This is a genomic window from Paucibacter sp. XJ19-41 (assembly GCF_028462495.1).
Lineage (GTDB): Bacteria > Pseudomonadota > Gammaproteobacteria > Burkholderiales > Burkholderiaceae_C > Roseateles_E.
The window spans coordinates 1-57671 of sequence record NZ_JAQOWX010000004.1 but is presented as its reverse complement, the minus strand read 5'-3'; the positions used below and the strand labels follow the sequence as shown (position 1 = coordinate 57671).

Here is a 57671-nt window from a genome sequence, read left to right as displayed (position 1 = left end):
CGCCGCCGGGCACCGGCTCGGCATGGATGCCGCCTTGATGGGCTTGCATGATGGCACGGCAGATCGCCAGCCCGAGGCCGACGCCGGGGGTGCTGCTCTCGCTCTTGGCGCGGGCGAATTTCTCGAACAGCGCCTCCTCGCGGCCGGGCGGCAGACCGGGGCCGTTGTCGGCCACGCGCAGCCACAGCTCGTCCTCGCGCAGCTCGGCCGAGATGCGTATCAGGCTGCCGGCGGGTGTGTACTTGACCGCGTTCTCGAGCAGATTGCACAGCACCCGCTCGATCAGCACCGCATCCAGATTGATCATGGGCAGCCCCGGCGGCAGCTCGGTCTGCACCCGGTGCGCGGCCAGGCTGGCCTGCATGGCCTGCAGGGCACTGCCCACCACCTCCTCGACCGGCTGCCACTGCAGGCGCAGCTGCACCGCGCCGCTTTGCAGCCGCGCCATGTCCAGCAGGTTGTTGACCATCGCGTTGATGCGCTGCGACTCGCGCTGCAGCGCCTGCGCCATCTCGCGGCCGGCCTCGGGCAAGGCGGGCAAGGCCGCCAGCGTGTCGGCCAGGCCGTAGACCACGGCCAGCGGCGTGCGCAGATCATGCGAGAGCGCCGACAGCAGCGAGTTGCGCAGGCGCTCGGATTCGATATGCACCAGCGCGTCCTGCGCCACCTCGACGTAATGCACCCGCTCCAGCGCCTGACCGATGATGCTGGCATAGGTGTCGAGTTGGGCGCGGCGCTCCGGCTGCATCACGCTGGCCAGATCGCGCGGCCGCAGGGCCAGCACGCCGCGCGCGCGCATCGGCGCCTGCAGCGGCAGATAGAACCAGGCGCTGCCCGGCAGGGTGTCGGTGGCCAGGCCGGCTGCCTGGCCATGGTCCAGCGCCCAGCGCGCGGTGCCGAGATCGGGCGGATCGGCCTCGCCCTCGGGCAGCAGCAAGGCGTCCTTCAGGTCCAGCACCAGCACCAGGGCCCGGCCATGCAGCTCGCGCGACAGGCTGCTCTGCGCACTCTGCACCACCTGCTCAGTCTGCAGCGCGCCGGACAGCTCGCGGGTCAGCTCGAACAGGGCTCGCGAGCGCGCCTCGCGCTCGGCCGCGATCTGGGCCTGGTAGCGCAGATGGGCGGTCAGCTGGCCGGTGATCAGGCCCACCGCTAGCATCACGACAAAGGTCAAGAGGTACTGCACGTCCGAGACCGCGAAGCTCAGATGCGGGGCGATGAAGAAGAAGTCGAACAGGCCGACGCTCAGAAAGCTGGCCAGCACCGAGGGACCGCGCCCCCAGCGCAGCGAGACCCCCAGCACCGTCAGCAGGAACAGCATGACGATATTGGCCTCGTCGAAGACCGGCTGCAGCGGCAGCGCCAGCGCGGTGGTACCCACGCAGGCCAGCGCGGCAAACGCATAGCGCTGCCATTGCCGGCCCAAGGCCAGACCGGGATCGACGGTGTCAGGCACCGGCGCCGGCGTGGCCGGCTGGCCGACCTCGATCAGGTCGACATCGCTGGCGCTGTCCGCCAGGCGCTGGTGCAGGCCGGGCCCACCGAGCAAGCGGCGCCAGGCCGGCCGCCGTGCGGCGCGGCCCAGCACCAGCTGCGAGAGATTGTTCTCGCGGGCATGGTTCACCAGGGCCGGGGCCGGGTCTTGCGCCTGCAAGACGGCAGTGACCGCGCCCAGATCATGGGCCAGGCGCACCACCCGCAGAATGCGCTCGCGCTGCGCGTCGGGCAGGCGCCGCAGCGCCGGTGTCTCGACGTAGACCGCATGCCAGGACACATTGAGCTGTTGGGCCAGGCGCGCGGCCGCGCGCACCACATGCTCGGCCCCCGAGCCATTGGATTCAGGGCCGATCGCACAAAGGATGGCGGCCTCGGTCTTCCAGACCTGGGCTATTGACTGCTTGCTGCGCCAGGCCTGCACATCATCCTCGACGCGGTCGGCGGTGCGGCGCAGCGCCAGCTCGCGCAAGGCCATCAGATTGCCCTTGCGGAAGAAGTTCCTGGCCGCGCGCTCAGCCTGGGCCGGCATATAGACCTTGCCGGCGCTCAGCCGCGCCAGCAGCTCGTCGGCCGGCGTGTCCACCATCACGACCTCGTCGGCGGCGTCGAAGAAGGTATCGGGCAAGGTCTCCTGCACGCGCACGCCAGTGATGCCGCCCACCACATCGTTGAGGCTCTCCAGATGCTGGACGTTCAGCGTCGTGTAGACATCGATGCCATGGGCCAGCAGCTCCTCGACATCCTGCCAGCGCTTCGGATGCCGCGAGCCGGCCACAGTGCTATGGGCCAGCTCGTCGACCAGGATCAGCGCGGGCTGCCTCGCCAGCGCGCCGTCGAGATCGAACTCGGGCAGGGTCTTGCCGCGGTACTCGACCTGGCGCGGCGGCAGTATCTCCAGGCCCTCGGTCAACGCCATCGTCTCGCTGCGGCCATGGGTCTCGACCACGCCAATCAGCGGCGCCCGCCCCTCGTCCCTCCATTCGGCACTCAGCTTGCGAGCCGCCTGCAACATCGCATAGGTCTTGCCGACGCCGGCCGAGGAGCCGAAGTAGATGCGCAGCTTGCCGCGCGCGGCTTTCTCTTCCTCTTCGCGCAGCTGCTCCAGCAGCACGTCCGGGTCGGGGCGCTGATCGTCGCTCATAGCCACCCTGCCCGTTTGAAGCGATACCAAAGACCGACGCAGACCGTGGTGATCAGGCCCAGCGCGGCCGGATAGCCCCATTGCCATTTCAGCTCGGGCATCCCCTCGAAGTTCATGCCCCAGATGCCGGCAAAGGCGGTGGCCGCGGCAAAGATGCCGGCCCAGGCGGCCAGACGCTTGGTCACATCGCTGTCCTCGATGGCCACCATCGACAGATTGGCCTGGATGGCCGTGCCTATGGTCTCGCGCACCGACTCGATGGCACCGTGGATGCGCGCCAGATGGTCGGCCACATCGCGGAAGTAGTCCTCGGACCTGGCACAGATCGGCGGCGTGCGGCCGCCATGCAGCTTGGACAGCATCTCCAGCATCGGCGCCACCGCCCGGCGCAGCAGCATCAGGCGGCGCTTCAAGGCATAGAGCCGCTGGATGTTGTCGCGCGCCGCGCCACTGGTGAAGATGCTCTGCTCGATCTCCTCCAGTTCCGACTCCAGCAGATCGACGATGGGGAAATAGCGATCCACCACCGCGTCCATCAGCGCGTAGAGCACGAAGCTGGGGCCCTGGCGCAGCAGCTCCGGCTCGCGCTCGCAGCGCTCACGCACGCCCAGGAAATGCAGCTTGCTGCCCTTGCGCACCGACAGCACGTGGTTGCGGCCGACGAAGACCATCACCTCGCCGAGCTGCAGCTCGCCGCCGACCCAATCGATCAGGTGCATGACGACAAACAGGTCGTCGCCATACTCCTCGACCTTGGGGCGCTGGTGGCCATGGCTGGCGTCCTCGACGGCCAGGCTGTGCAGATTGAAGAGCCGCCGGTAGGACTCCAGCTCGGCGGCATCGCTGTCACGCAGCGCCACCCAGACAAAGGTGTCCGGCTGGTCCAGATAGGCCCCCAGCTCCTCGGGGGCCAGGTCGGCCACCTTGTGGCCTTCGCGATAGGCGGCGCAGTTGATCAGCATCGCGGCATTGTCACCTTCAGAAGGTGCGCGCGGCGCTCAGCACCAGGGCGGCCCGGCCCAGACGCTTCGCATCCTGGCCTGCGGAGTTGCCGGCCTGGTAGTAGTCGCGCGGGGCATCGGTCGCCACCAGGGCCGCGCCCAGATTGAAGCCGCCGACCTCCTTGCTGAGGCCGAGTTTCAGATCGGTGTAGGACAGCTCGCCATAGTGGCGAACGCTCAGGCGACCCAGATGCGCGTCCAGATTGAAACCCGAGCCCAGATCGAAGCGGTAGTTCAGATCCAGATAGCTGCTGCCCTTGGAGGCACCGCGCGCCGGCAAGCCGCTGAAGTAGGCATAGCCGGCGGTCGTGCCGTTGAGACCGAAATAGTCGCTGGCGGCCACTGAGAGCTTGGCGCTGAAGGTGCCGGCCGACAGGCCGATGTAGACATCGAGGTTGTCGTACTTCTCGCGTGTCGCGACGCCGGGCGCGCTGTTCAGCCTGGCGCTGGGGTAGAGATAGGCCAGCACGCCGAGGTCCAGGGTCAGGTCTTGTGTGAGGGAAAACTTGTAGCCGCCATACAGGTCCAGCTCCAGGCCGGCGCCGTTGTTATAGCTGTTGCCGGAGACGTTGGAGGCCCAAACCCCGGCATAGGCGCCGCTGCTGTGCGCATAGTCGAGTCCACCCTGGATGGCGGGCTGGCGCCAGGTCTGGCTGATGCCGCGGAAGCGGTAGTCGGACACCAGGCCGACATTGCCGGTCAGCGTGTGCTCCGGCGGGGTCTGTGCGTGGGATTGCACGGCCAGCAGCAGGGTGGGGATGAGGCAGAGCGTCTTCAGAATGGTGGTCATGGTTCGAACAAAAAACGACCAGGCCCGGGTGAGCCTGGCCCAAAAACAGAGAGGCTGCGGCGCGATCAGCGCGGCTGGTCCAGCGCCAGATTGAGCTTGAGCACATGGACGCGCGGCTCGCCCAGCACGGCCAGGTCGCGGCCCTCGGTATTGGCCGCGATCAGGCGCTGCACCTCGGCCAGCGGCAGGCCGCGCTCGCGCGCGACGCGGGCGGCCTGGTAGCGGGCGGCGGCCATCGAGATGTGCGGATCCAGGCCGCTGGCCGAGGCCGTGACCAGATCGGCCGGCACCGCCGCCGTGTTGCCCGGATCGGCGGCGCGCAGCGCGGCGATCCGGGCCTTGACGGCATCGGCCAGCGCCGGGTTCATCGGGCCCTGGTTGGAGCCGCCGGAGCCGGCCGCGTTATTGGCCATCGGCCCGGTGGCCGAGGGACGGCCCCAGAAGTACTTGGGCGATGTGAAGCTCTGACCGATCAGCTCGGAGCCGACGGCCTTGCCCCCTTGCTCGATCAGGCTGCCGGCGGCCTGTTTGGGGAACAGCGACTGGCCGACACCGGTGACGGCCAGCGGATAGAGCAGGCCGGTGATCGCGCTGAGCAGCACGAAGCTCACAAGCGCGGGACGAAGATGGGCTTTCATGACAAGCTCCTTAGATCAGATGGGTGGCGACCAGGAACAGGTCGATGGCCTTGATGCCGACAAAGGGCACGATCAGGCCGCCAAGGCCGTAGATGGCCAGATTGCGGCGCAGCAGCGCGGCCGCGCCGATGGCGCGGTAAGGCACGCCCTTCAGGGCCAGCGGGATCAGCGCGATGATGATCAGCGCGTTGAAGATCACCGCCGACAGGATGGCCGAGCTGGGGCTGTGCAGGCCCATCACATTCAGCGCGGCCAGCTGCGGATAGACGCCGACAAACATCGCCGGGATGATGGCGAAGTACTTGGCCACATCGTTGGCAATCGAGAAGGTGGTCAGCGAGCCGCGCGTCATCAAGAGCTGCTTGCCGGTCTCGACGATCTCCAGCAGCTTGGTGGGGTTGGAGTCCAGGTCCACCATATTGCCGGCCTCCTTGGCGGCCTGCGTGCCGGTGTTCATCGCCACGGCGACATCGGCCTGGGCCAGCGCGGGTGCATCATTGGTGCCGTCGCCGGTCATCGCCACCAGGCGACCTTCGCCCTGGTAGTCGCGGATCAGCTTGAGCTTGGCCTCGGGCGTGGCCTCGGCCAGGAAGTCGTCGACGCCCGCCTCGGCCGCGATCGCTGCGGCGGTCAGCTTGTTGTCGCCGGTGATCATCACGGTCTTGATGCCCATGCGGCGCAGCTCGGCAAAGCGCTCCTTGATGCCGCCCTTGACGATGTCCTTCAGCTCGACGGCCCCCATCACCTTGGCGCCGTCGGACACCACCAGCGGCGTGCTGCCGCGCCGCGCGATCTCATCGATGGCCTGGCTGACTTCCTTCGGGAAGCTGCCGCCCAGGGCCTCGACATGGCGCCGGATCGCATCGCCGGCGCCCTTGCGGATCTGGCGCTGTTGCTGCGCATGCGAGCCGAGGTCGACGCCGCTCATGCGGGTCTGCGCGGTGAAGGGCACGAACTGCGCATCCAGGCCCGAGAGCTCGCGCTCGCGCAGATTGAAGCGGGTCTTGGCCAGCACCACGATGCTGCGGCCTTCCGGCGTCTCGTCGGCCAGCGAGGCCAGCTGGGCCGCGTCGGCCAGCTGCTGCTCGGTCACGCCGGGCGCCGGCACGAACAGGCTGGCCTGGCGGTTGCCCAAGGTGATGGTGCCGGTCTTGTCCAGCATCAGCACATCCACATCGCCGGCCGCCTCGACCGCACGGCCCGAGGTCGCGATCACATTGGCCTGCATCATGCGGCTCATGCCGGCCACACCGATGGCCGACAGCAGGCCACCGATGGTGGTCGGGATCAGGCAGACCAGCAGCGCGATCAGCGCGGTGATCGACACCACGGTGCCTGCGCCTGCGGCCTCGACGCTGAAGATCGAGTAGGGCAGCAAGGTCACGCTGACGACCAGAAAGACCAGGGTCAGCGCCACCAGCAAAATGGTCAGCGCGATCTCGTTGGGCGTCTTCTGGCGCTTGGCGCCCTCCACCATCGCGATCATGCGGTCGAGGAAGGACTCACCTGGATTGACGGCGATACGCACCACCAGCCAGTCGGACAGCACGCGGGTGCCGCCGGTGACCGAGGAGAAGTCGCCGCCCGACTCGCGGATGACCGGGGCCGACTCGCCGGTGATCGCGCTCTCGTCCACCGAGGCCACGCCCTCGATCACCTCGCCGTCCAGCGGGATCAGGTCACCAGCCTCCACCAGCACGACCGCGCCCTTGCGCAACTCATCGGACTGCAGCGGATGCCACTTGGCGCCGTGCCTGGGTTCTTCCAGCTTCTTGGCCCAGGTCTTGGTCTTCAGGCCGCGCAGCGACGCGGCCTGCGCCTTGCTGCGGCCCTCGGCCATCGCCTCGGCGAAGTTCGCGAACAGCACGGTGAACCACAGCCACAGCGCGATGGCCAGCATGAAGACGGATCCCTCGGTGCCGGCGACGGCCGGGTCCTTCAGGCTGGCCAGCCACAGCGCGCTGGTCAGGATGGCGCCGACATAGACGACGAACATCACCGGGTTGCGCCACTGCGTGCGCGGATCCAGCTTGCCAAAGGAGGCCGCGACGGCCGGCTTCAGCAAGGCAGGGTCGAGGAAAGAGAGTTTGTTGTTGTCTTGTGTCGTCATGATCAGACTCCCCACAGCATCAGATGCTCGGCAATCGGCCCGAGCGCCAGTGCAGGGACATAGTTCAGCAAGCCCACCAGCAGCACCGTGCCGATCAGCAGCACGATGAACAGCGGGCCGTGCGTGGGCATCGAGCCGCTGGTCTGCGGGATGCGCTTCTTGGCGGCCAGGCTGCCGGCAATCGCCAGCACCGGCACGATCACGCCGAAGCGGCCCAGCCACATCGCGACACCCAGCAGCGTGTTGTAGAAGGGCGTGTTGGCCGACAGGCCGGCGAAGGCGCTGCCGTTGTTGTTGGCGGCCGAGGTCAGTGCATACAGCACCTCGGAGAAGCCATGGGCGCCCGGGTTCAGGATGCCGGCCTTGCCAGCCGTCGCCAGCACCGCGATGGCGGTGCCGACCAGCACGACGATGGGCGTGATCAGGATGGCGATGGACACCATCTTCATCTCGTGCGGCTCGATCTTCTTGCCCAGGTACTCGGGCGTGCGGCCAATCATCAGGCCGGCAATGAAGACGGCCAGCAGCGCGAACACCAGCATGCCGTACAGACCGGTGCCGACGCCGCCGAACACCACCTCGCCCAGCTGCATCATCACCAGCGGCACCATGCCGCCCAGCGGCGTCATCGAGTCGTGCATCGAATTGACCGCGCCACAGGAGGCGGCCGTCGTGACCACCGCAAACAGGCTGCTGGCATTGATGCCGAAGCGGGCCTCCTTGCCCTCCATATTGCCGGCGCCGGCCTCGACGCCCAGAGCCGTCAGCGCCGGGTTGCCGGCCTGCTCGGCGCTGGTCGCCGCGAACACCGCCGCGACAAACATCAGGCTCATCGCCGCCAGCACCGCCACACCCTGGCGCGTGTCGCCCACCATGCGGCCGAACATGAAGCACAAGGCCGCCGGGATCAGGAAGATCGCCAGCATCTGCACCAGATTGGACAGCGCGGTCGGGTTCTCGAAGGGATGAGCCGAATTGGCATTGAAGAAACCGCCACCATTGGTACCCAGCATCTTGATCGCCAGCTGCGAGGCGGCCGGGCCCATCGCCAGGGTCTGGGTGCTGGTCTGGACATCGTCCATCAAGACCTGACCCTGCGCATCCGTCAGCGGCTGACCATTGGCGCCGAGCTTGGGCGTCTGGTAGCTGGTGGCCTCCACGGTGCTGACCTCCTTGTAGGCGTCGAAGTTCTGGATCACGCCCTGGCCGACGAAGAAGATCGCCAGCACAAAGCTGATCGGCAGCAGCACCCACAGCGTGATGCGGCTCAGATCGGCCCAGAAGTTGCCGATGGTGGCCTGCAAGTCGTTCGCCGGGCCGCTCCCAAGAACGACTTGGCCCCCTCGGGGGGCCGCCTGCGTACCCGCAGGCGGGGGGCTCACACGGCCTTTGCCGGCGAAACCGCGGATCAGCGCGAACACCACGGCAATGCCGGTGGCGGCCGAGACGAAGTTCTGCACCGTCAGCGCCAGCATCTGGCTCAGATAGCTCATCGCGGACTCGCCGCCATAGCCCTGCCAGTTGGTGTTGGTGACAAAGCTGATCGCGGTGTTGAAGGCCGAGTCGGGCGTGATCGCCGCCATGCCTTGCGGATTCAGTGGCAGCAACCCCTGAAAGCGCTGCAGCGCATAGACCGCCAGCACGCCGATGAAGTTGAACAGCAGCAGCGCGATCGCATACTGCTTCCAGTGCATGCCCTCGGTCGGCTTGACGCCGGCCAGGCGGAACAGCCCCCCCTCGACCGCCCCCATCCAGCGCGGCAGGCGGCCCTCGGCCACCCGGTGCAGCCAGCGCGCCAGCGGCCAGGCCGCCAGCAGCAGCAAGGCCATGAACAGGCCCAGATTGATCCATGCCAGGGAATTCATCTCAGAACTCCTCGGCGCGGAACAGCGCCACGACCAGATAGACAAACAAGCCAGCGGCCACCAGGCCACTGACGATATAGAGCCCGCTCATTGCTTGCCGCCCTCCAGCCTGTGGCTGGCAGCGGCCAGGCCGAGGGCCAAGCCGAACAGCGCCAGGCTCAAGCCCAGAAATACCCAATCCATCATCTTGTGCTCACACGCTCAGTTGAGATGTGCAGAGCTTAGGAATTGGGGCCTCAGCTTGTCGTAGAAGCTGGGGTGGGCGGTATCAAGATCGTATAAAGATGGCGCCAAGCAAAAGAGGCCCGAAGGCCTCTTGTCGGGGTACGAACGCTGGCGATCCTCAGCGTATCGGCGCCAGCGAGCGGAAGGCCTTGACCGCGCCCTCGCCCATCGCGGCGCCGAAGCGCTTGGCCAGGCGTTCGGCGACGTTGTCGCGCGGCGTGTAGTCGATCACTTCCTCGGCCTTGATGACCTCGCGGGCCACATAGTCGAGGCTGCCCAGATGGTCGGCCAGGCCGAGCTTGACGGCCTCCTCGCCGTTCCAGAACAGGCCCGAGAAGGTCTCCGGGGTTTCCTTCAGGCGCTTGCCGCGGCCGTCCTTGACGATCTTGATGAACTGGCGATGGATCTGGTCCAGCATGGCCTGGGCATAGGCGCGCTGGGCCTCGTTCTCGGGCGAGAACGGGTCCAGCATGCCCTTGTTGGCGCCGGCCGTGATCAGGCGGCGCTCGACGCCCAGCTTGTCCATCAGGCCGGTAAAGCCGAAGCCGTCCATCAGCACGCCGATGGAGCCGACCACCGAGGCCTTGTCCACATAGATCTCATCGGCAGCAGCAGCGATGTAGTAGGCGCCAGACGCGCAGATCTCCTCGACCACCGCATAGACCTTCTTGCCATGCTTGGCCTTCAGCCGCACGATCTCGTCATAGACGATGCCGGCCTGCACCGGGCTGCCGCCCGGCGAATTGATGCGCAGCACCACGGCCTGGGCCCCCTGGTCCTCGAAGGCGCTCTTCAGCGCCGACAGCATCAGCTCGGCACTGGCCTCGGTGTCAACGGCGATCTCGCCGCGCACCTCCACCAGGGCGGTGTGCGGCGTGTTCGGTGCAGTGCCGACCTGGCGCTGCGCCAGCAGCAGCCACAGCACTGCGATGACCAGCGCCAGCCAGGCCAGGCGGAAGAACACGCGCCAGCGGCGCTCGCTGCGGCGGTCGCGCAGATAGTCGCGGGCGAACTGAGCCAGCACGGCCTCCTGGCTGGCGGGCGCGCCGGACTGCGAGGGCCGGGCCGGGCTGCCGATCGGGTCGGGGATGGCTTGCGGCAAGTCGTCGTTGGGGTTCATGCGGTGTTCGTTCTCTTACTCGTCAAAAGCCGGTTTGGTGTCGCGGGAAGGATACCAATAGACCTGCCCTTGGCGTTCCTCGACCTCGATCTTGGTCAGCCCCATGCGGCCACACATGCCGCTCACGCAGCGGCCGGTCAGCGGGTCGTAGACCGCGCCATGGATGGAGCACATGATGTACTGCTTGTCGCCATCGAGGAACTCGCCCTCCTGCCAGTCCATCTCGGTCGGCACATGGGCGCAGCGGTTCAGATAGGCCACCACCTGGCCGTCGAAGCGCAGCGCGAAGGCGCGCGCCGGCTCGCGCCACTGCAGCACATCGAAGCTGTGGGCGCGGCCGCGCTCCTGCAACTCGTCGGAGCTGCACAGCGGCAGCGGATCGGGCTTTGTTGTCGGGGTATCGCTCATGCGTTCTTGATCAGCCAATCATGCAGTTCGGGCACCGAATGCGCGATGTGCAAGGGTTTGAAGGCCTCGAAGGTCTGGTGGTCGTGGGCACCGTAGCTGACGCCGACGCTGGCCGTACCGGCATTCAGCGCCATCTGCAGGTCATGGCTGGTGTCACCGATCATCAGCGTGCGCTCGGGCTCGGCGCCGAACTCGCGCATCAGCTCATGAAGCATCTGCGGATGGGGCTTGCCGGCGGTCTCGTCGGCGGTGCGGCTGCCGTCGAACAGACCTTGCAGCTCGACCACCTTCAGCGCCTCGTCCAGGCCACGGCGGCTCTTGCCGGTCGCGACGGTCAGCCAGTGATGGCGCGCCTTCAGCGCCGCCAGCATCTCCAGCGTGCCCTTGAACAGCGTGACCTCGTGCTGGGCCGCGAAGTAATGGTGGCGATAGCGCAGACCCAGTTCCGGGTAGCGCGCCGGCGCCAGGCCCGGCACCGCATGGGCCAGCGCCTCCTGCAAGCCCATGCCGATCACATAGCTGGCATCGGCATCGCTGGGCCTCTCCAGGCCCAGATCGACGGCCGCCGCCTGGATGCAGCGGGTGATCAACGCGGTGGAGTCGAACAGGGTGCCGTCCCAGTCGAAGGCGATCAGGTCAAAACGTTGCGGTCTCATCGTGGCGGGCTCAGGTCTTTCAACAGCTTCTCACACTCGGTCGGCAGCGGCGCGAGCAGCTCGATCTCGGCGCCGCTGGCGGGGTGGCTGAACTTCAGCCGTTGGGCATGCAAAAACATGCGCTCGAACTTCAGCGCGCCGCGTGCAATGAGCCGGTTGGCCTCGAAGTCGCCGTATTTCGGGTCGCCAACGATCGGATGGCCAGCATGCTGCAGATGCACCCGGATCTGGTGCGTACGGCCGGTCTTGATGGTCACATCAAGCAGGCTGTAACCCGGCAGACGGCGCGCCACCTTGACCAGGCTGATCGAGCGCTTGGCCTGGTCGGCCTGCGGGTCGTGCGAATTCTCGACCGCACGCACCCAGCGCTCGCCGTCGCTGCCGGTGAACTTCAGCAGCGCCACATCGATGACCTTCTTGTTGTCGGCCCACTCACCGATCACCAGGGCCGCATAGGTCTTGCCGGTCTCCCGTTCGCGGAACTGGTCCTGCAAGGCGGTCAGCGCGCTGCGCTTCTTCGCGATCAGCAGCAGGCCCGAGGTTTCCTTGTCGAGCCGGTGCACCAGTTCGAGAAACCTGGCCTCGGGTCGGGCCCGGCGCAACTGCTCGATCACACCGAAGCTGACCCCGGAACCGCCATGCACCGCGACACCGGCCGGCTTGTTGACGGCCATCAGGTGCTCATCCTCGTACACAACGGGGAACTCCTTGGCCGGCACATAGTCGACCGGGGCGGTGACCCGATCGGGCAGGCGCACCGGTGGCACCCGTACTTCGTCACCCAGTTCCAGCCGGGTGTCGGCATGGGCCCGGCCCTTGTTGACCCGCACCTCGCCGGCGCGGATCACGCGGTAGACATGGGTCTTGGGCACGCCCTTGAGTTCACGCAAGAGAAAGTTATCCAGTCGCTGGCCGGCCGAGTTCTCGTCGATCAGCACACGGCGCACGGCCGGCGCAGGTGCCGGCTCGATGGTGACCGGCTGCAGCTTGGCCGGCGTGGAGTTGACCGGCTTAGTGGGCACGCGCTCACCGCGCGACGCCGGCCCATGGGCGGGCCTCCTGGTTTGTGCTGAGGCGGCTGTGGCGGGCTTGCCAGCGGGCCTGGCTTCATTAGCCCTTATAATGTTCCGAACCACAATTGCGCCGTAAGTGTTTGATTTGCCTGATTTTAGCGGGCACGGCAGCGAATGGCGCGGGCGTGGTGGCACGGCGATGAGCCGGGCCAACAATCGGTGATGCAACGCGCAGGGCAATAAGCGGGCCCCATCCCCAAGTGAGGGGGCGGCTTCGAGTCCTGTGTGGAAGCGCAGACGTAGAAAGAACCACGCCGTCTCGGGCCCCCGGATTTCGGGCGCAAGAGCCGGCACAAGACAAGGTTTACACCGCGCAAGGCCCGTCGATCCAGCATCTGACGACCTTGTGCCAGCGTTCCAGTAGTCCTCGCGGATGAGCCCTCTGACCTCCCCTACCCCCCACCGCTCGCAAGCGCTGCCCCGGCCTCATGCCGCCGGACTGCGCAGCCGTGGCCGGGCCGCGCGATCAGCGCGTCCAGGGGCCAGAGGTGATGCACCGCCTGCTGCCACGCGCGCGCCAACGCTGCTGGTTTGATCGCTCACGATCACCAGCAGTCCAGGGCGATTCCTTCCTCGGTTCCTCCACGTTTGTACGTGCATCGAAGAGTCGCCCACTGACAGGGTCAGGGGCGACGTGGATGATGCTGCGCGTTTGAAGGTCTTCCAAAGACCAGGAACGCGCCAGGAGTGACGACATGAAACGCATGCTGATCAATGCGACGCAGCCGGAAGAGCGGCGCCTCGCGATTGTTGATGGCCAGAAACTGCTGGACTTCGAGACCGAAATCGAGGGCCGAGAGCAGCGCAAAGGCAATATCTATATGGCCGTGGTGACGCGGGTCGAGCCTTCGCTCGAAGCCTGCTTCGTCGACTACGGTGAAGACCGCCACGGTTTCCTGCCCTTCAAGGAAATCTCGCGCCAGTACTTCCGCGACGGCACCGATGTGCGCGCCGCCAAGATCCAGGACGCGATCCGCGAAGGCGACCAGCTGTTGGTCCAGGTCGAGAAGGAAGAGCGCGGCAACAAGGGCGCGGCGCTGACCACCTTTGTCTCGCTGGCTGGCCGCTACCTGGTGCTGATGCCCAACAACCCGCGCGGCGGTGGCGTCAGCCGCCGCATCGAGGGCGAAGACCGCGAAGAGCTGAAGGAAAACCTCGACCAGCTCGAGTACCCGAAGGGCATGAGCCTGATCGCCCGCACCGCCGGCATCGGCCGCTCGGCCGCCGAGCTGCAGTGGGACCTGAACTACATGCTCAAGCTGTGGAGCGCGATCGACGACGCCTCCAAGGGCGGCAAGGGCGCCTTCCTGATCTACCAGGAATCGAGCCTGGTGATCCGCGCGATCCGCGACTACTTCACCGCCGATATCGGTGAGATCCTGATCGACACCGACGACCTGTACGACCAGGCCCAGCAGTTCATGAACCACGTGATGCCCGACCAGGGCCATCGCGTGAAGCGCTACCGCGACGACGCGCCGCTGTTCAGCCGTTTCCAGATCGAACACCAGATCGAAACCGCCTTCAGCCGCACGGTCAATCTGCCCTCGGGCGGCGCCATCGTGATCGACCACACCGAGGCCCTGGTTTCGGTGGACGTCAACTCGGCCCGCGCCACCCGTGGCGGCGACATCGAGGAAACCGCCACCCGCACCAATCTGGAAGCCGCCGACGAGATCGCGCGCCAGATGCGCCTGCGTGACCTGGGCGGCCTGATCGTGGTCGACTTCATCGACATGGAAGAGTCGAAGAACCGCCGCGAGGTCGAGCAGCGTCTGCGCGACGCACTGCGCCAGGACCGCGCCCGTGTGCAGTTCAGCTCGATCAGCAAATTTGGTCTGCTGGAACTCTCGCGTCAGCGCCTGCGCCCGGCGCTGAGCGAAGGCAGCCACATCACCTGCCCGCGCTGCAATGGCACCGGCCACATCCGCGACACCGAGTCCAGCGCGCTGCAGATCCTGCGCATGGTCCAGGAAGAGTCGATGAAGGACAACACCGCTGCCGTGCATGTGCAGGTGCCGGTGGAAGTGACCTCCTTCTTGCTGAACGAGAAGCGCACCGAGATCACCAAGATCGAGTTGAAGCAGCGCGTCACCGTGCTGCTGGTGCCCAACAAGCACCTCGACACGCCCAACTACAAGCTGGAGCGCCTGCGCCACGACGACCCGCGTCTGGAAAACCTGCAGGCCAGCTACACAATGATCGAGGAAGCCACCGACGAGGTGGGCATCACCCGCCGCGACGCTGGCGACAAGAAGAACAAGCAGGAGCCGGTCATCAAGGGCATCCTGCCCGAGCAGCCCGCCCCGGTGGCCGCACCCAAGCCCGAGCCGGTCAAGGTAGCCGCACCGGTGGCAGCGGCCCCGGTGGCCGCTGCCGATGCTGGCGGCGGTTTCTTCGGCTGGATCAAGAAGCTGTTCGGCGGCGCCGAGCCGGTGGCACCGACGCCGGCCAAGACCGAGACCAAGCCCGCCGCCGAGGGCGGCGAGCGCAAGCCGCGTGAAGGTCGCGAAGGTGGCCGCGAGGGCCGTGACGGTCGTCGCCGTGGCGGTGATCGTGGCGACCGGGGTGAGCGTGGCGCCAAGAGCGAAGGTGGTCGTGAGGGCAAGCGCGAAGGCGGTGGCCGCAACGAGCCGCGCGAGGGTCGTGAAGGTAGTCGTGGCGACAGCCGCCGCCGCAACGAGCCGCGTGCCGACAAGCCGGCGGAGGGGGCCGAGGCCACCCGTCCGGAACGTGCAGAGCGTCCCGAGCGCGGCGAGCGCCCGGAACGTGGTGAGCGCCCAGAGCGCGCCGAACGTGGCGAGCGTGGCGAACGGGGTGCCGAAGGCCACCGCCGCCCGCGCGGAGAGCGCGGCGAGCGCCAGGAACGCAGCGAGCGCGTGGTCGAGAAGGCCGAGGAGCTGAACACGGCGCCGCTGCAAGCCAGCCTGGACATGCCCGAACAAGCGGCGGCGCTGCTGCCGGTGGCCGAGCAGACCGCCGGCGACGAGGCGGGCAATGACGAGCGTCCGGGCCGCCGCCGCCGCCGCCGTGGTGGTCGCGATCGCGACGACAGCCGTGGCGTCAATGGTGAGGACGTCGCGGGCGTCGAAACGCCGGCCGAACCGGTGGCCGAGGCTGTGGCCGAAGGCGTTGCCGATGCTGTGGCGGCTGACAACCAGCCGCCCGCCGGTGAGGAAGTCGAAGGTGGCGAAGGCCGTCGTCGTCGCAGCCGTGATCGTTATCGCCGCGAGCGCCGTGACGACCTGCCGGCTGATGAGCAGGCCGCAGCGCCGGCCGACGCGCCTGTTGCCGATGCGACGCCGACCCCGGTCGAGCCCGTGACCGTTGCCGCGCCCGCTGCAGCGCCAGTCGCTGCGCCGGTCGCTGTGGCCGCAGTCGCCGCGCCGGTCGCTGCTCCGGCAGTGCCCGTCGTGCCCGCTTTCGAGCTGGCCATCGGTGATCTGCAGAACATCGCCGAGACCGCCGGCCTGCAATGGGTGAACTCCGACGCCGACAAGATCCGCGCCGTGCAAGCCGCCATCGCCGCCGAGCCCAAGCCGGTGCATGTGCCGCGCGAACCCAAGCCGGTGGTCGTGGTCGATGAAGGCCCGCTGGTGCTGGTCGAGACCCGCAAGGATCTGAGCCAGACCAAGCTGCCGTTCGAGCACTGAAAGCCAGGGTGGCCTGCGGGCCACCCAACATACCGACACGCCGCGCCGGGGTGCCCCGGGGCGGCGATTTTCATTGGAGCTGGGTGTGGATCAGGCCAGGCGCTCGACCGCCGCCAGATAGCGCGGGTTGCGCATCAGCTCGTCCCAGGTCAGCGGCACGGTCTGCGGCAGCAGGTCCAGGCGGCGCGATTCGCTATCGGGCTCGGGCGTCCAATGACCCTGGGCCTGCGCGGCCGTCAGCCCGTCCAGCAACTCGTCGATGGCCTCACCCTGGCCCACATTCGACTGGTTGCACAAGAGCACCAGATCGCAGCCAGCCGTCAGCGCGGCCAGTGCCGCCTCGGTGAAGCCGACCGGGCGGCCTTCGATCACGCGGGCGCCGGCCATGCCCAGGTCGTCGCTGAAGATCGCACCGCCAAAGCCCAGGCGCTCGCGCAGGATCTCTTGCAGCCAGCGCGGGCTGAAGCCGGCCGGACGCGCATCGACCTTGGGATAGATCACATGGGCCGGCATCACCGCCGACAGGCTCAGGCCCAGCCATTCATAGGGCTTCGCGTCCTCGGCCAGGATGGCCTTGAGGCTGCGCTTGTCCACGGGAATCGCGACATGGCTGTCGGCCTTCACGAAACCATGGCCGGGGAAATGCTTGCCGCAGCTGCTCATGCCGGCCAGCAGCAGGCCTTGCATCAGGCTCTTGGCCAAGAGGCTGACAACGCGCGGGTCGCGGTGGAAGCTGCGCTCGCCGATCACACTGCTCTCACCGTAATCGAGGTCCAGCACCGGCGTGAAGCTGAAGTCGACGCCACAGGCGCGCAACTCGGCGGCCAGCACAAAGCCGGTGGCCGTGGCCGCGTCGGTAGCACGCAAGGCGTCCGTCATCCACAGCTCGCCGAGTGTGCGCATGGCCGCCAGCTGGGTGAAGCCATCGGTCTTGAAGCGCTGCACCCGGCCGCCTTCATGGTCGACCGCGATCAGCACATCGGGGCGGATGGCCTTGATCTCGGCGCACAGCGAGGTCAGCTGAGCGCGGCTCTCGAAATTGCGGCCAAACAGGATCAGGCCACCGACCAGCGGATGGGCCAGGCGGCGGCGGTCATTGGCGTCCAGGCTCAGGCCGGCCACATCCAGCACCACGGGAGCATGCATTTCATTCATGTTCAGCGCTTCATTCCTTGGTTTCGACAACCACAAAGGCGGCTGCGTATTCGGTCTCGTCGGTGACGGTCACATGGGCTTTGAGACCCTTGGCCTCGAACCACGCAGCCAGCTCGCCATGCAGGCGGATCTCTGGCTTGCCACTCGCAGCCTTGACGATCTCGCAGGCGCGCCAGGTCATCGGCATGCGCATGCCCATCCCGATCGCCTTGGAGAAGGCTTCCTTGGCCGAGAAGCGGGTGGCCAGGTAGGCCTCCCCGCGCGCCTCGACCTTGGCGCGGCGTTCCCGAACCACCGCCATCTCATGCGGGCCCAGCACCTGCTCGGCAAAGCGCTCGCCGCGCCGGGCCAGGGTGTCGCGGATGCGGCGGATGTCGCAGATGTCGGTACCGATGCCGTAAATCATGAGGAGGCGTAGGCCTTCTGGATCGCGCGCTGGTAGTCGCGCACGGTTTCGGTATAGCCCAGCTCCAGCGCATCGGCGATCAGGGCGTGGCCGATCGACACCTCCTGCACGCCGGGCACGGCGCGCAGGAAGCTCGTCAGATTGTCCCGGCTCAGGTCGTGGCCGGCGTTGATGCCAAGGCCCACGGCCAGCGCGGCCTCGGCCGTGCGCGTGAACCCGGCCAGCACGGCAGCCTGGCGTTCGGTGCCAAAGGCGCTGGCATAGGTCTCGGTATAGAGCTCGATGCGCTCGGCGCCCAGCTCGGCCACCAACGGCATGACCTCGGGACTCGGGTCCATGAAGAGGCTGACGCGCACGCCCAGGCTCTTGCACTCATCGATCAGCGGGCGCAGCCGCACCATGTCGGCGGGCAGGCTCCAGCCATGGTCCGAGGTGAACTGGTCCTCGCTGTCGGGCACGAAGGTGACCTGATGCGGACGCAGCTCGCGCACGAAGTCCATCAGATTCTGGGTCGGATTGCCCTCGATGTTGTACTCGGCCTGGGGCCAGGTCTTGAGCAGCTCGGCCAGCTCGTGCACATCAGCGGTTCGGATATGGCGGCCATCGGGCCGCGGATGCACCGTGATGCCCTGGGCACCGGCCAGCAGGCACAGCTCGGCCGCGCGCGTGACGCTGGGGATGCCCAGGTGCCGGGTGTTGCGCAGCAAGGCCACCTTGTTGACATTGACCGACAGCGCGCAGCGCGCAGCGTGGTGCGAAGAGGATTCGGGAGCAACCAAAGGGTTCATCGTCTTCAATCCAGCAGTTTCTGCACGTCCAGCATGACCTGTCGCGTGCGCAGGGGTTTGTGGCCCAGATGATAGTGAAGCAAGGCGCGCAGCCCGGTTTTGCGCGCCGGCAAGACCGGCGCGCAGGACTGCTGCAATGCGGCCATGCTGCCGTGCAGCAGCGCTGCCTGCAGCTGGACCAGGGTGGCGCCGGTGAAGGTCACCGAATCGGCTGCGGGCGCGACCACGCCGGACTCGGGCGACAGCATGTAGTGCCGCTGCAGGTCCAATGGCGCCTGCGTAAGGCTGGACAGGCTCAGGTCCGGCAAGAGGCCCAGCTCCATCAGCAGGCGCAGCTCGAAGGCCCGCAAGGCGGCCTGCGACTGCACATCCTCGCGGGCATGCAGCTGCGGCAGCGTCTGCGCATAGGCATCGAACAGCGCCGGATGCGGGTCCTGGCGCGCCAGCAGCTTCAGCAGCAGCTCGTTGAGGTAGTAGCCGGAGAACAGTGCCGCGCCGGCCGGCATCGTCGCGCCGCCGGCCCATTCCGCGCCGCGCAGGGTCACGACCTCGGCAGCACCCTCGACTCCTTTGGCCGGCTTGGACAGACTGACCTGGATGCGCTGGAAGGGCAGCAGCACGGCGCGCAGCTGCGAATAGGGGCGCTTGGCGCCCTTGGCCACCACGGCCAGCCGGCCCTGCTCACGGGTGAAGAGGTCCAGCACCAGGCTGGTTTCGCTCCAGTCGTAGTGGTGCAGGACGAAGGCCTGCTGGACGGCCGGAGCGCGCGGGCCTCGGGGAGGCATTACTCGTAGCCGTAGGAGCGCAGATGCTCTTCGCTATCGGCCCAGCCCGAGCGCACCTTGACCCACAGCTCCAGGAAGACACGGCCCTCCATCAGGTGCTCGAGTTCCTGGCGCGATTCGGAGCCGATGCGTTTGAGCAGCTCGCCGCCCTGCCCGATCACCATGCCTTTGTAGGCATCGCGCTCGACGACGATGGAGGCAGAGATGCGGCGCAGCGCGCCCTCGTCTTCCCATTTGTCGATCACCACGGTCGAGGTGTAGGGCAGCTCGTCGCCGGTCAGGCGGAACAGCTTCTCACGGATGATCTCGCTGGCCAGGAACTTCTCCGAGCGGTCGGTCAGCGCATCCTCGTCGTAGAACCATTCCTGCTCGGGCAGATAGGGCTTGAGGATCTTGAACAGGCGCTGCACATCGCTTTGCTTCTTGGCCGAGATCGGGATGAACTCGCTGAAGTTGCGGCGCTCCTGCATGCTCTTGAGCCAGGGCGCGAGCTCGGCGCGGCGGTGCACAGCGTCGAGCTTGTTGGCGATCAGCACGACCGGCTTGTCCTCGGGCAGCAGGGACAGCACCTTGGCGTCGTCCAGGCCGAAACGGCCGGCCTCGACGACGAACAGCACCAGATCCACATCGGACAGCACGCCGTGCACGGTGCGGTTCAGATTGCGGTTCAGCGCGGCATTGTGCTTGGTCTGGAAACCGGGCGTGTCGACAAAGACGAACTGGGCCTCCTCGACCGTGCGCACGCCGGTGATGCGGTGGCGGGTGGTCTGGGCCTTGTTGGAGGTGATGCTGACCTTCTGACCCACCAGCGCATTCAGCAGGGTGGACTTGCCGACATTGGGGCGGCCGACGATGGCGATCAGGCCGCAGCGCTGGGCCGTGCCGTCGGGCATCTTGCCGCCGCTGGGCTTGGGGCCGGCATCGGAGGACAGCGAGGTTGCGCCGGAGCCGGCGGCCGGGATCGGCGGGAGCGTGTAGCCGGTGGCAGGCGGCTTGCCCTCGGACGCGGAGTCGTCCGGGGGCGTGGTGTTGTCGGTCATGGGGTGTCGGCGCGAGGCCGCTCCTTAGTCGCGCAAGCCAGAGCCTGGCTTGTCGCGGGCAATCAGTTCGTCGAGCAGTCGACGGGCGGCATCTTGTTCGGCGGCGCGGCGCGAACGCCCTTCGCCACGCTTGGCCAGGCTCAGCGCGGGCACGGCGCACTCGACCTCGAAGGTCTGGGCATGGGCCTGGCCGCGGGTTTCGGTGATGCGGTAGGTCGGCACGGCCAGGCGACGCGCCTGCAGCCACTCTTGCAAGGCCGTCTTCGCGTCCTTGCCCCAGTTGTCGGTGCCCGAGTTCGCGATCAGCTCGCCAAACAGGCCACGCACCACCTCCAGCGCGGCCGGATAGCCGCCATCGACAAAGGCCGCGCCGATCACCGCTTCCAGCGCATCGGCCAGGATCGACGGGCGCTGCGCGCCGCCGCCCTTGGCCTCGCCCTCGGACATGCGGAGCACCGCCGGCAGGCCCAGCTGGACGGCCAGCTTGTGCAGGCTGTCCTCGCGCACCAGATGCGCGCGCACACGGGTCAGATCGCCCTCGTCCGAACCGGCGAAGCGCTCGTACAGCAGGCTGGAAACGGCCAGGCTCAGCACCGCGTCGCCGAGGAATTCCAGGCGCTCGTTGTGGTCGGCGCCAAAGCTGCGGTGCGTCAGCGCGCGTGCGAGCAGCCCCACTTCGGCGAAGTGGTAGCCCAGGCGTTGCTGCAATGACTGGTGGGTCGGGTTCATGCGCGAGCTCTGCCTTACTTCGACTGGCCCTGGTACTTCAGCAGCAGGAAGGCGGGGCCTGCCAATTCGATCTCCTTCTCGTAGGAGAAGCTGATCTGCACCCGGTCGTTGTCCTTGCTGACCACCAGGTCCGAGCCGCTGATGCTGACGATCGAGTACTCGACCTGCTTGATGCGGTCGAACTCCTGGCGCACCGCCGGCACGGTGGCCGGATTGCCCTTGGCAATGCGGGTGATCACACCCTGGATCGTGTAGTACTCCAGCACGCTGGGGAACACTCGCATGCCGACCACCGCCGTGCAAGCGATCAACACGCCCCAGAACAACAGGCCGAACAGGCTGATACCGCGTTGCTGATTCCTTGTTGCTGGCTGGCGCATCGATCTTTTTCCCTTGTCGTTGTGGTTCAGGCCGCAGCGCCTCAGAACGAGGTGCCGACGCGCTTGAGGTTACCGAAATTCATCCAAACCACAAAGGCCTTGCCGACGATGTTTTCGTCCGGCACAAAGCCCCAGAAGCGCGAATCGCGCGAGTTGTCGCGGTTGTCGCCCAGCACGTAGTAATGGCCGGCCGGTACCTTGCAAGTGACGCCCTCGGGGCTGTACTTGCAGCCGTCCTGGAACGGGAACGGACCATCGCGACGATCCGCCCGGAACAGCGGCGAGCGCTTGGTATCGACCAGAATCTGGTGCTCCTTGTCGCCGAGCTTTTCCATGAAACGCGCGCGGTAGGCCAGGCTGTCCTCGTCGTAGTAGTCGCCCTGGGGCTGAACCGGGGCCAACTGGCCGTTGATATAGAGCTTCTGGTTCAGGTAGCTGACCTCGTCACCAGGGATGGCGGCGACGCGCTTGATGAAGTCCAGACTGGTGTCCTCGGGGTAGCGGAACACCATCACATCGCCGCGCTTCACGTCGTTGTTGGCGATGATCTTCTTGTTCAGCACCGGCAGGCGCACGCCGTAATGGAACTTGTTGACCAGGATCAGGTCACCCACCAGCAGCGTCGGCACCATCGAGCCGGACGGGATCTTGAAGGGCTCAAACAGGAAAGAGCGCAGCAGGAACACCATCAGGATCACCGGGAACAGGCCGGCGGTCCAGTCCAGCCACCAGGGCTGGCGCAGCACGGCCTCGCGTGCGCTGCTCACATCGCTGTCGACCCGGGTGATGCCCTGGCCGGCCAGCTTCTCGCGGCGCTGCGCGTCGGCTTCCAGCAACTGGGCCGCCGCACGCTCGCGCGCGGGCTGGAAATGGAAGCGCTCGGCGAGCCAATAGGCCATCGTCACGCTGGTCAGGATGAAGAGCAGCAGCGCGAAGTTGCCACTCCAGTAGCCGGTGTACCAGCCGCCCAGATAGGCGATCAGGGCGGCATAGAGAATTCCGGTCAGAGCACTCATTGATCGTCGGTCGCTTCTAAGTAATCAGTCTTCAACTTGGAGAATGGCCAGGAAGGCTTCTTGCGGAACCTCGACCGAGCCGATCTGCTTCATGCGCTTCTTGCCGGCCTTCTGCTTTTCGAGCAGCTTGCGTTTGCGGCTGATGTCGCCGCCGTAGCATTTTGCCAGCACGTTCTTGCGCATCGCCTTGATGTTCTCGCGGGCGATGATGTTGGAGCCTATGGCCGCCTGGATCACCACGTCATACATCTGGCGCGGGATGTGCTCGCGCATCTTGGCGGCCACGCCGCGGCCGCGGAACTGGCTCTGCACCCGGTGCACGATGATGGACAGCGCGTCGACCTTGTCGCCGTTGATCAGGATGTCGACCTTGACGACGTCGGAGGCACGGTACTCCTTGAACTCGTAGTCCATCGAGGCGTAGCCGCGCGAGACCGACTTCAGCTTGTCGAAGAAGTCCAGCACGATCTCGGCCAGCGGCATCTCGTAGGTCAGCATGACCTGGCGGCCGTGGTAGGCCATATTGATCTGGTTGCCGCGCTTCTGGTTGGCCAAGGTCATCACCGGGCCGACATAGTCCTGCGGCATGTACAGGTGCACGGTGACGATGGGCTCGCGGATCTCCTGCAGCAGACCCAGGTCAGGCATCTTGGACGGGTTCTCGACCTCGATCACCGTGCCGTCATTGAGCAGCACCTCGTAGACCACACTGGGCGCGGTGGTGATCAGGTCCTGGTCGAACTCGCGCTCCAGCCGCTCCTGCACGATCTCCATATGCAGCAGGCCCAGGAAACCGCAGCGGAAGCCGAAGCCCAGCGCCTGGCTGACCTCGGGCTCGTAGCGCAGCGAGGAGTCGTTGAGCTTGAGCTTCTCCAGCGCGTCGCGCAGCTGGTCGTACTCGCTGGCCTCGGTCGGATACAGGCCGGCAAACACCTGGGGCTGGATCTCCTTGAAGCCGGGCAAGGCCTGCTCGGCCGGGCCGAGGTTGTTCGGCAGCTTCTTTTCCAGCGTGATGGTGTCGCCCACCTTGGCCGCCTGCAGCTCCTTGATGCCGGCGATGACGAAACCCACCTCGCCGGCGTTGAGCTGCTCGCGCTTCTCCGACTTGGGCGCGAACCCGCCCAGGTGCTCGGCCGGATAGACCGCGTTAGACGCCATCATGCGGATGCGCTCACCCTTCCTGAGGGTGCCATCGACCACGCGCACCAGCATCACGACGCCGACATAGGCGTCATACCAGCTGTCGATGATCATCGCGCGCAGCGGCGCATCCACCACACCCTTGGGCGGCGGCATGCGCGCAATCACCGCCTCGATGATCTCGTCGATGCCCATGCCGGTCTTGGCGCTGCAGGGAATCGCGTCGGTCGCGTCGATGCCGATCACATCCTCGATCTCGGCCTTGGCGTTGTCGGGATCGGCGCTGGGCAGATCCATCTTGTTGAGCACCGGCACCACCTCGACACCCAGATCCAGCGCGGTGTAGCAGTTGGCCACCGTCTGCGCCTCGACACCCTGGCTGGCATCGACCACCAGCAGCGCGCCCTCGCAGGCCGACAGCGAGCGGCTGACTTCGTAGGAGAAGTCCACATGCCCGGGCGTGTCGATCAGGTTCAGGTTGTAGGTCTTGCCGTCCTTGGCCGTGTACTGCAGCGCCGCGGTCTGGGCCTTGATCGTGATGCCACGCTCGCGCTCGATGTCCATCGAGTCCAGCACCTGCGCCTCCATCTCCCGGTCCGAGAGTCCCCCGCAACGTTGAATGATGCGATCCGCCAGCGTGCTCTTGCCGTGGTCGATGTGGGCGATGATGGAGAAATTGCGGATGTGGTTCATGCTGTCTTCTGCGGCGCAGAGCTGAAGTCACAACGGCTAAAGCCGTTGCGTTGGAGGCTCATATCGCGCAGCGATGTGAAGGCCCCGAAGGGGCCGTGCCGTAAACAAAAAAAAGGCACGTCGAAACGGTGACGCGCCTTCCAACAAAACTTATGGCAACTGCTTGTTGGGCTTTCATTGTAGCCAAAAGCCCCCGGCTGAAAACCGCGGCGTCCCCGGATTTGCTGCCGTTGCGGTCCGCCAACATCAAATTATCAACAGTTTATCCACAAGATGCTGTGGATGGCCTGGGGATAGTTTGAGCCGGCTCGCGTTTGCATTGTGCGGCGCGCACAAAGCCCGCCGGACAAGGCTTGATTCTATCTGACCAGCCCCGCAATCGAGCCTCAGGCCGGAAAAGTTAGCAAGCGCCAACCCATCAATTCCACACAAGAAGCCCTGCCGCAATTCCACGAAGTGGAAAGACCCGGCGCCGCTGTCGGGCGCCGGGTCAGCGGCCACAGGCTCAACGACCGGGTTTGACCAGCACGAAATTGACCGCGCTGCCCCGACGCACCAGCATGGTGATCTGCTTGGCCTTCTCCAGCTTGGCGACCACCGCCTGGAACTGCTTGACGCTGCTGATCTCGGTGTTGTCCACAGACAGGATCAGATCGCCCTCGCGCAGACCGGCGCGCGCCGCCGCCCCCTCGACCGCCTCGACGCGCACGCCGTTGCGCAGCTTCAGCTCGCGCTTCTGGGACTCGGTCAGCTCGACCACGGTCAGCCCCAGCGTCGGCGTGGGCTTGGCACTGGGCTCGGCAGCGCGGCGCGGGCTGTCATCCTCCAGCTCGGCCACCGTGATGCTGAGATCCTTGTAGGCACCGCGGCGGAACACCTGCATCGTGACCTTGCTGCCGGGCTTGGTGGCACCGACCACGCGGCGCAGATCGCTGGCCTTCTCGACCGCCTTGCCGTCAAACTTGACGATCACATCACCGCCCTCCAGACCGGCCTTCTCGGCCGGGCTGTCCTCGACGATGTTCTGCACCAGCGCACCCTGCGGCTTGCCCAGGCCGATGGCTTCGGCCACCTCCTTGCTGACATCGGTGGGCTGCACGCCGATGCGGCCGCGTATCACCCGGCCCGCGCTGCGCAACTGATCGGAGACGCGGATCGCCTCGTCGATCGGGATCGCGAACGAGATGCCCATGAAGCCGCCCGAGCGGCTGTAGATCTGCGAGTTGATGCCGATCACCTCGCCGCGCATATTCAGCAAGGGGCCGCCCGAATTGCCCGGGTTGATGGCCACATCGGTCTGGATGAAGCGCAGGAAGTCGCCGGTGTCGCGCGCCTTGGCGCTGACGATGCCGGCCGTCACCGTGCTGTCGAAGCCAAAGGGCGAGCCGATGGCCAGCACCCATTCGCCGACGCGCAGCCGGTTCACATCACCGATCTTGACCGCCGGCAGACCGGTCGCCTCGATCTTGACCACCGCGACATCGGTGCGTGCATCGGCGCCGATGAGCTTGGCCTTGAATTCGCGCTTGTCGGGCAAGGTGACCCAGACCTCGTCGGCGCCGTCCACCACATGCGCATTGGTCATCACCAGGCCGTCGGCACTGAGAATGAAGCCGGAGCCGACACCGCGGCGCTGCGGCTGCTCGTCCTCGTCGCCGCCGCGCGGCGTGCCGGGACGCTGATTGGGCAGCGGGATGCCGAAGCGGCGCAGGAACTCCAGCATCTGCTCATCCATCTCCGGCGTGCCGGCCGCCCGGCGCACGCGCTCCGAGGTGCGGATATTGACCACCGAAGGCGCCGAGCGTTCGACCAGCTCGGCGAAGTCGGGCAGCTCGCGCGCCTGCGCCAAGGCCTGCCGGGGCGCCACGCTCAGACCCAGGCCGAGCGAGAGGACGGCCGCTGACAGCAGCGCGGCAGACCAGCGCGACAGGGCATGACGAGGATCAGAGCTTGTTTGCATGATGAGGACGGGTGGGCTTTCGGACGGGTGAGGATGACACAAGCGCCGTTCGGTCGCTTGGTCGAGGTTTTGGTGATCTTGCCGCAAGACGGCGGCTTTTGTCAGGCCACTCGGGTCAGGCCACTATGGCTGCGGCGCGGGAGCATTGTCTTTAGTCACGGCCGGCTCGGGCGACGGCTCCATCAGCAGCGCATCGCCGGCAAGCCCTGCCGATTGAGCAAAAGACAGGGCCGGTGCCGGCACCAGCGCTGGCCTGGCAGATGGCGCAGCCGCCAGGGCTTCGGTCGGTGGCGCAGGAAGAAACATCGGCAGGTTCGTCAGACCGGCCGCCAATGCAACGAAGCCGGCGGCCACGGCGGCGGGCGCCAGCCAGCGCTGCGCCCGGGCCTGCGGTGCGACGATGCGTGGCTCGGCCAGCAGCTGCGGCCGCAAGCGGGCCAGCAGGTCCTGGCCACGGCCGATGTCATGCGCCAGCTCGGCCGAGCGCAGGCTGTCCCCGATCAACTGATAGGTCTGCCATTGCTCGCGCAGGCCTTGCTCGGGCCAGGCGCGCAGCAGCGCGCTGGTCTCGGCGGCATCGGCCTCGCCATCGGCCAGCGCCGACAGGGCCGGACCGAGCGGGCGCTGACTCTCAGGCCGGGGTTCGGAACTTCGCATCGCACACTCCATCTTCAAGCTCATTTCACCAACGCTCGCCCGCGCGAGTGCCCAACAGCGGCCGCAAGCGCGCAGCGACCGCCTCGCGGGCCCGGTAGATACGCGATCTGACCGTGCCTGCCGGGCAGCCCATCAGGCTCGCGATCTCGTCATAGCTCAGGCCTTCGACCTCGCGCAGCAGCAAGGCCTGCCTGAATTCGTCCGGCAGCGCATCGACGGCCGCATTCACCGCCGTGCCCAACTCCTTGCTGGACAGCAGCGACTCGGGCGTTGCGCCATCACTTAGTACGCTGTCGACGGCAAAAGTTTCCTCATCCTCATCCCCCGACTTGAGGGATGCCTCGCTGAGCAGCGGGTCGCGCCGGAGCTGGACCAGGGCCTTCTTCGCACTATTGACCGCGATGCGGTGCAGCCAGGTGTAGAAGGCGCTCTCCCCCCGAAAACCCGGCAGGGCGCGGTAGGCGCGCAGAAAAGTCTCCTGCGCGATATCGGCCACCAGATCGACATCGCGCACCATGCGCGCGATCAGGCGCTCGATGCGGCGCTGGTACTTGAGGACCAGCATCTCGAAGGCCTTGACGTCGCCGCGCTGCACGCGCTCGACCAGCAGTCGGTCGGGATCCGGCTCGCTCATGGCTCGGGACTCGGGACGGTGCGCGCCGAGTAGAGGGTTGCCCGCAGCTGGGGCCATTGCGCGGCACAACTCGTGCGCGCCAGCGGCAAATAGCGAGGCAGGCGCGAGCGCACGGTCAGGCGCAGCAGCAGCCAGGCTCCCAGATCGATCACCACCCGGGGGCGCACCGGCGTCTCGTTAAGCCACCATTGCTGAGCGTCCCAGCGCAAGTTCGCGGGCCGTGTGCGGCTGCAATGCCAGCCCAACCAGCCGGCGCCGGGCAATAGCAGCGCGCCGAGCAAAAGCCAACCCAGCCAAGGAATGGCGGGCAAGCCCAGCCCGGACTGGCTCATCAGCGCGGCCAACAAGGCGCCGCCGGCCAGCACCGCCAGCGCAGCCATCAATACACGCCAGGCCCGATCGGGCCCGATGGTGATCTGGAATGCGCTCGCCTGGCGCTGGGCCGGCATGGCCCCGGCCTCAGACGCGCTTGAAGATCAGCGTGCCGTTGGTGCCGCCGAAGCCGAAGTTGTTCTTCGCGGCGTAGTCGATCTTCATCGGCCGCGCCTCATTGGCGCAGTAGTCCAGGTCGCACTCGGGATCCTGGTTGAAGATATTGATGGTGGGCGGTGCCACCTGGTTGTGCACGGCCAGGGCAGTGAACACCGACTCGATGCCCCCGGCCCCGCCCAGCAGATGGCCGGTCATGGACTTGGTCGAGCTGATCACCATCTGCTTGGCGTGATCGCCGAAGGCCAGCTTGATGGCATTCGTCTCGTTCACATCGCCCAGCGGCGTCGAGGTGCCGTGCGCATTCATGTACTGGATCTGATCGGGGTTGAGTCCGGCGTTGCGCAGAGCCGCCCGCATCGAGCGCTTGGGGCCGTCCACATTCGGCGCGGTCATGTGATACGCGTCCGCACCCATGCCGAAGCCAGCCAGCTCGCAGTAGATCTTGGCGCCGCGCTTCTTGGCATGCTCATACTCTTCGAGCACCAGCACACCGCCGCCCTCGCCCAGCACAAAGCCGTCTCTATCCTTGTCCCAGGGGCGGGACGCGGTCTTCGGGTCGTCGTTGCGGGTCGACAGCGCGCGCGCTGCGGCGAAGCCACCGACGCCCAGCGGCGACACGGTGGATTCGGCACCGCCGGCGATCATCACGTCGGCATCGCCGTATTCGATCAGCCGGCCGGCCTCGCCGATGGCGTGCAGACCGGTGGTGCAGGCCGTCACGATCGCCAGATTCGGGCCTTGGAAGCCGAACTTGATCGAGACATGGCCGGAAATCATATTGATGATGGAGGCCGGCACGAAGAACGGCGAAATGCGGCGCGGGCCACGATTCGTCAATTCCGCGTGGGTCTCTTCAATCATCGGCAGGCCACCGATACCGGAGCCCACCAGCACGCCGATACGCTCGGCCTGCTCTTCCGTCAACTGATCGCCCGTGGGCAGGCCCGCGTCCTGCACCGCCTGTATGGACGCCGCCAATCCGTAATGGATGAAGGTGTCCATCGTCCGCGCTTCCTTGCTGGAGATGTAGTCTCCGACATTGAAGCCCTTCACCTCGCCAGCGAACTGGCAGGCAAAGGTCGAGGCATCGAAACGGGTGATGCGGTCAACACCGGACTGGCCGGCCAGGATATTGGCCCAGCCTTCAGCCACCGTGTTGCCCACGGGGCTGATCAGACCAAGTCCGGTAACAACGACACGACGACGGCTCATGCGGTACGGGGATCAGTTAAGGAAATGCCGGAGCGCGAGGCTCAGGCCTTCTGGTGCTTGACGGCGTAGTCGATCGCCAGCTGCACGGTGGTGATCTTCTCGGCTTCTTCATCGGGGATTTCGATGCCGAACTCGTCTTCGAGGGCCATCACCAATTCCACGGTGTCGAGCGAGTCAGCGCCCAGGTCGGCCACAAAGGCCTTCTCGTTGGACACATCGGACTCAGGCACGCCGAGTTGCTCGGCGATGATTTTCTTGACACGTGCTTCGATATCGCTCATGACTCCTCCAGGAGGGGTTTGCTAGGAACAGCCCGGGATTCTAAGGCCTCTAGGGTGACGCGCCTAAGTCAAGGCAAGACATCACGTCCAGCGGTCCTTCACCGGCCGGGCAAATCCGGTGGGTGGGTGTCTGAAACACCCACCTCAATTCATGAACATGCCTCCGTTGACATGCAGTTCGCTGCCGGTAATGTAGGCGGCTTGGGCCGAGGCCAGAAATGCGACGGCGGCGGCGATCTCCTCGGGTGCGCCCAGGCGCCCCACCGGGATCTGCGCCAGCAGCGCGGCTTTCTGTGCCTCGGGCAGGACTTCGGTCATATCGGTGGCGATGAAACCGGGCGCCACGCAGTTGACGGTGATGCCACGGCTGCCCAGCTCGCGGGCCAGCGAACGGGTCATGCCCGCAACGCCGGCCTTGGCCGCCGCGTAATTGGCCTGGCCGGCATTGCCGGATGCGCCGACCACCGAGGTGATGTTGATGATGCGGCCATAGCGCTGCTTCATCATCGTGCGCATCACCGCGCGGCTCATGCGGAACACGGCCTTCAAGTTGGTGTCCAGCACCGCGTCCCAGTCCTCATCCTTCATGCGCATGGACAAGGTGTCGCGGGTGATGCCGGCATTGTTGACCAGCACCTGCAGGCCGCCATTGGTCTTGACGATGGCATCGACCGCCGCCTCGCAGGCGGCGGCATCATTGACGTTCAACACCAGGCCGCGACCGCCCAGCGGCGCCAGGGCCTCGCTGATGGCGGCGGCGCCGGATTCGCTGGTGGCCGTGCCGATCACGGTGAAGCCCTGGCTCGCCAGATGCAGCGCAATCGCGCGGCCAATGCCGCGGCTGGCACCGGTGACCAGGGCTGTTTGTCGGGTATCGCTCATGGGTTCAGGACAGCAGGTTCTTGGCTTCGGCCAGCGAGGCCGGGTCCAGCACTGTGGTGCTGATGATGTCGGCATCGATGCGCTTGGCCATGCCGGCCAGCACCTTGCCGGGGCCGCATTCGATGAGGGTGTTCAGGCCGCGCGCCTTCAGCGCCTGCACCACCTCGACCCAGCGCACCGGGCCGAAGGCCTGGCGGTACAGCGCATCGCGCAGCGCATCGGCGTTCTCGGTGACGGCCACATCGATGTTGTTGATCACCGGGAAGGCTTGGGGCAAGAAATTCACGGCGGCCAGCTTCTCGCGCAGGCGCTCAGCCGCCGGCTTCATCAGGCTGGAGTGGAAGGGTGCCGACACCGGCAGCGGCAGCGCACGCTTGGCCCCCAGAGCCTTCAGCGCCTCGGCGGCCTTCTCGGCACCGGCCTTGCTGCCGGCAATCACCGTCTGCTTGGGATCATTGAAGTTCACCGCCTCGATCACCTCGCCGGTCTCGGCCGCCACCTGCAGGCAGCCGGCGCGCACGGCCTCACCGTCCAGGCCCAGGATCGCGTACATCGCGCCAACGCCCACCGGCACGGCTTCCTGCATGGCCTGGGCACGGAAGCGCACCAGCGGCAGCGCATCGGCCAGGCTCAGGGCACCGGAGGCCACCAGGGCGGTGTACTCGCCGAGCGAATGGCCGGCCGCTGCGGCCGGCAGCAGGCCGGTCTCGGCGATCCAGGCACGGTAGCAGGCGATGCCGGCGGTCAGCATCACCGGCTGGGTGTTGGTCGTCAGGTCCAACTGCTCCTTCGGGCCGGCCTTGATCAGGGCGCCGATGTCCTCGCCCAGCGCGGCCGAGGCCTCGGCCAGCGTGCGCAGCACCTCAGGATGGTCGCCCCAGGCGTCCAGCATGCCAACGGCTTGCGAGCCCTGGCCCGGGAACACGAATGCAAACTTTGCGCTCATAAGAATCTTGTTTCTTCTCTCTCGTCAGAAATCGAGCAGCACCGCGCCCCAGGTGAAGCCGCCGCCCACCCCTTCCAGCATCACGGTGTCACCACGCTTGACCTTGCCGCTGCGCACCGCCACATCGAGCGCCAGCGGAATCGAGGCGGCCGAGGTGTTGCCATGCTCATCGACGGTGACGATCAGCTTGTCCAGCGGCATCTTCAGCTTCTTGGCCGTGCCCTGCATGATGCGGATATTGGCCTGATGCGGGATCAGCCAATCGATGTCGGCCTCGCTGCGGCCGGCTTTCTCCAGCACCGAGCGTGCCACCTTCTCCAGCACGCCGACGGCCAGCTTGAACACCGCCTGGCCATCCATCTTCAGCAGCGGATCGCCCAGCACCTGACCACCGGCCACGGTGCCCGGCACGCACAGGATGCCGGCGTGACGGCCATCGGCGTGCAGCTCAGAAGCCAGAATGCCCGGCTCCTCGCTGGCACCCAGCACCACGGCACCGGCGCCGTCACCGAACAGCACGCAGGTCGTGCGGTCCTTGAAATCGAGAATGCGCGAGAACACCTCGGCGCCGATCACCAAGGCCTTGCTGGCAGCGCCGGTCTTGATCATCGAATCGGCCACCGTCAGCGCATAGACAAAGCCCGAGCAGACGGCCTGCACATCAAAAGCGGCACAGCCGGCCACGCCCAGCTTGTGCTGCAGCAGGGCAGCAGTGGAAGGGAAGACCATGTCCGGCGTCGAGGTCGCGACGATGATCAGGTCAATCTCGTCGGCGCCTACACCGGCCGACTCCAGTGCCGCGCGGGCGGCCGGCAGGGCCAGGTCGCTGGCCGCGACACCGTCGTCGGCAAAGTGCCGCGCATGGATGCCGGTGCGCTCGACGATCCATTCATTGGATGTCTCGATGCCGTCGCGTGCCAGCTGGGCCGCAAGATCAGCATTGGACAGTCGCTTCGGGGGCAGATAGCTGCCCGTGCCGAGAATGCGGGCAAATCGTGGCTTCGATGAGGGAGTTGTCATGCGGCTTGGGCGGCGTCGGCCACCTTGTCTCCTGCATCGCCCTGGGCAGCGGCCGGCATGGCCTGCAGCGTGGCGATGATGCGATCATGAACCCGGTCCAACAACCGGTTGCGGGCGGCATCATACGCCCGGTTCAAGGCCTGCTCGAAGGCGTAGGCATCGGCCGAACCATGACTCTTGAACACCAAACCGCGCAGGCCCAGCAGCGCCGCGCCATTGAAGCGGCGATGATCGACACGCCCCTTGAAGCGCTTGAGCACCGGCATCGCCAGCACTGCCGCCGCCTTCGTCAGCCAATTGCGGCCAAACTCTTCCTTGATGATCGTCGAGATCATGGTCGCCAGACCTTCGGCCGTCTTCAGCGCGACATTGCCGACGAAGCCGTCGCAGACCACCAGATCGGTCGTGCCCTTGAAGATGTCATTGCCTTCGACATTGCCGTAGAAGTTCAGCTGGCCGGCGGAGTCGGCCTGACGCAGCAACTCGCCGGCGCGCTTGATCGTCTCGCTGCCCTTGATCACCTCTTCGCCGATATTGAGCAGGCCCACGGTCGGCTCCTCGCGACCCTCGACCGCCGCCACCAGGGCCGAACCCCTCACCGCGAACTGCAGCAGGTGCTCGGCGGTGCAATCGACATTGGCCCCCAGGTCCAACACGGTCGTGTAGCGACCGGTCTGGTTGGGCATCACGGTGGCGATGGCCGGCCGATCGATGCCCTCCAGCGTCTTCAGCAGATAGCGGGCCACCGCCATCAAGGCACCGGTATTGCCGGCCGAGACGCAGGCCTGAGCCCGCGGCGCGGCGCCGTCAACAGCCTTGAGCTGGTTGATCGCCACGCGCATCGACGAATCCTTCTTGCGGCGCAGCGCCACCTCGACAGGATCGTCCATGCTGACCACCTCGGTGGCGGCCACCAGATGACAGCGCGGCCATTGCGCGGCAGCAGCCAGCGCCTCGGGGCGTCCGACCAGCAGCAGCTCGGCCTCGGGATGCTTGTCCAGAAACGCCCGGCAAGCCGGCAGCGTCACCGAAGGGCCATGGTCGCCGCCCATGCAGTCGACGGCCAGGCGAAGGGGCGCACCAGCGCTTGAATCAGTTGGAAACATCGAGGCAGGAGGAGGTATGACAGCAGGCCTCAGGCCCTTGCTGCGAATGTGCGGACCTTACGCGAGCCCAGGCCTGCGGACAAGCGGGCACACCCGGGACGACAAAGCCACACACCAACACAAAAACCCGGCACTGCACGGAACAGGCCGGGTTTTGCGCTTATCACCTGTTCGGGCGCCGCGGCTCAGGGCCGGCGGCACAAACCGATTTAGGCGTCAGCCTTGGTCTTCAGGACCTTGCGGCCACGATAGAAGCCGGTCGGGCTGATGTGGTGACGCAGATGCACTTCGCCGGTGGTCGGCTCGATCGCGGTGCCCGGATTGACCAGAGCATTGTGCGAGCGGTGCATGCCACGCTTGGAAGGCGACTTCTTGTTTTGCTGAACGGCCATGAAAATTCTCCTAGAGCTGCGGTGATGGAAGGCTTGCAGGCCAGACTTGTTCAAGCCTGCTTACCGCTGCCCAGCTTCCGCTCACTTCCGATGCCCCGGTTCGTTCTTGTCATGCGCACCACGCGCCAAGCACAGGCCCCTGCCATGCGCAAATGACCCCTGAACCGGGAAAGCCCGCGATTCTAGCACGCGCCAGAGATTTCCCCCAAGCGCTGCTTAGCCATCACTTCTTCTTCAGCGCCGCCAGCACGGCAAACGGATTCGGCCGCTCCTCTTGCTCCGCATGCTCGGCATCATCTGAAGGCAAGGGGAGCGCCTGCGGGCAGACCTCGTGACGGGGGACAAGCGGCAGATCCAGCAGGAGTTCGTCCTCGACCAGTTCGCGCAGATCCAGGCTGCGCGGCAAGGCCAGCACATCCTCCTCGCTCTCTGCATCCAGGCTGGCGGCTTCGCTCTCATCACGCGCGAAGCGGAACCAACGCTCGAACTGGATGGCTTCATGAACCGGCTGCAAGCAACGCTGGCAAGTCAGCGCCGTGTTCGCCGAAGCCTCCAGGTGCAGCCAGGTCTGCGGCTCGCTGCCGCGCGGCTTGCGCTGCTCGCCACGCGCCGACCATTGCACGTCCGGCCAGCCGCTGGCCGGCGCCTCGGGCGCGGCGGCATCGGCCAGCCGAATGAGCTCGGCAGCCGGCCATTGCCCCTGCAGGCTGGCGGCGTCGCGCGCAAAAGCGGCGACATCCAGTTTGCGCGGATCGAGTTCGCGCGCGGGCTTGGAGCTGGAACGGATAGTCATGGCGCAAGTGTACGAGGCACGGCAATGGGAAAATCGCGAGCATGCCCATCCCAGACACCCACGAGCGCCGACTGATTCTCGGCTCCAGCTCCCCCTATCGCCAGGAATTGCTGCGCCGCCTGCACATTCCGTTTGATGTCGTCAGCCCCGACATCGATGAGACAGCTTTGCCCGGCGAAGCGCCGGCAGCGCTGGCAACACGGCTGGCCTTGGCCAAGGCGCAGGCCGTGGCCCGACAACACCCTGAGGCCATCGTGATCGGCTCCGATCAGGTGGCCGATCTGCGCGGCCAGGCCCTGGGCAAGCCCGGCACCCATGAGCGCGCGCGGGATCAGCTGCACGCCATGAGTGGCCAGCAGGTGGTTTTTCACACGGCGCTGGCCGTGGTCTGCGCCGCGCAGGATTTCGCCGCGCAAGACCTGGCCCCGGTGCGGGTGCGCTTTCGCACACTCAGCGAAGCGGAGATCGAGAACTATCTGCGCGCCGAACAGCCCTATGACTGCGCCGGCAGCGCCAAGGCCGAGGGCCTGGGCATCGCGCTGCTGAGCAGCATCGAGTCCGACGACCCGACAGCCCTGATCGGCCTGCCCTTGATACGCACCTGCCGACTCCTGCGCCAGGCCGGCATCGAGCTGCTGACGGGAGCCTCGGCATGAGCGGCAAACTCTATCTGGTGCCCAACACCCTGGACTTCGGTGTCGCTGACGCGGAGGTCGATCTTCAGACGGTGCTGCCGCTGCATGCCATTCAGATCGCAGCGCGGCTGGGCTATTGGGCGGCGGAGAACGCCAAGACCACCCGCGCCTTCCTGAAGCGGGTCGATGCCGTCATACCGTTGACCCAGCCCCTGCAGAGCCTGCAGATCACCGAGCTGCCGCGCCCACCGAAGGGGCAGACAGCCGGCAAGACTGCAGGCGACCAGACCAAGGCCTGGAGCGAGCTGCTGGCACCGGCTCTCGCCGGCCATGATGTCGGCCTGATCTCGGAAGCCGGCCTGCCGGCGATCGCAGACCCCGGCGCCCATCTGGTGGCGGCCGCCCATGCCGAAGGCATTGAGGTGGTGCCTCTGAGCGGACCGAGCTCGCTGCTGCTGGCGCTGGCGGCCAGTGGGCTGAATGGCCAGAGTTTCGCCTTCGTCGGCTATCTGCCGGTCGACGCGGCAGCGCGCAGCGCGCGGATCCGCGAGCTGGAGGCGCTGTCGCTGCGTCAGCAACAGACGCAGCTGATGATAGAGACGCCCTACCGCAACGAGGCCCTGCTGCAAGCCCTGCTGACCCAGCTGAAGCCGCAAACACGGCTGTCGGTCAGCTGCGGCCTGAGCCTGGCCCAGGGCTGGACCCGCAGTGCCACGGTGGCGCAATGGCGGGCCAAGCCGCAGAACCTGCCGGACAAGGTGCCGGCCGTGTTCGCCTTGCTGGCCGGCTGAGGACTCAGGAGTCGGCGGTGGCCGACTGTGCCGGCTTGGCGCCAAACAGTGCGGCGACCCGCTTCTTCGGCTTGATATAGGGCGACAAGCCCTTGCCGCCGCCCATACCCGCGGCGGGCGTGGTCTTCTCCCAGGACGGCGATTCGCTGCTGGCGCTGGGCTCGTAAGGCTTGTCGAAGAAGGGATCGCGCGAAGACGGGCGGTGCGCAGGACGAGGCGCTGCGGCATAGTCCGAGCGCGGTGCGGCCGGGCGATCATCGCGCTCGCTGCGCTCGGGCCGCTCGGTACGCACAGGGCGGCGCGGCCGCTCCTCTTCCAGCTCGATCGCGTCCAGGTCGATCTTGCGCTTGATCAGCTTCTCGATGTCGGCCACCAGACGGGCATCGGACTTGTTGACCAGGGTCACCGCAATGCCCGAGGCGCCCGCACGACCGGTACGGCCGATGCGGTGCACATAGTCCTCGGCATTGAAGGGCACATCGAAGTTGAACACCGCCGGCAGGTCGGCGATGTCCAGGCCACGCGCCGCAACATCGGTGCACACCAGCACATCAACCTCGCCGCGCTTGAACGCGTCCAGCGCCTTCAGTCGCTCGTCCTGCGACTTGTCGCCATGAAGGGCATTGGTGCGCAGGCCGTCGCGCTCGAAGGAGCGCGCGAGACGGGCACAGCCGAGCTTGGAGTTCACAAAGACGATGGCCTGGCGGATCTCGCGATCCTTCAGCACCTTCAGCACCGCCGCGCGCTTGTCCTCGTCGGCCACGCTGTAGAACAGCTGCTCCACATTGGTAGCCGTCGCATTCGGGCGCGCCACCTCAACCAGGATCGGCGACTGCAGATAGCTCTCGGCCAGGCGCTTGATCTCGGGCGAGAAGGTGGCCGAGAACAGCAGGGTCTGGCGGGTCTTGGGCAGGAAGCTCAGGATGCGCTGCAGATCCGGCAGGAAACCGATGTCCAGCATGCGATCGGCCTCGTCCAGCACCACATACTCGACCTGGTTGAGGACGCAGTTCTTGGCCTCGATGTGGTCCAGCAGGCGCCCCGGCGTTGCGATCAGCACCTCGACCCCGGCCTTGAGCTGCAGTGTCTGCGGCTTCATGTCGATGCCGCCGAACACCACCGCCGCACGCAGATTGGTGTGCTTGGAGTAGGCCTTGACATTATTGGCCACCTGGTCGGCCAGCTCTCGCGTCGGCGCCAGCACCAGGGCACGCACCGGATGGCGGGCCGGCGAGGCGCTGGCGTTCTCATGCTTGAGCATGCGTTGCAGCAGCGGAATCGAGAACGCGGCCGTTTTGCCGGTGCCGGTCTGGGCCGCGCCCATTACGTCCCTGCCCTCCAAAACGATGGGAATCGCCTTGGCCTGGATCGGTGTCAGGCTGGTGTAGCCGGAGTCGGCGACGGCGCGCAGCAGCTTGGGATCCAGGGGAAGGGTGTCGAAGCGCGCCGGAATAGGTTCGGGAGCGGCTTCGGGGATTTGGGTGTCATTCATCCCTTGATTATCCGCCATGCGCGATCGTCAGTCGGGTTTGCCCTCGGCGGGGGGGGCAGCGCGAGTGCCCGCCTTGCGCCGCCCCTCCCCGCGCAGGACCAGCCAACGCGGGGTACGAAAACGCACGATGCGCCAGTACAAGCCCACATAAGTGACGCCAAAAAGCACCAGGCAAACCGCGAGCGCCGGTGTCGAATCCCAGAACAGCAGAGCCGGAACCAGGGAGGCCACGCAGAGCATCCACAGATAGGGCGCGGTCATCGAATTGCGCCGGGTCATCGCGCTTGCATCCTTCACACCCACCGCCCAACGCATCAGCCGGCGGTAGACCAAGGAATGCAGATGGATGCCGTCCGGCAGGCCTGGCGGCGTGGCACGCAGAACCCGGCGCCGGTAGATCGAAAACAAAGTCTCGAACACCGGATAAATGCACACCATCAAGGCAAACAGCGGCGACACCTCGGGATGGCGCGCCACCAGCAGAATGCCCAGCTCGGCCAGCAAGAAGCCCATGAAATAGGCCCCGCCATCGCCGAGAAAGATCAGCCCGGCCGGATAGTTCCAGACGAAGAAGCCCAGGACCGCACCCACGCCGGCCAGCGCCCACATGGCCAGTTCGGCATCACCGACCTGATAGGCCACATAGGCAAAGCACAAGAGCATCAGGCTGACGCACATCGATGACAGACCATTGAAGCCGTCGATGATGTTCACCGAATTCGCCACGCCGGCCACCGTGAAAACCGTCACGATCGTTGCACCGACAGACGTGGCCACCACCCAGTCCAGCCCCGGAACGCCGGTGCGTGTGATCAAAGCCTGCAGCAACCAGCCCCCCAGGGCCGCCGATACGGCCGTCGCAGCAAGCCGTTTGCCTGGTGACACCCGCTTGGTCAGGTCCTCGACCAAGCCGGCCAGAAATGCAGGCAAGCCGCACAGCAGCAGCAGCAACCCCAAGCGGGCATAAGCATGATCCATCGCCCACATGACCGCGACGCAGGCCGCCATGCCGACAAAGATGCCCACGCCGCCGATCCGAGGCACAGGGCGGGCATGAAACTTTTGCGGGCCCGACAGATCGTGGTCCGCCGAAATATGCCCGTGCGTGGTCGATGACCGGACGATGAACAAGGTCACGATGGTCGCCACGAAGAACGGAATCAATAAATACGACATGCGCGGCAGTGTAACCAGAGCGCTGCGACACCAGCTTCCCAAACATGCGCTGCGACACCCGTAGAATGGCGCGCCGACGACCTAGCCGCCCTGCCTCGGACGCCCGCCCAGAGGCAGCTAGTTCATGAACGATTGCGACCCAAGCGCCACCACAGCCCACTCGATGACGCTCACAATGACCGCCCCCAAGCCGCGAGCACGCGCCCCACTGGTCGCGCTGCTATGCGGATTGACTCTGGCCTTCGCCCATGCAGCGGAGATCAATAACGGGGACACTCCCCCCGAAGTTGGTGGCCCCGTGCGCCTGACGACATCGCGAACGCAAAACGACAGCAATAGTGGCAGCGCCAGCAACAGGATTCGCTCGGGCACTGCGGCCAAAGAACACAGCAAGCGCCGCTACAAGCCCGGCGAGTTCGAGCTCTATGTCAACGGCTTGATGGGCTGGGAGCCAGCCCCCCCACCGATCCCTGGCCAGGAGCCGGAAGAGAAGGAGTTGCTGATCCTCCGACTCGGTGCCGAATTGATGAACGAGACCAACAGCGAGTTCGGCAGCAAGTTCAGCAGCGAGGAATCGAATTTCTCCGCTACCGACACCGAGCGGCAGATCCCTCCCGACTATCGGATCGGCGTCGGTGATGAACTACAAATCTCCATCTGGGGGGCGGTGGATGCCGATCTCCGCTTAACCGTTGATCGTGGTGGGCGCATCGTGATACCGCGAGTAGGCCCCGTCCTGGTCGCGGGCGTCCGTTATGCCGACCTTGACAGCGTGATCAGCGCTCGTGTCGGCCAAGTGTTCCGAAACTTCCAGCTGAGCGCCTCGTTGGGCCGCCTGCGTGGTATCCGCATTTACGTCACCGGTTTCACGCCACGCCCAGGCGCCTACACCGTCAGCAGCCTGTCCACTGTGGTCAGCGCCTTGATGAAAGCAGGGGGCCCTTCGGCGGCGGGTAGCTTCAGGCAGATCGAGTTGCGCCGGGAAAACAAGATCCTGTCGCAGTTCGACATGTACGACCTGCTGCTCAAAGGCAACAAGTCGGCGGACATCGCGCTGCAGGCCGAGGATGTCGTGCATATCGGCCCGGTCGGGCCCCAAGTCGCCATCCTCGGCAGCGTCAACAAGCCCGTGATCGCGGAACTCAAGCCCAACGAGACTGTCGCGGATGTGCTGGCGATGGCTGGCGGCTTCAGCCCCGTGGCGGACCGCTCACGATTGACCCTTGAACGACTGAGCGAGCGCAATGATCGCCGCGTCGTCGAACTGGGCTTGCCTGCGGAGTCCGGTCAGCGACTGAGCAACGGCGATGTGTTGCGCATCTTCAGCAGCGTCAATGCAACACTGCCTCAATACAAGCAATTCAAACGAGTTCGCATCGAAGGCGAAGTCGCCCGGCCCGGTGAGTACATTCTTCCGCCCAGCAGCAGCATCATTGATCTGATCAGAACGGCCGGAGGCCTCACTCCCCAAGCCTATATCTTCGGCACTGAGTTCACCCGTGAGAGCGTGCGAGTTGCGCAGCAAGAAAACTACGAACGGGCTCTGCGCGACCTGGAAACCGAGTTCACCCGCAACGGGCTGACACAGAAGGCACTGAGCGCCGACCAAGCAGCCACCCAAGCCACGCGAGCCAGTGGCTCAATCCGACTGATCGAGCGACTGCGTGCCGTCAAGCCGACAGGCCGGATCGTGCTCCAACTAAGGATGGCAGAAACATCCCTACCGGATATTGCCGTCGAAGAAGGCGATCATCTCCTGATTCCAGCCCGCCCTACCACGGTGGGCGTATTCGGTAGCGTTTTCAACGGTGGCAGCTATCTACTCAAGGATGGCGCCTCTGTCGATGACATCGTCCGCCTTGCAGGAGGCCCCACTCGCAATGCCGATACCGACAGCATTTTCGTGCTGCGAGCCAATGGCAGCGTGGTCAGTGCTCGTCAGTCCAACAGCGGCTGGCTGAGTTTCAATACTGCCCTCAGCACACTTCCTGCATTGCCGGGTGACACCGTATTTGTGCCCGAAGAACTGAATAAGACCAGCTTTGGGCAAGAAGCCAAGGAGTGGACGCAGATTCTTTATCAGTTCGGCTTAGGCGCGGCGGCATTGCATACCCTCAAGAACTGATGCATTCAGACTGCGGAGCCTTTAAGCCGTGATTCAATCGACAACAACCCAAGCCCGACCGGACGCCAATACCTCGCATGAAGCTGAGGATGGCCTTGCCTTGTTGGATACCCTGGCTATTCTGGCGGTCCACTGGCGACTACTGACAGCGGTCCCCTTCATCGTCAGCGCACTTGCGCTCGGTACGACTTACCTAATCGCGCCGACTTTTACCGCTAGGACCACTTTTCTCCCGCCGCAACAACAGCAAAACTCTGCAGCGTCAGTACTGGCCTCCCTCGGAGCGCTATCCGGGTTGGCGGGTGGCGTCGGGGGTATCAAGAGCCCGGGCGATCAGTACGTAGCACTGCTTCAAAGTGACAATATCGAAGATCGCATCATTGATCGATTCAAATTGATTGAGGTTTATGAGTCAAAGTACCGATTTGAAGCACGTGCCACCCTTGAGAAAAACGTCCGCATCTCATTAGGAAAGAAGGATGGGTTGATTGCGGTTGAAGCCGATGCGAACGACCCACAACTCGCTGCAGACATCGCCAATGCACATGTGAGCGAACTGCGCCGCCTTTCATCCGAGTTAGCCCTGACAGAAGCCCAACAACGCCGAGCCTTCTTCGAAGTCGAGCTCACGCGCACAAAGACAAAGCTAACCGAGGCACAGCAAGCCCTGCAGGGCAGTGGATTCAACGCAGGCGCGCTGAAGGCCGAGCCTAAAGCGGCCGCCGAGGGTTACGCATCGCTCAAAGCCCAAGCGACTGCAGCCGAGGTGAGGCTACAAACCTTACGACGTGGAATGACCGATACAGCACCAGAGGTCCAGCAGCAGCTTGCCCTGCTCGGCTCGCTAAGGCATCAACTGGCAAGGCTCGAGGTTTCGAGCAACACAGAAAATGATGCGGACTACATTAGCCGTTATCGGGAATTCAAGTATCAAGAAGCACTCTTCGACCTTTTCGCGAAACAGTTTGAAATGGCACGACTGGATGAAAGCCGGGAAGGCGCAGTCATTCAGGTGGTCGACAGGGCATCTGTTCCTGAATACAAGAGCAAGCCCAAACGCGCATACATCGCCATAGCTGCGGGGCTAGCGAGTCTGGTTTTAAGCATCGCCTGGATATTTGGGAGGGACTTCGTGCAGCGCCTCCGCTCCACGATAAATGAGAACAAACTCAGCACATGCGCACCCAATACACCACCAAACGCTTGACGTAGAGAAGTACCTGATGGCAAAAATCCACCATACTGCCGATGTCCAGACGCCACACATCGGAGCAAATACAAACTGCTGGCAATACTGTGTCATCTTAAAGGGCGCAAAGATTGGCAATGACTGCAACGTCTGCGCACATGTACTGATCGAGAATGACGTTCTGATGGGTGATCGCGTTACCGTCAAAAGTGGCGCTCAGCTTTGGGATGGATTGAGGGTAGGCGATGACGTGTTTATCGGCCCGAACGTGACATTCACCAACGACAAATTCCCGCGCTCCAAGCAGTTTCAGGACCAACCACTGATAACGACTATCGAGCGGGGCGTCTCTATCGGGGGCAATGCAACAATTCTTCCTGGGCTGACGATCGGTCAAAATGCAATGGTGGGGGCAGGTGCGGTTGTTACGCGCTCCGTACCTCCGAATGCAATCGTCTATGGCAACCCAGCACGCATTACAGGTTATGTGAATGCGGAAGCAATGCAGTCAGACACCAACCAGCCTGCGACATCGACTCGCGGCGCGGATACAACTCCTTGCCGCGTTAATGGGGTCAATTTGCACAAGTTGCCACGCGTGGTGGATATTCGCGGCAGCCTGACCGTCGGAGAGTTTGAACGCAGTATCCCTTTCGCAGCGAAACGCTATTTTATGGTGTTCGCGGTTCCCAGCGTCGAGACACGTGGCGAGCATGCCCATCGGGAATGCCACCAGTTTTTGATCTGCGCTCGTGGAAGTGTGACCGTGGTCGCGGACGATGGCGAAAACCGCGAAGAGTTCGTCCTAGACAGGCCCGAACTGGGCTTACATCTACCCCCAATGACTTGGGGTATTCAGTATAAATATTCACCGGACGCTGTGCTGCTTGTATTCGCCTCCCATTACTATGATGCAGCGGACTACATACGTGATTACAGCGAATTTCAGCAGTTGACTAGCGCTCAAAAATGATCCCCTTCCTCGATCTCAAATCGCCACACGTTGAGCTTCATGCTGAAATTCAGGAGGCGGTCAATCGTGTGATCTCTTCGGGCTGGTTTATTCTTGGCCCGGAAGTAGACCAGTTCGAAGCAGCGTATGCAGCATACTGTGATGCCAAACACTGCGTGGGTTTAGCCAACGGCCTTGATGCCCTTCATCTCTCCCTGTTGGCATTGGGTGTTGGCCCCGGCGACGAAGTTATAGTACCGTCCAATACCTATGTGGCAACTTGGCTGGCGGTGAGTCAATGCGGCGCGACGCCGATCCCAGTGGAGCCGGATCAGCGCACACACAATATTGATCCCGCCCTCATTGGCCAGGCCATCACTTCGCGGACTAAGGTGATCTTGCCTGTCCATCTGTATGGCCAGCCTGCGGACATGGACGCAATCATGGCAGTAGCCCGTCAACATGGCTTGGCGGTGCTGGAAGACGCCGCTCAAGCACACGGAGCGACTTACAAGGGTCGTCCCGTGGGCGCGCACGGCGATGTTGTTGCCTGGAGTTTTTATCCGGGCAAAAATCTCGGCGCATTGGGTGACGGCGGCGGCATCACGACCAGCAACGACAATATCGCTGATAAGGTTCGGGTTCTGCGCAACTATGGCTCACGCCAGAAGTACGTCAACGAAGTCAAGGGATATAACAGTCGACTCGACCCGATTCATGCTGCCGTGCTAGGCGTGAAACTCGGCCGACTGACCGAATGGAACCGCCGCCGCTCGGTTCTTGCTCAGCGCTATCTTACCGGTCTGCAAGACCTTGATCTGACTCTACCGGACACGCCGGACTGGGCAGGGAGCGCTTGGCACAACTTTGTCGTGCGGACCCCTCAGCGTACGGCCCTGCAGGATCACCTTCTAAGCAACGGCGTGGGCACGCTTATCCACTATCCGATTCCGCCTCATCTCCAACAGGCCTATGCGTCGATGAAAATTGGCAAGGGGAGTTTTCCCATCGCCGAAAAATTCGCCGCCGAAGTACTTAGCCTCCCGATGGGGCCGCATATCAGCCACGCTGATGCGGATACCGTGATTCAGCATGTCCGCAGTTTCTTCAGCTCGAAGGCGAATTAAGCGCAAGGTCGCTTATGGCCTGCTTTACCTGATTCAGTATGCGCGCAGTCTCTTCTTCAAGGTAATTTCCACGGCATCGGCCGAAGGACGCCCAACGCTGCATCAGCCGATGCAACTGGCCGGGGATGGCAATATCCGATTCGGTCGAAATATTCAGATCGGTGTTTTCCCATCACCGTTTTACCTAAGTAGTTATGGGTACTTTGAAGCACGCAGCCGCGACGCTGCTGTTCAAGTGGGTGACGGGACAGTGATCAACAACGGATTTGTCGCCATTGCAGAACACACGTCTATCGTGATCGGCAGGAACGTGTTGATCGGCACTCATGTAGAGATTTACGACTCCGATTTCCACGGATTGAATCGGCACGAGCGGTCGCGGTCGAATCCTGCTTGGGCGCGCCCAGTATTGATCGGCGACGATGTATTTCTGGGCTCGAATGTCAAAGTTCTGAAGGGCGTACGTATTGGCGCCGGCTCAGTCATAGCCAATGGGTCGGTAGTTGTTAGAGACATTCCCGACAATGTCATCGCTGGCGGCATCCCCGCCAGAGTCATTCGCGAGATTCCATGAGCGAGTCTCACCGACAGATCTTCAAGTCGACCAGCATCACTGGCGGCGCTTCGGCTATCACGCTCTTGGCTGGGATGGGGAAGATCAAGGTTCTTGCGTTGCTCGGCGGCCCGGTCGCAGTCGGCGTAATGGGTTTGCTTCAGAACGTGCTGACAGCCACCGCGACCGTGGCAGGTTGTGGTCTCGCAAGTAGCGGGATCCGTGCCATTGCGGCTCACGCGGACGAACCTGCACGAGTGGCCGCGCTCTGGAAGAGCTTGTTGTGGGCAAGTCTCGCGCTTGGATTTGGAGCAGGACTCGCTCTGGTTCTGGCCGGGGATGAACTTGGGGCACTGCTGCTCGGTCGGCGCTTGAGTACTGAGGAGTGCCTACTACTCTCGCTTGGGGTAATCGCGACGTTGTTGTTCACAACGCATACGGCTTTGCTGCAGGGACTTCGGCGGATTGGGGATTTGGCAATCGTCAACATTACGGCATCCGTTGTTGGTGCCATGACCAGCCTTGTACCCATATACCTGGAACTTCCGCACGCCGTGTTGTGGTTCGTTGTTATCGCCCCAGTCACGAGCGCCCTGTTTGCCTACGTCGCGTTGCGATGGAGGAGACTTCTGCCGCAGGACTCCGTTCCCGATGCTGCTGCAATCTCCGAACTTGGCCACCTATTCAAGCTCGGGATCCCAATCATGGCAGCCAGCGCGGTAACGCTAGGAACGCAGTTGGCGGCACGTGCGCTGATCGCCAATCGACTGGGGTTGGAGGCCAGTGGTCACTTTCAGGCTGCATGGTCAATCTCCACCACCTATATCGGGTTCATCCTGTCTGCGATGGCCGCTGACTATTTCCCAAGGCTATCGGCTATGAGCGATCGACCGAAGGAGGCCGCCAAGCTGGTAAACCAGCAGGCCGAGATGGCACTGACGATGGCTGCGCCCTTCGTTTTGGCGATCATCGCCTTTAGCCCACAAGCAATCACTGCACTCTACTCCAGCAAGTTTACAGGGGCCTTTGATCTTCTACGTTGGCAAGCGCTGGGAGATATCTTGAAGATCCTCTGTTGGCCAATTGGCTACATCTTGCTATCGACAGGTCGCGGAAAACTATTCATAGCAGCAGAAGCCATCTGGAGCATTACCTATCTGGGACTGATGTATTTGTTCATCGACCAGATGAAGCTGAACATTGCTGGCATAGGCTTCGTCGGCGCCTATGTAGTACTGCTCCTGTACTTGACGCTGTCAGGAAAGCTACTGATCAACTACTTGATTAGCGCCCGCAACTTTCTTTTCATGATCGCACTCCTGATCATTGGTGTCGTCATTATACAAACGACCACAATCGGCAATGCCGTGTATCTACACGCAACTCTGGTGCTCGTCGTCGCACTGTACACGCTTTGGCGTCTTGATCAGCTAGTAAACCTTCGCGAGTTGATCCGCAATCGACTGGCGCGGCTTTGATGACCCGCCGTCTCTCCTTACCCCATGATGCACCATGAGCCTTAGCGTTCTCATCCTCTCTTTCAACCACGCCCCCTACATAGGTGAGGCGATTGCCAGCGTAGTCCGTCAACTCGACTACGTTGATCAGATCGAGCTTCTCATCCTCGACGACGGGTCGACCGACGGAACTCAGGATATTCTCCGCAGCCTTCGATTGCCGGCCGAGATTTCGCTGCGGCTGTTCTTAAACGAGCACAAAGGCGTAGAAGCGATCGCAGGCAACTTCAATTTCCTCATCGCCAACGCCACAGGGACCTACATCTGCTTTCTCGCGTCGGACGACTACTTTCCGGCGCAAGCATTCAAGCATCAAATCGACTACCTCGAGCAGCACCAGGAAGCACAGCTGGTGTACGGCAACGGCGTTAATTTCAGCGGCGATCAACTCCAGGGACGCTTGCACGTGGACAAGATTCAGCAGGCCCTTGCGTCGAGCGATGCCCGCCAGGTTGAGGCCGCAATCACCTCTACCGTGCCGCAGCTTTACATCCAGGCGCTACTCGTGCGTCGCAGCTTCTTCGACGGATTCGCCCCCTTCGACGAGTCTCTCATTGCCGACGATTGGGCCTTCAACATTCGCGTATTCCGGCGCCTACGTATGGAGGGGCTGGCATTCCATTTCTGGGATGGCATTACCTTCCATCGGCGGCTTTTATCATCGAGCACCTCAAATAACCTGCGCGTCCATTACCACCGCATCCTGCAGGTGGCGCGGAAGTACGTGCCAGCCGACAACAAGGCGTTCTTCGCCTACTTCTACCTTCGCTATGCGAAGACCTTTGTTCGCCAGCGCATGCCTCGCCACGTCTTGTCCATGTTCTGGCGACTGCTCCTACTTCGCATCGGGTGCAAGTGCCACAGTCGCGGCCTCGAACAATTGCTCTGAATCCGTCCAGTCATGCCCCCCATTTCCACACACCTGCTGGTCGTTGACAACGCGCATATCTATCGGACGCCTGACGGCAAATACTACGCGCCGTCGCTTTACGACAACACTTTCTTTAATCGCTATTTGGCCATCTTCGACAAGGTCCGCTTCATTGCCAAGACCAAGTTGGTGGACAGAATCGACACGGGTAGATTCATTCAAATAGATGCGCCGGGGCTCGAAATTCACGAGTTGCCCTGGACGCAGGGTTTGTCAGCCCTCGCGCGCCGCCTGCCTGCCGTGTTGGCCCGGTATCGCAGCGCTTCCGCCGGTACGGACTGCGCCATTTATCGAGTCAGTCAACTTGAGAGTTACATCGCCTATCTGTTCCGAGACCGCCGTCAGCCGTTCTATTTGGAAGTCGTCAACGACCCGGAAACATTCGTGCATATGCCGACGATGTTGCGGTGGGTGAATCAATTCATGCTTCGAGTCATGCTGAAGCATGCGGATGGTGCTGCTTTCGTCACCGAGCGAGTGCTACAGGAGAAGTACCTCCCGCCAGCGCGCCTGAGCGACGCACGGTTTGAACGATCACACTACTCCTCGATCGAACTGAAACCCGACTGGATGGGGCCGCCGCGACGGTTCTTATCCTCCCTCCAGACAGTCCATCTTGCGCACGTTAGCAACTCCATTGATAACGACATCAAGGGGCATCAGACGGCAATTAAGGTCGTCCACCTTTTGAAGACCTATGGCGTGCCAGTGACATTGACTTTTATCGGAGACGGCTCCTTCGTCGACGCGTTGAAAGCCATGTGTCAGGACTTCAATGTCACTGAGCAGGTTCGCTTTGTCGGCCGGATTCATGATCGCGCGGAGTTACTGCGCCAGCTTCGCGAGACCGACTTGTTCCTTTACCCCACCCGATTGGAGGGATTGCCTCGCGCAGTGATTGAAGCGATGGCTGTCGGTCTACCCACGCTGTCCACACCCATTGCAGGTATCCCCGAGTTGCTGGATGCGGCATACATGTTTGATCCGGATGACGCCGATGGATTCGCCTCCGCTATTGTGAGGCTGCGCGAGCGTCCGAATGAGCTTAGCGCCATGAGTCAACACAATGTCGAAACGGCCAGCAAATTCTCGAAAGAAATTCTCGACGAACGTCGTTCCCGTTTCTATCGCAGTCTGCGTAATCGCGCCGAGTCGTCCGAACGCCGGCGTCCACAGTGATGCGGATCCTGTATCTCACTGGTCGCGAGAACCCCTTCTACAACGTGCTTCGAAACGAGGTGGAGGGCGTTTGCGCCACGCACTTCTTCGCAAGCGATTCATCGATGGCGAAAGTGGTCCGTCGAATCGTGACGAAGGTCCCTGGGACCTCTGTGAGACCGTTCTTCAACAATTGGATTCACGCAATCGATCAGTACGATGTGGTGGTGATCGGCGGAACCATCTACAGCCGCTTCATCGCGGAAGCCCTGATCGTCAGAGGCTTCCGCGACCGACTCGTGCACTGGTTCTGGAACCCCGTTGCCCCGGCGGACCGCATCCACCTCCTTAAGCGGCAGGGCGTACCCATTTACACCTTTGATCCGTCCGACGCCGTACGGTTCGACCTGCATCTCGAAACCACTTACTACTTCTCGTCCCTGCGCGCAAAGGGGGCCGACTCAGAACCAGAAAACGACGTCTACTTCGTGGGTGGCGACAAGGGCCGGCTGAGTCAACTGCTCTCAGTTCGGCAGAGTTTCACTAGACTCGGTCTGAGATGCACCTTCCATATCACGGACACCGGACATCATCGTCCGGCAACGGCTTTTCAGTTTTCCCGGCCTATTCCCTACAGCGACGTGATCGGTGCCATTCATAGGACGCGGTGTCTGCTGGATTATGTCCAGCAGGGTCAATCGGGGCTGACACAGCGCCCCATGGAGGCTCTATTCCACCGCAAGAAGCTCATCACCAACGACAGACGCATATCGGAGCATGATTTCTATCGTCAGGAGAACATCTTTATCCTGGGACAGGATGATCCAGCTGGGTTACCAGCGTTCGTTGCAGCTCCTTTCCAAGATATCGATCCAATGATCGTGGCACGCTATGACTTCGCAAACTGGGTACATCGAATCGCGAACACGGTCAGGCAAACGACTCTTCCACCCGTTCTCCCTCCGGCATCATGATCATCTTCTTGCTCATTATCGCTGCGACATTCGCGATGGCCTCGCCGAGGAGCAAGGCGGGCTACTTCTTTCTACTAGCGATCATCCATCTGGCCATTGCCGGCAATTTGGACAATCCAGACCGCTATTACTACGCTGAAAACTTTGACGGCATCCGAACTGGTGGTCAAGATGACAGCTTCGAGTTGGGCTATCAATCTCTTGCGCGCATCGCGTCACAGTTAGGTCTCGAGTACGGAGCATTCCACTTCGTTCTCTCAGGTGCAGCCCTGCTGCTGATCTGCAAGGCCGTCATGGACCTGACGGATCGTCCTGCCCTGGGGCTGCTCGCTTATCTCTTCTTCCCATTCTTCTGGGACGTGACTCAGGTTAGAAACTTCTACGCCATGGCCATCGTGATCTATGGCATGAAGTACTTGTTGGTAGAGGAACGCAAATCGAACCTGAAATATGCTGTGACCATTCTCATCGCGTCCACGTTCCATGTCACCTCTGTCTTCTACCTCCTGTTCCTAGCAGCCCGAACACAGAACAAGGTATTGCTCTGGAGCGCATTGGGCGTCGCTGCAGCCATCTACACGCTAGTGTTCAGCGCATTGGTAGCGTCCCCATTGCTCGCCTTTGTCGCCGAGAAGATCGACGTCTACACCACGACAGAGACGAGCCTTGTGACTAAGGTGGCTGTGCTCGCCTTCTACGCCGCCAGCCTGGCGATGCTATGGTGGACTGCACGTAGAATGACCGTTGCTGATGCAGGCGCCGTTGTGCAGCCCCTTGCAAAGCATTCCGAATCAAGAACCAAGCATGTGCCGCCGCGGCTGCCGTGGATGCCCTACCTTCGCATCTCGCCAACCGTGCTGCTCAACGTGAACTTGGTCGCTGGTCTGTCCATACTACTGACACTCGACAATCTGGACTTCATCCGGCTCTACCGGAATCTCTTCCTCGTCAATTGCATATTCGTGATTAACGGAATCTACCGTTCTCGAAGAAAGAACCGGGCCTTGATGTCACTCTGCTTCATTGCATACCTGGTCACCGTATTCACCGGTTTCGTCTACATCACGTCAACGTCGAACATCATTGAAAGCACGCTGCTCAACAACGTCGTCAGCGGGTGAATCAATACACAGCAACATGAAAAAATATCAGATCTGCTGCAACTGCATCATGGACACGTCGGACCCCCACATCCAGTTCGACGCGCAAGGCCGCTGCGAGTATTGCAACAACTTCGAGCAGACCATCGCCCCGAATTGGACTAGTGGCCAGAAACATGAAGCCGAGTTGAAAACCATGGCCGAAGCTATCAAGGCCGAGGGCAAGGGCAAGGACTTCGATTGCATCATCGGACTGAGCGGCGGCCTGGACAGTTCCTACGCCGCCTACATCGCTAAAGAGAAGATGGGGCTGCGCCCCCTTCTTTTCCATGTCGATGCCGGATGGAATACCGACCAAGCAGTAGGCAACATCGAGAAGCTTGTCGACGGTCTTGGACTCGACCTCTATACCGAAGTTATCAACTGGGAGGAGATGAAAGACTTGCAGGTAGCGTTCCTAAAGTCCGGCATCCCGGATCAGGATCTGCCCCAGGATGCCTCGTTCTTCTCGTCGTTGTACAAGTTCGCACGCCAGCACAAGATCAAGCACGTCATTACCGGGTCGAACTTTTCGACCGAATGCTGCCGCGAGCCCGAGGAGTGGGGCGGCTACCTGGGCATCGATACGCTGCTGTTCAACGACATCCATCGCCAATTCGGCAAGCGCCCGCTGGAGACCTTCCCGCTCAAGGACATCCTGATCTACAAGCTGTACTACCAGAAGATCCTCGGCATGAAGGTGCATCACCCGCTGAACCTCGTGCCCTTCGGCAAGAAGGACGCCGAGGATGAATTGGGCCGCCTATTCGGCTGGCAGCGATTCCAGCACAAGCACCATGAGTCACGCTTCACCCGCTTCTATGAAGACTATTGGCTGCCACGAAAATTCGGCTTCCACAAGCGTCGTGCCCATTTTTCCAGCCTGATCATGACGGGTCAGATGACGCGAGAGGCTGCGCTGGAACGCATCGCCAGCCCAGAGATGGATGAGCACTTCCTGAAGCAGGAATTCGAGTACGTTGCCCACAAGCTGGACTTGACGGTGGAGGAACTGCAGCAGATCTTCAACAGCCCGAACAAGACCTACCGTGACTATAAGAACAAGCGATGGATGATCGGCTTTGGTGCCAATGTCATGCGCTGGTTGGGACTGGAAAAGAGGTATTTCCGATGATTCGCATCGTTGACTACGGTGTCGGCAATATCCAGGCTTTCATGACGATGTTCAAGCGTCTGGGTTTGGAGGCTAGCCGTGCGCGTACTGCGGAAGAATTGGAAGGCGCCACTCGCTTGGTCCTGCCGGGCGTCGGCGCCTTCGATACCGCCATGAATCTGCTAAACCAGTCGGGCATGCGTGAGCGTTTGGATGGAATGGTGCTGCAGGAACAGATCCCGGTCATCGGCATCTGCGTTGGCATGCAAATGCTGGCCAGTGGCAGCGACGAGGGTGAACTGCCTGGACTGAACTGGGTGCCAGGCCGCGTGAAGGCCTTCGCCATGCACCCGCAATCCAAGCACCTACCCATGCCTCACATGGGTTGGAACGACCTTGAGATCAAACCCGGCCACAAGCTCTTCACCGACTTCGAGCCAGAGCCGCGTTTCTACTTCCTGCACTCATACTACTTCGAGGCCGAAGACAAAAACGATGTCTCCGCCACCGCCGAGTACGGGCACCACTTCGACTGCATCGTGTCAAAGGGCCATATCCATGGCGTTCAATGCCACCCTGAGAAAAGCCACCACTTTGGTGCGCAGCTCTTAAAGAACTTCGCGGAACTCTGAGCCATGCTGCGCCCCCGCATTATTCCCTGCCTGCTCGTCCACAAGGGTGGACTGGTCAAGACCCAGCAGTTCAAAGCGCCGAAGTATGTGGGCGACCCGATCAACGCCGTCAAGATCTTCAACGAAAAGGAATCCGACGAGTTGATGGTGCTGGACATTGACGCCTCGGTAAACCGGGCGGAACCGAACTATGCACAGATCGCCAAGCTGGCTGCCGAGTGCCGCATGCCCCTGTGCTATGGCGGTGGTGTCACGACTGCAGACCAGGCATCGCGCATCATTGACCTGGGTGTCGAGAAGGTATCGGTCAGCGCCGCCGCAGTAGCTAACCCCGACCTGCTGGCAAAAATGGCCACAGCCATTGGCCGCCAGAGCGTGGTTGCTGTGCTCGACGTGCGCAAGAAGAGCGGCCTCTTCAGCAAGGGCTACGAAATCTGCACGCATAACGCCAAGAACGCTCACAAGCTTGATCCGATTGCATTCGCCCGGCAGTTGCAAGACGCCGGCGCAGGGGAGATTGTGATCAACTCCGTCGACCGTGACGGCGAAATGAGGGGGTATGACATTGACCTGGCCCGCCAGATGCGGGCCGAACTCAAGGTGCCATTAACCATTTTGGGGGGTGCCGGCTCTCTCGATGACATCGGCCAGTTGCTGGGCGCCTGCGGCGTAATCGGTGCTGCCGTCGGCAGCCTGTTCGTGTTCAAGGGGCAGTACCGCGCCGTTTTGATCAATTACCCTACCCCGCAGCAGAAGGACGACCTCTGTCGCGCTGCACTGCGCTCGTACAACAAGACCTGAATCGCGCCATGTTCACAGATAAGACCCTCCTGATCACCGGCGGCACCGGCAGCTTTGGCAACGCCGTGCTGCGTCGCTTCCTTGATTCCGATTTGCGCGAGATCCGCATCTTCTCCCGTGACGAGAAGAAGCAGGACGATATGCGTAAGCGCTACAACAGCCCCAAGCTGAAGTTTTATATCGGAGATGTGCGTGATATGCGTGCCGTCGAATCGGCCATGCGTGGCGTGGATTATTGCTACCACGCCGCCGCCTTGAAGCAGGTACCGTCCTGCGAGTTCCATCCGATGGAAGCGGTGCGCACCAATGTGCTGGGCACCGAGAACGTGCTCGAGGCCGCCATACGCGCCGGAGTAAAGCGTGTCGTCTGCCTGAGCACCGACAAGGCCGTCTACCCGATCAACGCGATGGGCATCTCCAAAGCCATGATGGAGAAGGTGATGGTCGCTGCCTCACGCAATCTGGAGGGCACTGGCACCGTTATCTGCGGTACGCGCTACGGCAATGTGATGGCTTCGCGCGGCTCCGTGATTCCCCTGTTCGTTGAGCAGGTGCGCGCCGGAAAGCCCATCACCATCACCGACCCGAACATGACCCGCTTCATGATGACGCTGGACGATGCTGTAGAGCTGGTCCTCTATGCGTTCGAACATGGCAACAACGGTGACATCTTCGTGCAGAAGGCCCCGGCGGCCACGGTGGAGGTGCTCACGCACGCCATTTTGTCGCTGATGAAACGCGCCGACCATGAAGTACGTGTCATTGGCACCCGTCACGGTGAGAAGTTGTACGAAGCGCTGCTGAGCCGCGAGGAGCGCGCTGCGGCAGAGGATTTGGGCGGCTACTTCCGCGTACCGCCGGACGGACGCGACTTGAACTATGGCAAGTTCGTCGATCAAGGAGAAACCAGCATTTCGACTAGCGAGGACTACAACTCCCACAACACCGAACGCCTAGATATTGACGGCATGGAGCAGTTGCTGCTGAAGCTGGATTTCATGCGACGCATCGCCAACGATGAAGCGCCCCATCCGGAGGACTGACATGCGAATCGCTATCACCGGTGCTCAGGGTTTCATCGGACGCAACCTCCAGGTCAGGCTCAAGGAGCTCGGACATCTGGATCCCGTGCTCATCCCGCACGATGTGAAACCCGAAGCCCTGCCTGCACTGTTGGCAGGCGTTGATTTCGTTTTCCATTTGGCCGGAGTGAACCGACCGCTGGATCCGTCCGACTTCACTCAGGGCAACCACGTCTTCACGCGTATTCTGTGCGAAGCGATGGCAGGTTTGCCGACCAAGCCGCGCATCGCCTATGCATCTTCTACCCAAGCCGCTCTGGACAACCCCTATGGCCGCAGCAAGCGCGAGGCCGAGGACGAGTTGCTGGCCTATGGCGAGAAGACAGGCACCTCGGTCCATGTGTTTCGACTGACCAACGTCTTTGGGAAGTGGTCCCGCCCGAATTACAACTCAGCGGTCGCCACTTTTTGCCACAACATCGCTCGCGGCGAACAGATCACCGTTAAAGATCCCGATGCGCCATTGCGTCTGATCTATATCGACGATGTGCTGCGCCACTTCTGTGCGCTGCTGGACGATCCCGCAGCACCCAGCGGGCTGCTGCAGGCCGGCCCGGAGTACGACACTACCGTCGGTGCACTGGCCGATCAGATTCGCGCCTTCCAGAGCAGCCGCGAATCGATGGTGACGGAGCGTGTCGGTACGGGACTGACCCGTGCGCTCTATGCGACCTATGTCAGCTTCCTGCCCCTGCCGGCCTTCGAATACGAGGTCCAGCGCCACGCCGACCCGCGCGGCGTTTTCGTCGAGATGCTGAAGACGCCCGACTGCGGCCAGTTTGGCTACTTTACGGCCTTTCCCGGCATCACCCGCGGCGAACACTACCACCATACCAAGACAGAGAAGTTCCTGGTGATCAAGGGCACGGCAAGCTTCGGCTACCGCCACATCCTCACCAACGAAACGTACGAGATCATCACACGTGGTGGCGACGGGCGGATTGTCGAAACAATTCCCGGCTGGACCCACAATGTCAGCAATATCGGCGACGACGAACTCGTCGTCATGGTTTGGGCCAACGAGATCTTTGATCGACAGAAGCCTGACACCATCGCCCAGAAAGTTCAACAGGCATGAAGAAGCTCAAAGTCGTCTCCGTCGTTGGTACCCGCCCGGAGATCATCCGTCTGTCCCGCGTCCTGGCACGCCTGGACGAGCATTGCGACCACGTGCTGGTTCACACCGGCCAGAACTATGATTACGAACTGAATCAGGTCTTCTTCGACGACCTGGGCGTTCGCAAGCCCGATCACTTCCTGAACAGCGCAGGCACCAACGCGGCACAGACCATCGGCAACCTGATCATCGCCGTCGACTCCGTGCTGGAGCAGGAGAAACCGGAAGCGCTGCTGGTGCTGGGCGATACGAACAGCTGCCTGGCCGTCATTCCGGCCAAGCGCCGCAAGATCGCTATCTTTCACATGGAAGCGGGCAACCGCTGCTTTGATCAGCGGGTGCCCGAAGAGACGAACCGCCGCATCGTCGATCATACTGCCGACATCAATCTCACCTATAGCGACATCGCCCGTGAGTACCTGCTGCGTGAGGGCTTGCCGCCGGACCAGATCATCAAAACCGGGAGCCCGATGTTCGAGGTGCTGACGCACTACCGCCCGAGAATTGACGCCTCAGACGCACTGACCCGCTTGGGCGTCGAGCCGGGCCAGTACTTCGTTGTCAGCGCGCATCGCGAAGAGAACATCGAGTCTGATCGCAGCTTCGGCAAGCTCTGCGGGGTCCTGAACGGTCTGGCCGAAGATCATGGCCAGCCGGTAATTGTCTCCACCCACCCGCGGACTCAGAAGCGCATCACGGCGATGGGCGTCAGCTTTCATCCGCAGGTGCGCCTGCTCAAGCCGCTTGGCTTTCACGACTACGTCAAGCTACAGATGCACGCAAAAGCCGTGTTGTCCGACAGTGGCACGATCAACGAAGAGTCGTCGATCCTGAACTTCCCAGCACTGAATTTGCGGGAGGCGCACGAGCGCCCGGAAGGCATGGAGGAAGCCTCGGTCATGATGGTTGGCCTGGAGCTGGACCGCGTGCGTCAGGCCATGCGAATCCTTGAAACGCAGCCGCGCGGTGAGCAGCGTTCGCTCCGACAAGTTGCGGACTACAGCATGCCCAATGTTGCTGACAAGGTGGTGCGCATCATTCACAGCTACACGGACTATGTAACGCGAGTGGTCTGGCGTCGGTACGAGTGAGAGCGGATTGAAAGTCCTCGTCGTCAGCCAGTACTTCTGGCCTGAGACCTTCCGCGTCAATGACATCGTCTCCGAGCTCACTGCGCGCGGGCACGAAGTTTCTGTATTGACGGGTCGGCCTAACTATCCCGAAGGCGCGGTCCAGCCCGACTTCCTAGCGCATCCAGAGCACTATGGCAGCTATGCCGGCGCCGAGGTGCTGCGCTTGCCGCTGCGCCCGCGCGGCAAAGGCAGCCTGCAGCTGCTGCTGAACTATTGGAGCTTCGTATTCTGGGGGTGCTTGCTCGGCCCCTGGAAGCTGCGCGGCCGGCATTTCGACGCGATCTTCGTCTTCGAGACCTCGCCCATCACGTCAGCGCTGCCGGCGATCCTGCTCAAATGGATTAAGCGAGCGCCACTTTCAATGTGGGTGCTGGACTTGTGGCCGGACACTTTGAAGGCTGTCGGTATGGTGAAGTCAGAGCGGGCATTGCGGCTGGTCGGCGCGCTCTGCACCTTCATCTATCGCCAATGCGATCTTATTCTCGGGCAGTCGCAAGCCTTTGTGGAACCTATTCGACGTTGGGCGGGTTCCACGGACAAGTTCCGCTACTTTCCGGCTTGGTCAGAGGAGGTCTTCGACAATGCGTCCGCTCACGTCGATATCGCTCCCGAGCTTCTAGACCATCAGGGCAAATTCAACATCCTCTTCGCCGGCAACATCGGCGACGCACAGGACTTTCCGTCGATCCTCCGGGCCGCCGATCTAACGCGCGATCACACCGACATTCACTGGCTCATCGTCGGCGACGGACGGGCGGCAGCGCAGGTGCGCGAAGAGATACAGCGCCTGGGACTGTCTTCCACGGTCTTCATGCTTGGTCGGCATCCCGTCGAACGCATGCCCAGCTTCTTTGCCGGCGCAAGCGCCTTGCTGGTGTCGTTGAAGTCGGATCCCATTTTTTCGATGACCATACCAGGCAAGGTGCAGAGCTACCTGGCCGCTGGCAAGCCGCTATTGGCCATGCTGGACGGCGAGGGCGCACGCGTGATCGAGGCCTCCGGTGCGGGACATGTTGCCTCAGCTGGCGACGCAAGAGCTCTTGCAAATCAAGCACTGGCGCTAGCAAACCTCCCACTAGAGCGCCAACTCGCGATGGGCCAAAGCGGCCGCTCATACTGCGAAGCGCAGTTCAATCGAGCCTCTTTGATGACCCAATTGGAACGCTGGCTAGCCTCGTCGTCCGCCTGATCCGGGGCGGACAAACACGCTCCGCCACCGCCACTCAATCGCGCAGATTGCCACGGCCAATCGCGTGGTGCTCGATCTCCAGGGTCTTCATCATGGCCGGGTCATACAGATTGCGCCCGTCAAAAATCACCGGCTGCGCCAGCGCGGCCTTGATGCCGTC

Annotated in this window: 54 protein-coding genes (1 of these 54 running past the window's edge); 20 read left to right on the top strand and 34 right to left on the bottom strand. The window is 63.5% G+C overall.

What is annotated here, in order from left to right; all coding sequences use genetic code 11:
• The 11 genes from PO768_RS02075 to PO768_RS02025 form a co-directional block, all read right to left on the bottom strand.
• A protein-coding gene (locus tag PO768_RS02075; RefSeq protein ID WP_272644685.1) for a DUF4118 domain-containing protein crosses the window boundary here: on the bottom strand, positions 1-2638 show its 5' portion. The gene continues 71 nt to the left of window position 1, outside the view; the window shows 2638 of its 2709 coding nt (coding positions 1-2638); it begins with the start codon at positions 2636-2638; the stop codon falls past the left edge of the window.
• Positions 2635-3600 (bottom strand): magnesium and cobalt transport protein CorA, encoded by a 966-nt coding sequence (locus PO768_RS02070; protein WP_272644684.1) that lies wholly within the window; start codon positions 3598-3600, stop codon positions 2635-2637. Before PO768_RS02070 ends, PO768_RS02075 begins: the two co-directional genes overlap by 4 nt.
• Before the next feature lie 16 nt (positions 3601-3616).
• On the bottom strand, positions 3617-4429 hold the full coding sequence (locus PO768_RS02065; protein WP_272644683.1) for a TorF family putative porin: 813 nt from the start codon (positions 4427-4429) through the stop codon (positions 3617-3619).
• Positions 4430-4494: 65 nt separating this feature from the next.
• The gene (gene kdpC / locus PO768_RS02060) at positions 4495-5067 is read right to left on the bottom strand and encodes a potassium-transporting ATPase subunit KdpC (protein ID WP_262971098.1); all 573 of its coding nucleotides are present in this window, start codon (positions 5065-5067) and stop codon (positions 4495-4497) included.
• Between the two features lie 10 nt (positions 5068-5077).
• On the bottom strand, positions 5078-7177 hold the full coding sequence (gene kdpB / locus PO768_RS02055) for a potassium-transporting ATPase subunit KdpB (RefSeq protein ID WP_262971099.1): 2100 nt from the start codon (positions 7175-7177) through the stop codon (positions 5078-5080).
• Between the two features lie 2 nt (positions 7178-7179).
• Entirely contained in the window at positions 7180-9042 is a 1863-nt protein-coding gene (gene kdpA / locus PO768_RS02050; protein ID WP_272644682.1) for a potassium-transporting ATPase subunit KdpA, read from the bottom strand.
• A gap of 1 nt (position 9043) precedes the next feature.
• Complete coding sequence (kdpF, locus tag PO768_RS02045) at positions 9044-9133, bottom strand: K(+)-transporting ATPase subunit F (RefSeq protein ID WP_137943016.1); 90 nt, start codon at positions 9131-9133, stop codon at positions 9044-9046.
• Between the two features lie 252 nt (positions 9134-9385).
• The gene (locus PO768_RS02040; RefSeq protein WP_269837833.1) at positions 9386-10387 is read right to left on the bottom strand and encodes a S49 family peptidase; all 1002 of its coding nucleotides are present in this window, start codon (positions 10385-10387) and stop codon (positions 9386-9388) included.
• 15 nt (positions 10388-10402) lie between these two features.
• On the bottom strand, positions 10403-10795 hold the full coding sequence (locus PO768_RS02035) for a Rieske (2Fe-2S) protein (RefSeq protein ID WP_272644681.1): 393 nt from the start codon (positions 10793-10795) through the stop codon (positions 10403-10405).
• Entirely contained in the window at positions 10792-11451 is a 660-nt protein-coding gene (locus tag PO768_RS02030) for an HAD family hydrolase (RefSeq protein ID WP_272644680.1), read from the bottom strand. The genes PO768_RS02035 and PO768_RS02030 overlap by 4 nt, the downstream gene beginning before the upstream one ends.
• A complete protein-coding gene (locus PO768_RS02025) occupies positions 11448-12398 on the bottom strand; it encodes an RluA family pseudouridine synthase (protein ID WP_272644719.1) in 951 nt (316 codons plus the stop codon). Before PO768_RS02025 ends, PO768_RS02030 begins: the two co-directional genes overlap by 4 nt.
• Before the next feature lie 821 nt (positions 12399-13219).
• Here PO768_RS02025 and PO768_RS02020 point away from each other — a divergent pair.
• Positions 13220-16177, top strand: a complete 2958-nt coding sequence (locus tag PO768_RS02020; protein WP_272644679.1) for an Rne/Rng family ribonuclease — start codon at positions 13220-13222, stop codon at positions 16175-16177.
• 90 nt (positions 16178-16267) lie between these two features.
• Here the strand turns inward: PO768_RS02020 and nagZ are convergent, their stop codons facing one another.
• The 21 genes from nagZ to PO768_RS01915 form a co-directional block, all read right to left on the bottom strand.
• Positions 16268-17332 carry a beta-N-acetylhexosaminidase gene (gene nagZ / locus PO768_RS02015; RefSeq protein WP_137943021.1) on the bottom strand — a complete coding sequence of 355 codons (1065 nt, stop codon included), beginning with the start codon at positions 17330-17332 and terminating at the stop codon, positions 16268-16270.
• A gap of 10 nt (positions 17333-17342) precedes the next feature.
• On the bottom strand, positions 17343-17738 hold the full coding sequence (gene acpS, locus PO768_RS02010) for a holo-ACP synthase (RefSeq protein ID WP_272644678.1): 396 nt from the start codon (positions 17736-17738) through the stop codon (positions 17343-17345).
• Complete coding sequence (locus PO768_RS02005) at positions 17735-18526, bottom strand: pyridoxine 5'-phosphate synthase (protein ID WP_272644677.1); 792 nt, start codon at positions 18524-18526, stop codon at positions 17735-17737. The genes acpS and PO768_RS02005 overlap by 4 nt, the downstream gene beginning before the upstream one ends.
• Positions 18527-18531: 5 nt before the next feature.
• Entirely contained in the window at positions 18532-19311 is a 780-nt protein-coding gene (gene recO, locus PO768_RS02000) for a DNA repair protein RecO (RefSeq protein ID WP_272644676.1), read from the bottom strand.
• Entirely contained in the window at positions 19311-20351 is a 1041-nt protein-coding gene (gene era / locus PO768_RS01995; protein WP_442953162.1) for a GTPase Era, read from the bottom strand. Before era ends, recO begins: the two co-directional genes overlap by 1 nt.
• Positions 20352-20375: 24 nt before the next feature.
• On the bottom strand, positions 20376-21080 hold the full coding sequence (gene rnc / locus PO768_RS01990; protein WP_272644675.1) for a ribonuclease III: 705 nt from the start codon (positions 21078-21080) through the stop codon (positions 20376-20378).
• 14 nt (positions 21081-21094) lie between these two features.
• A complete protein-coding gene (locus PO768_RS01985; protein ID WP_262971110.1) occupies positions 21095-21460 on the bottom strand; it encodes a DUF4845 domain-containing protein in 366 nt (121 codons plus the stop codon).
• A 41-nt stretch (positions 21461-21501) separates the two neighbouring features.
• Positions 21502-22476: a signal peptidase I gene (gene lepB / locus PO768_RS01980; protein ID WP_272644674.1), complete on the bottom strand. Its 975-nt coding sequence runs from the start codon at positions 22474-22476 to the stop codon at positions 21502-21504.
• A 24-nt stretch (positions 22477-22500) separates the two neighbouring features.
• On the bottom strand, positions 22501-24309 hold the full coding sequence (lepA, locus tag PO768_RS01975) for a translation elongation factor 4 (RefSeq protein WP_272644673.1): 1809 nt from the start codon (positions 24307-24309) through the stop codon (positions 22501-22503).
• Between the two features lie 505 nt (positions 24310-24814).
• A complete protein-coding gene (locus tag PO768_RS01970; protein WP_272644672.1) occupies positions 24815-26269 on the bottom strand; it encodes a DegQ family serine endoprotease in 1455 nt (484 codons plus the stop codon).
• A 123-nt stretch (positions 26270-26392) separates the two neighbouring features.
• Positions 26393-26926: a sigma-E factor negative regulatory protein gene (locus PO768_RS01965; RefSeq protein ID WP_272644671.1), complete on the bottom strand. Its 534-nt coding sequence runs from the start codon at positions 26924-26926 to the stop codon at positions 26393-26395.
• 25 nt (positions 26927-26951) lie between these two features.
• Positions 26952-27560 (bottom strand): RNA polymerase sigma factor RpoE, encoded by a 609-nt coding sequence (rpoE, locus tag PO768_RS01960; RefSeq protein ID WP_272644670.1) that lies wholly within the window; start codon positions 27558-27560, stop codon positions 26952-26954.
• A complete protein-coding gene (locus PO768_RS01955; RefSeq protein WP_272644669.1) occupies positions 27557-28009 on the bottom strand; it encodes a hypothetical protein in 453 nt (150 codons plus the stop codon). Before PO768_RS01955 ends, rpoE begins: the two co-directional genes overlap by 4 nt.
• A 10-nt stretch (positions 28010-28019) precedes the next feature.
• Positions 28020-29264, bottom strand: a complete 1245-nt coding sequence (gene fabF, locus PO768_RS01950; RefSeq protein WP_262971114.1) for a beta-ketoacyl-ACP synthase II — start codon at positions 29262-29264, stop codon at positions 28020-28022.
• Between the two features lie 41 nt (positions 29265-29305).
• The gene (acpP, locus tag PO768_RS01945; protein WP_137943034.1) at positions 29306-29545 is read right to left on the bottom strand and encodes an acyl carrier protein; all 240 of its coding nucleotides are present in this window, start codon (positions 29543-29545) and stop codon (positions 29306-29308) included.
• Positions 29546-29689: 144 nt separating this feature from the next.
• A complete protein-coding gene (fabG, locus tag PO768_RS01940) occupies positions 29690-30427 on the bottom strand; it encodes a 3-oxoacyl-ACP reductase FabG (protein WP_272644668.1) in 738 nt (245 codons plus the stop codon).
• Positions 30428-30431: 4 nt separating this feature from the next.
• Positions 30432-31373: an ACP S-malonyltransferase gene (gene fabD / locus PO768_RS01935; RefSeq protein ID WP_272644667.1), complete on the bottom strand. Its 942-nt coding sequence runs from the start codon at positions 31371-31373 to the stop codon at positions 30432-30434.
• A gap of 24 nt (positions 31374-31397) precedes the next feature.
• The gene (locus PO768_RS01930) at positions 31398-32393 is read right to left on the bottom strand and encodes a beta-ketoacyl-ACP synthase III (protein WP_272644666.1); all 996 of its coding nucleotides are present in this window, start codon (positions 32391-32393) and stop codon (positions 31398-31400) included.
• Positions 32390-33499, bottom strand: a complete 1110-nt coding sequence (plsX, locus tag PO768_RS01925) for a phosphate acyltransferase PlsX (protein ID WP_272644665.1) — start codon at positions 33497-33499, stop codon at positions 32390-32392. Before plsX ends, PO768_RS01930 begins: the two co-directional genes overlap by 4 nt.
• A gap of 209 nt (positions 33500-33708) precedes the next feature.
• The gene (gene rpmF, locus PO768_RS01920; RefSeq protein ID WP_137943039.1) at positions 33709-33891 is read right to left on the bottom strand and encodes a 50S ribosomal protein L32; all 183 of its coding nucleotides are present in this window, start codon (positions 33889-33891) and stop codon (positions 33709-33711) included.
• A 223-nt stretch (positions 33892-34114) separates the two neighbouring features.
• On the bottom strand, positions 34115-34684 hold the full coding sequence (locus tag PO768_RS01915) for a YceD family protein (protein ID WP_137943040.1): 570 nt from the start codon (positions 34682-34684) through the stop codon (positions 34115-34117).
• A gap of 41 nt (positions 34685-34725) precedes the next feature.
• Here PO768_RS01915 and PO768_RS01910 point away from each other — a divergent pair, with 41 nt between their 5' ends.
• Positions 34726-35340 carry a Maf family nucleotide pyrophosphatase gene (locus tag PO768_RS01910; protein ID WP_272644664.1) on the top strand — a complete coding sequence of 205 codons (615 nt, stop codon included), beginning with the start codon at positions 34726-34728 and terminating at the stop codon, positions 35338-35340.
• Entirely contained in the window at positions 35337-36110 is a 774-nt protein-coding gene (locus PO768_RS01905; protein WP_272644663.1) for an SAM-dependent methyltransferase, read from the top strand. The genes PO768_RS01910 and PO768_RS01905 overlap by 4 nt, the downstream gene beginning before the upstream one ends.
• 4 nt (positions 36111-36114) lie before the next feature.
• Here the strand turns inward: PO768_RS01905 and PO768_RS01900 are convergent, their stop codons facing one another.
• Both PO768_RS01900 and PO768_RS01895 read right to left on the bottom strand, forming a co-directional pair.
• Positions 36115-37602: a DEAD/DEAH box helicase gene (locus PO768_RS01900; RefSeq protein ID WP_272644662.1), complete on the bottom strand. Its 1488-nt coding sequence runs from the start codon at positions 37600-37602 to the stop codon at positions 36115-36117.
• Positions 37603-37629: 27 nt separating this feature from the next.
• Entirely contained in the window at positions 37630-38778 is a 1149-nt protein-coding gene (locus PO768_RS01895; RefSeq protein WP_272644661.1) for an MraY family glycosyltransferase, read from the bottom strand.
• Positions 38779-38902: 124 nt separating this feature from the next.
• On the opposite strand from PO768_RS01895, the gene PO768_RS01890 reads away from it, so the two are divergent.
• From PO768_RS01890 to PO768_RS01810, 17 genes are read left to right on the top strand one after another with little or no spacing between them, the layout of a single operon-like run.
• Positions 38903-40903 carry an SLBB domain-containing protein gene (locus PO768_RS01890; RefSeq protein WP_272644660.1) on the top strand — a complete coding sequence of 667 codons (2001 nt, stop codon included), beginning with the start codon at positions 38903-38905 and terminating at the stop codon, positions 40901-40903.
• A 28-nt stretch (positions 40904-40931) separates the two neighbouring features.
• Positions 40932-42110 (top strand): GumC family protein, encoded by a 1179-nt coding sequence (locus PO768_RS01885; protein ID WP_272644659.1) that lies wholly within the window; start codon positions 40932-40934, stop codon positions 42108-42110.
• A gap of 16 nt (positions 42111-42126) precedes the next feature.
• Positions 42127-43065 carry a WxcM-like domain-containing protein gene (locus PO768_RS01880; protein ID WP_272644658.1) on the top strand — a complete coding sequence of 313 codons (939 nt, stop codon included), beginning with the start codon at positions 42127-42129 and terminating at the stop codon, positions 43063-43065.
• Complete coding sequence (locus PO768_RS01875) at positions 43062-44171, top strand: DegT/DnrJ/EryC1/StrS family aminotransferase (protein ID WP_272644657.1); 1110 nt, start codon at positions 43062-43064, stop codon at positions 44169-44171. Before PO768_RS01880 ends, PO768_RS01875 begins: the two co-directional genes overlap by 4 nt.
• Positions 44137-44745, top strand: a complete 609-nt coding sequence (locus PO768_RS01870; protein ID WP_272644656.1) for an acyltransferase — start codon at positions 44137-44139, stop codon at positions 44743-44745. Before PO768_RS01875 ends, PO768_RS01870 begins: the two co-directional genes overlap by 35 nt.
• Positions 44742-46202, top strand: coding sequence for an oligosaccharide flippase family protein (locus PO768_RS01865; protein WP_272644655.1), 1461 nt, complete (start codon positions 44742-44744; stop codon positions 46200-46202). The genes PO768_RS01870 and PO768_RS01865 overlap by 4 nt, the downstream gene beginning before the upstream one ends.
• Before the next feature lie 34 nt (positions 46203-46236).
• Entirely contained in the window at positions 46237-47130 is an 894-nt protein-coding gene (locus tag PO768_RS01860) for a glycosyltransferase (protein ID WP_272644654.1), read from the top strand.
• A gap of 12 nt (positions 47131-47142) precedes the next feature.
• A complete protein-coding gene (locus PO768_RS01855; RefSeq protein WP_272644653.1) occupies positions 47143-48351 on the top strand; it encodes a glycosyltransferase in 1209 nt (402 codons plus the stop codon).
• Positions 48351-49304, top strand: a complete 954-nt coding sequence (locus tag PO768_RS01850) for a hypothetical protein (RefSeq protein ID WP_272644652.1) — start codon at positions 48351-48353, stop codon at positions 49302-49304. The genes PO768_RS01855 and PO768_RS01850 overlap by 1 nt, the downstream gene beginning before the upstream one ends.
• Positions 49301-50425 carry an EpsG family protein gene (locus PO768_RS01845; RefSeq protein ID WP_272644651.1) on the top strand — a complete coding sequence of 375 codons (1125 nt, stop codon included), beginning with the start codon at positions 49301-49303 and terminating at the stop codon, positions 50423-50425. The genes PO768_RS01850 and PO768_RS01845 overlap by 4 nt, the downstream gene beginning before the upstream one ends.
• A 16-nt stretch (positions 50426-50441) precedes the next feature.
• Positions 50442-51578, top strand: a complete 1137-nt coding sequence (locus PO768_RS01840; protein WP_272644650.1) for an N-acetyl sugar amidotransferase — start codon at positions 50442-50444, stop codon at positions 51576-51578.
• Positions 51575-52189, top strand: coding sequence for an imidazole glycerol phosphate synthase subunit HisH (hisH, locus tag PO768_RS01835; protein WP_272644649.1), 615 nt, complete (start codon positions 51575-51577; stop codon positions 52187-52189). The genes PO768_RS01840 and hisH overlap by 4 nt, the downstream gene beginning before the upstream one ends.
• Positions 52190-52192: 3 nt before the next feature.
• Positions 52193-52990, top strand: a complete 798-nt coding sequence (locus tag PO768_RS01830) for an AglZ/HisF2 family acetamidino modification protein (RefSeq protein WP_272644648.1) — start codon at positions 52193-52195, stop codon at positions 52988-52990.
• An 8-nt stretch (positions 52991-52998) separates the two neighbouring features.
• Positions 52999-54033 (top strand): polysaccharide biosynthesis protein, encoded by a 1035-nt coding sequence (locus tag PO768_RS01825; RefSeq protein WP_272644647.1) that lies wholly within the window; start codon positions 52999-53001, stop codon positions 54031-54033.
• A 1-nt stretch (position 54034) separates the two neighbouring features.
• Entirely contained in the window at positions 54035-55150 is a 1116-nt protein-coding gene (wbjC, locus tag PO768_RS01820) for a UDP-2-acetamido-2,6-beta-L-arabino-hexul-4-ose reductase (protein ID WP_272644646.1), read from the top strand.
• A complete protein-coding gene (gene wecB, locus PO768_RS01815) occupies positions 55147-56280 on the top strand; it encodes a non-hydrolyzing UDP-N-acetylglucosamine 2-epimerase (RefSeq protein WP_272644645.1) in 1134 nt (377 codons plus the stop codon). Before wbjC ends, wecB begins: the two co-directional genes overlap by 4 nt.
• A gap of 7 nt (positions 56281-56287) precedes the next feature.
• A complete protein-coding gene (locus PO768_RS01810; RefSeq protein ID WP_272644644.1) occupies positions 56288-57511 on the top strand; it encodes a glycosyltransferase family 4 protein in 1224 nt (407 codons plus the stop codon).
• The last annotated feature ends 160 nt before the right edge of the window (positions 57512-57671 follow it).

Bases quoted from the DNA above. Each gene is read 5' to 3' on its own strand.
- PO768_RS01855 (WP_272644653.1), top strand. From the start codon at position 47,143: ATGCCCCCCATTTCCACACACCTGCTGGTCGTTGACAACGCGCATATC.
- rpmF (WP_137943039.1), bottom strand. From the start codon at position 33,891: ATGGCCGTTCAGCAAAACAAGAAGTCGCCTTCCAAGCGTGGCATGCAC.
- PO768_RS01830 (WP_272644648.1), top strand. From the start codon at position 52,193: ATGCTGCGCCCCCGCATTATTCCCTGCCTGCTCGTCCACAAGGGTGGA.
- PO768_RS01860 (WP_272644654.1), top strand. From the start codon at position 46,237: ATGAGCCTTAGCGTTCTCATCCTCTCTTTCAACCACGCCCCCTACATA.
- PO768_RS01840 (WP_272644650.1), top strand. From the start codon at position 50,442: ATGAAAAAATATCAGATCTGCTGCAACTGCATCATGGACACGTCGGAC.
- hisH (WP_272644649.1), top strand. From the start codon at position 51,575: ATGATTCGCATCGTTGACTACGGTGTCGGCAATATCCAGGCTTTCATG.
- PO768_RS01965 (WP_272644671.1), bottom strand. From the start codon at position 26,926: ATGCGAAGTTCCGAACCCCGGCCTGAGAGTCAGCGCCCGCTCGGTCCG.
- fabF (WP_262971114.1), bottom strand. From the start codon at position 29,264: ATGAGCCGTCGTCGTGTCGTTGTTACCGGACTTGGTCTGATCAGCCCC.
- era (WP_442953162.1), bottom strand. From the start codon at position 20,351: ATGACCGACAACACCACGCCCCCGGACGACTCCGCGTCCGAGGGCAAG.
- wbjC (WP_272644646.1), top strand. From the start codon at position 54,035: ATGCGAATCGCTATCACCGGTGCTCAGGGTTTCATCGGACGCAACCTC.
- PO768_RS01895 (WP_272644661.1), bottom strand. From the start codon at position 38,778: ATGTCGTATTTATTGATTCCGTTCTTCGTGGCGACCATCGTGACCTTG.
- plsX (WP_272644665.1), bottom strand. From the start codon at position 33,499: ATGTTTCCAACTGATTCAAGCGCTGGTGCGCCCCTTCGCCTGGCCGTC.
- PO768_RS02070 (WP_272644684.1), bottom strand. From the start codon at position 3,600: ATGCTGATCAACTGCGCCGCCTATCGCGAAGGCCACAAGGTGGCCGAC.
- PO768_RS01825 (WP_272644647.1), top strand. From the start codon at position 52,999: ATGTTCACAGATAAGACCCTCCTGATCACCGGCGGCACCGGCAGCTTT.
- PO768_RS02020 (WP_272644679.1), top strand. From the start codon at position 13,220: ATGAAACGCATGCTGATCAATGCGACGCAGCCGGAAGAGCGGCGCCTC.
- PO768_RS01875 (WP_272644657.1), top strand. From the start codon at position 43,062: ATGATCCCCTTCCTCGATCTCAAATCGCCACACGTTGAGCTTCATGCT.
- PO768_RS01910 (WP_272644664.1), top strand. From the start codon at position 34,726: ATGCCCATCCCAGACACCCACGAGCGCCGACTGATTCTCGGCTCCAGC.
- PO768_RS02065 (WP_272644683.1), bottom strand. From the start codon at position 4,429: ATGACCACCATTCTGAAGACGCTCTGCCTCATCCCCACCCTGCTGCTG.
- PO768_RS01845 (WP_272644651.1), top strand. From the start codon at position 49,301: ATGATCATCTTCTTGCTCATTATCGCTGCGACATTCGCGATGGCCTCG.
- PO768_RS01850 (WP_272644652.1), top strand. From the start codon at position 48,351: ATGCGGATCCTGTATCTCACTGGTCGCGAGAACCCCTTCTACAACGTG.
- PO768_RS01880 (WP_272644658.1), top strand. From the start codon at position 42,127: ATGGCAAAAATCCACCATACTGCCGATGTCCAGACGCCACACATCGGA.
- PO768_RS01900 (WP_272644662.1), bottom strand. From the start codon at position 37,602: ATGAATGACACCCAAATCCCCGAAGCCGCTCCCGAACCTATTCCGGCG.
- PO768_RS02005 (WP_272644677.1), bottom strand. From the start codon at position 18,526: ATGAACCCTTTGGTTGCTCCCGAATCCTCTTCGCACCACGCTGCGCGC.
- PO768_RS01865 (WP_272644655.1), top strand. From the start codon at position 44,742: ATGAGCGAGTCTCACCGACAGATCTTCAAGTCGACCAGCATCACTGGC.
- kdpF (WP_137943016.1), bottom strand. From the start codon at position 9,133: ATGAGCGGGCTCTATATCGTCAGTGGCCTGGTGGCCGCTGGCTTGTTT.
- acpP (WP_137943034.1), bottom strand. From the start codon at position 29,545: ATGAGCGATATCGAAGCACGTGTCAAGAAAATCATCGCCGAGCAACTC.
- PO768_RS01955 (WP_272644669.1), bottom strand. From the start codon at position 28,009: ATGCCGGCCCAGCGCCAGGCGAGCGCATTCCAGATCACCATCGGGCCC.
- lepA (WP_272644673.1), bottom strand. From the start codon at position 24,309: ATGAACCACATCCGCAATTTCTCCATCATCGCCCACATCGACCACGGC.
- kdpA (WP_272644682.1), bottom strand. From the start codon at position 9,042: ATGAATTCCCTGGCATGGATCAATCTGGGCCTGTTCATGGCCTTGCTG.
- PO768_RS01985 (WP_262971110.1), bottom strand. From the start codon at position 21,460: ATGCGCCAGCCAGCAACAAGGAATCAGCAACGCGGTATCAGCCTGTTC.
- fabD (WP_272644667.1), bottom strand. From the start codon at position 31,373: ATGAGCGCAAAGTTTGCATTCGTGTTCCCGGGCCAGGGCTCGCAAGCC.
- PO768_RS01970 (WP_272644672.1), bottom strand. From the start codon at position 26,269: ATGCAAACAAGCTCTGATCCTCGTCATGCCCTGTCGCGCTGGTCTGCC.
- PO768_RS02030 (WP_272644680.1), bottom strand. From the start codon at position 11,451: ATGAGACCGCAACGTTTTGACCTGATCGCCTTCGACTGGGACGGCACC.
- recO (WP_272644676.1), bottom strand. From the start codon at position 19,311: ATGCCTCCCCGAGGCCCGCGCGCTCCGGCCGTCCAGCAGGCCTTCGTC.
- PO768_RS01890 (WP_272644660.1), top strand. From the start codon at position 38,903: ATGAACGATTGCGACCCAAGCGCCACCACAGCCCACTCGATGACGCTC.
- acpS (WP_272644678.1), bottom strand. From the start codon at position 17,738: ATGATTTACGGCATCGGTACCGACATCTGCGACATCCGCCGCATCCGC.
- PO768_RS01930 (WP_272644666.1), bottom strand. From the start codon at position 32,393: ATGACAACTCCCTCATCGAAGCCACGATTTGCCCGCATTCTCGGCACG.
- PO768_RS01905 (WP_272644663.1), top strand. From the start codon at position 35,337: ATGAGCGGCAAACTCTATCTGGTGCCCAACACCCTGGACTTCGGTGTC.
- PO768_RS01870 (WP_272644656.1), top strand. From the start codon at position 44,137: ATGTCCGCAGTTTCTTCAGCTCGAAGGCGAATTAAGCGCAAGGTCGCT.
- PO768_RS02035 (WP_272644681.1), bottom strand. From the start codon at position 10,795: ATGAGCGATACCCCGACAACAAAGCCCGATCCGCTGCCGCTGTGCAGC.
- kdpC (WP_262971098.1), bottom strand. From the start codon at position 5,067: ATGAAAGCCCATCTTCGTCCCGCGCTTGTGAGCTTCGTGCTGCTCAGC.
- kdpB (WP_262971099.1), bottom strand. From the start codon at position 7,177: ATGACGACACAAGACAACAACAAACTCTCTTTCCTCGACCCTGCCTTG.
- fabG (WP_272644668.1), bottom strand. From the start codon at position 30,427: ATGAGCGATACCCGACAAACAGCCCTGGTCACCGGTGCCAGCCGCGGC.
- rnc (WP_272644675.1), bottom strand. From the start codon at position 21,080: ATGAACCCGACCCACCAGTCATTGCAGCAACGCCTGGGCTACCACTTC.
- wecB (WP_272644645.1), top strand. From the start codon at position 55,147: ATGAAGAAGCTCAAAGTCGTCTCCGTCGTTGGTACCCGCCCGGAGATC.
- lepB (WP_272644674.1), bottom strand. From the start codon at position 22,476: ATGAGTGCTCTGACCGGAATTCTCTATGCCGCCCTGATCGCCTATCTG.
- nagZ (WP_137943021.1), bottom strand. From the start codon at position 17,332: ATGAATGAAATGCATGCTCCCGTGGTGCTGGATGTGGCCGGCCTGAGC.
- PO768_RS02040 (WP_269837833.1), bottom strand. From the start codon at position 10,387: ATGAACCCCAACGACGACTTGCCGCAAGCCATCCCCGACCCGATCGGC.
- rpoE (WP_272644670.1), bottom strand. From the start codon at position 27,560: ATGAGCGAGCCGGATCCCGACCGACTGCTGGTCGAGCGCGTGCAGCGC.
- PO768_RS01915 (WP_137943040.1), bottom strand. From the start codon at position 34,684: ATGACTATCCGTTCCAGCTCCAAGCCCGCGCGCGAACTCGATCCGCGC.